Annotated in this window: 52 protein-coding genes and 1 other RNA gene (2 of these 53 running past the window's edge); 30 read left to right on the top strand and 23 right to left on the bottom strand. The window is 60.3% G+C overall.

What is annotated here, in order from left to right:
- Positions 1–374: the 3' end of a hypothetical protein gene (locus tag ACXHRN_RS23295; protein ID WP_488638661.1), read on the top strand. 580 nt of this gene lie to the left of the window's left edge; only the last 374 of its 954 coding nucleotides appear in the window; its start codon lies beyond the left edge, outside the window; the stop codon is at positions 372–374.
- A gap of 28 nt (positions 375–402) precedes the next feature.
- Here ACXHRN_RS23295 and ACXHRN_RS23290 read toward each other — a convergent pair whose 3' ends face one another.
- Entirely contained in the window at positions 403–699 is a 297-nt protein-coding gene (locus ACXHRN_RS23290; RefSeq protein WP_488638660.1) for a hypothetical protein, read from the bottom strand.
- 37 nt (positions 700–736) lie between these two features.
- Complete coding sequence (dapA, locus tag ACXHRN_RS23285; RefSeq protein ID WP_488638659.1) at positions 737–1,657, bottom strand: 4-hydroxy-tetrahydrodipicolinate synthase; 921 nt, start codon at positions 1,655–1,657, stop codon at positions 737–739.
- 71 nt (positions 1,658–1,728) lie between these two features.
- On the opposite strand from dapA, the gene ACXHRN_RS23280 reads away from it, so the two are divergent.
- Positions 1,729–1,893, top strand: coding sequence for a hypothetical protein (locus tag ACXHRN_RS23280; protein ID WP_488638658.1), 165 nt, complete (start codon positions 1,729–1,731; stop codon positions 1,891–1,893).
- A 138-nt stretch (positions 1,894–2,031) separates the two neighbouring features.
- On the opposite strand, the gene ACXHRN_RS23275 is transcribed toward ACXHRN_RS23280, so the two are convergent.
- The 3 genes from ACXHRN_RS23275 to ACXHRN_RS23265 form a co-directional block, all read right to left on the bottom strand.
- The gene (locus tag ACXHRN_RS23275; RefSeq protein WP_488638657.1) at positions 2,032–2,679 is read right to left on the bottom strand and encodes a TetR family transcriptional regulator C-terminal domain-containing protein; all 648 of its coding nucleotides are present in this window, start codon (positions 2,677–2,679) and stop codon (positions 2,032–2,034) included.
- 40 nt (positions 2,680–2,719) lie between these two features.
- The gene (locus tag ACXHRN_RS23270; protein WP_488638656.1) at positions 2,720–3,505 is read right to left on the bottom strand and encodes a class I SAM-dependent methyltransferase; all 786 of its coding nucleotides are present in this window, start codon (positions 3,503–3,505) and stop codon (positions 2,720–2,722) included.
- A gap of 363 nt (positions 3,506–3,868) precedes the next feature.
- Complete coding sequence (locus ACXHRN_RS23265; protein WP_488638655.1) at positions 3,869–4,228, bottom strand: SPW repeat protein; 360 nt, start codon at positions 4,226–4,228, stop codon at positions 3,869–3,871.
- 475 nt (positions 4,229–4,703) lie between these two features.
- On the opposite strand from ACXHRN_RS23265, the gene ACXHRN_RS23260 reads away from it, so the two are divergent.
- From ACXHRN_RS23260 to ACXHRN_RS23245, 4 genes are read left to right on the top strand one after another with little or no spacing between them, the layout of a single operon-like run.
- Positions 4,704–6,326, top strand: coding sequence for a phytoene desaturase family protein (locus ACXHRN_RS23260; protein ID WP_488638654.1), 1,623 nt, complete (start codon positions 4,704–4,706; stop codon positions 6,324–6,326).
- Positions 6,313–7,824, top strand: coding sequence for a phytoene desaturase family protein (locus tag ACXHRN_RS23255; protein ID WP_488638653.1), 1,512 nt, complete (start codon positions 6,313–6,315; stop codon positions 7,822–7,824). The genes ACXHRN_RS23260 and ACXHRN_RS23255 overlap by 14 nt, the downstream gene beginning before the upstream one ends.
- The gene (locus tag ACXHRN_RS23250; RefSeq protein ID WP_488638652.1) at positions 7,821–9,053 is read left to right on the top strand and encodes an aminomethyl transferase family protein; all 1,233 of its coding nucleotides are present in this window, start codon (positions 7,821–7,823) and stop codon (positions 9,051–9,053) included. The genes ACXHRN_RS23255 and ACXHRN_RS23250 overlap by 4 nt, the downstream gene beginning before the upstream one ends.
- Positions 9,053–9,322 (top strand): hypothetical protein, encoded by a 270-nt coding sequence (locus ACXHRN_RS23245; protein WP_488638651.1) that lies wholly within the window; start codon positions 9,053–9,055, stop codon positions 9,320–9,322. Before ACXHRN_RS23250 ends, ACXHRN_RS23245 begins: the two co-directional genes overlap by 1 nt.
- A gap of 10 nt (positions 9,323–9,332) precedes the next feature.
- Here ACXHRN_RS23245 and ACXHRN_RS23240 read toward each other — a convergent pair whose 3' ends face one another.
- The 6 genes from ACXHRN_RS23240 to bcoG all read right to left on the bottom strand — a co-directional run bounded on the left by ACXHRN_RS23240 (position 9,333) and on the right by bcoG (position 18,044).
- The gene (locus ACXHRN_RS23240) at positions 9,333–10,214 is read right to left on the bottom strand and encodes a LysR family transcriptional regulator (protein WP_488638650.1); all 882 of its coding nucleotides are present in this window, start codon (positions 10,212–10,214) and stop codon (positions 9,333–9,335) included.
- Positions 10,215–10,613: 399 nt separating this feature from the next.
- The gene (locus ACXHRN_RS23235) at positions 10,614–11,399 is read right to left on the bottom strand and encodes a carnitinyl-CoA dehydratase (protein WP_488638649.1); all 786 of its coding nucleotides are present in this window, start codon (positions 11,397–11,399) and stop codon (positions 10,614–10,616) included.
- 251 nt (positions 11,400–11,650) lie between these two features.
- A complete protein-coding gene (locus ACXHRN_RS23230; RefSeq protein WP_488638648.1) occupies positions 11,651–13,717 on the bottom strand; it encodes an acetate--CoA ligase family protein in 2,067 nt (688 codons plus the stop codon).
- 268 nt (positions 13,718–13,985) lie between these two features.
- Positions 13,986–15,146, bottom strand: coding sequence for an acyl-CoA dehydrogenase family protein (locus ACXHRN_RS23225; RefSeq protein WP_488638647.1), 1,161 nt, complete (start codon positions 15,144–15,146; stop codon positions 13,986–13,988).
- A 229-nt stretch (positions 15,147–15,375) separates the two neighbouring features.
- Positions 15,376–16,866 carry a carnitine 3-dehydrogenase gene (locus ACXHRN_RS23220; RefSeq protein WP_488638646.1) on the bottom strand — a complete coding sequence of 497 codons (1,491 nt, stop codon included), beginning with the start codon at positions 16,864–16,866 and terminating at the stop codon, positions 15,376–15,378.
- Between the two features lie 275 nt (positions 16,867–17,141).
- Entirely contained in the window at positions 17,142–18,044 is a 903-nt protein-coding gene (bcoG, locus tag ACXHRN_RS23215; protein WP_488638645.1) for a 3-dehydrocarnitine:acetyl-CoA trimethylamine transferase BcoG, read from the bottom strand.
- A 105-nt stretch (positions 18,045–18,149) separates the two neighbouring features.
- Here bcoG and ACXHRN_RS23210 point away from each other — a divergent pair, with 105 nt between their 5' ends.
- From ACXHRN_RS23210 to ACXHRN_RS23180, 7 genes are all read left to right on the top strand, one after another.
- A complete protein-coding gene (locus tag ACXHRN_RS23210; RefSeq protein WP_488638644.1) occupies positions 18,150–19,118 on the top strand; it encodes a GlxA family transcriptional regulator in 969 nt (322 codons plus the stop codon).
- Between the two features lie 173 nt (positions 19,119–19,291).
- Positions 19,292–20,704 (top strand): aminotransferase, encoded by a 1,413-nt coding sequence (locus ACXHRN_RS23205; RefSeq protein ID WP_488638643.1) that lies wholly within the window; start codon positions 19,292–19,294, stop codon positions 20,702–20,704.
- A 410-nt stretch (positions 20,705–21,114) separates the two neighbouring features.
- Positions 21,115–21,561, top strand: a complete 447-nt coding sequence (gene ybgC, locus ACXHRN_RS23200) for a tol-pal system-associated acyl-CoA thioesterase (protein ID WP_488638642.1) — start codon at positions 21,115–21,117, stop codon at positions 21,559–21,561.
- Between the two features lie 102 nt (positions 21,562–21,663).
- Positions 21,664–21,894, top strand: a complete 231-nt coding sequence (locus ACXHRN_RS23195; RefSeq protein ID WP_488638641.1) for a hypothetical protein — start codon at positions 21,664–21,666, stop codon at positions 21,892–21,894.
- A 134-nt stretch (positions 21,895–22,028) separates the two neighbouring features.
- Positions 22,029–22,766: a carbon-nitrogen hydrolase family protein gene (locus ACXHRN_RS23190; RefSeq protein ID WP_488638640.1), complete on the top strand. Its 738-nt coding sequence runs from the start codon at positions 22,029–22,031 to the stop codon at positions 22,764–22,766.
- Between the two features lie 459 nt (positions 22,767–23,225).
- A complete protein-coding gene (locus ACXHRN_RS23185) occupies positions 23,226–24,320 on the top strand; it encodes a porin (RefSeq protein WP_488638639.1) in 1,095 nt (364 codons plus the stop codon).
- Positions 24,321–24,484: 164 nt separating this feature from the next.
- A complete protein-coding gene (locus ACXHRN_RS23180; protein WP_488638638.1) occupies positions 24,485–24,964 on the top strand; it encodes a DUF2938 domain-containing protein in 480 nt (159 codons plus the stop codon).
- Between the two features lie 30 nt (positions 24,965–24,994).
- Here the strand turns inward: ACXHRN_RS23180 and ACXHRN_RS23175 are convergent, their stop codons facing one another.
- The 4 genes from ACXHRN_RS23175 to ACXHRN_RS23160 all read right to left on the bottom strand — a co-directional run bounded on the left by ACXHRN_RS23175 (position 24,995) and on the right by ACXHRN_RS23160 (position 26,288).
- A complete protein-coding gene (locus ACXHRN_RS23175) occupies positions 24,995–25,366 on the bottom strand; it encodes a hypothetical protein (protein WP_488638637.1) in 372 nt (123 codons plus the stop codon).
- 29 nt (positions 25,367–25,395) lie between these two features.
- Positions 25,396–25,552: non-coding RNA, 6S RNA (gene ssrS / locus ACXHRN_RS23170), on the bottom strand.
- A 62-nt stretch (positions 25,553–25,614) separates the two neighbouring features.
- Positions 25,615–25,989 (bottom strand): cell division protein ZapA, encoded by a 375-nt coding sequence (locus ACXHRN_RS23165; protein ID WP_488638636.1) that lies wholly within the window; start codon positions 25,987–25,989, stop codon positions 25,615–25,617.
- Between the two features lie 26 nt (positions 25,990–26,015).
- Positions 26,016–26,288 carry a DUF4164 domain-containing protein gene (locus ACXHRN_RS23160; protein WP_488638635.1) on the bottom strand — a complete coding sequence of 91 codons (273 nt, stop codon included), beginning with the start codon at positions 26,286–26,288 and terminating at the stop codon, positions 26,016–26,018.
- Positions 26,289–26,612: 324 nt separating this feature from the next.
- Here ACXHRN_RS23160 and tkt point away from each other — a divergent pair, with 324 nt between their 5' ends.
- The 8 genes from tkt (at position 26,613) to ACXHRN_RS23120 (ending at position 37,503) form a co-directional block, all read left to right on the top strand.
- Positions 26,613–28,589, top strand: coding sequence for a transketolase (gene tkt, locus ACXHRN_RS23155; RefSeq protein WP_488638634.1), 1,977 nt, complete (start codon positions 26,613–26,615; stop codon positions 28,587–28,589).
- 76 nt (positions 28,590–28,665) lie between these two features.
- On the top strand, positions 28,666–29,676 hold the full coding sequence (gene gap, locus ACXHRN_RS23150; RefSeq protein ID WP_488638633.1) for a type I glyceraldehyde-3-phosphate dehydrogenase: 1,011 nt from the start codon (positions 28,666–28,668) through the stop codon (positions 29,674–29,676).
- 254 nt (positions 29,677–29,930) lie between these two features.
- Positions 29,931–31,724: a potassium/proton antiporter gene (locus ACXHRN_RS23145; protein ID WP_488638632.1), complete on the top strand. Its 1,794-nt coding sequence runs from the start codon at positions 29,931–29,933 to the stop codon at positions 31,722–31,724.
- 96 nt (positions 31,725–31,820) lie between these two features.
- On the top strand, positions 31,821–33,023 hold the full coding sequence (locus ACXHRN_RS23140; RefSeq protein ID WP_488638631.1) for a phosphoglycerate kinase: 1,203 nt from the start codon (positions 31,821–31,823) through the stop codon (positions 33,021–33,023).
- Between the two features lie 106 nt (positions 33,024–33,129).
- A complete protein-coding gene (locus ACXHRN_RS23135; RefSeq protein WP_488638630.1) occupies positions 33,130–33,585 on the top strand; it encodes a hypothetical protein in 456 nt (151 codons plus the stop codon).
- Positions 33,586–33,710: 125 nt separating this feature from the next.
- A complete protein-coding gene (locus ACXHRN_RS23130; protein WP_488641994.1) occupies positions 33,711–34,730 on the top strand; it encodes an iron ABC transporter substrate-binding protein in 1,020 nt (339 codons plus the stop codon).
- A gap of 98 nt (positions 34,731–34,828) precedes the next feature.
- Entirely contained in the window at positions 34,829–36,418 is a 1,590-nt protein-coding gene (locus ACXHRN_RS23125) for an ABC transporter permease (protein WP_488638629.1), read from the top strand.
- Positions 36,415–37,503 carry an ABC transporter ATP-binding protein gene (locus ACXHRN_RS23120; protein WP_488638628.1) on the top strand — a complete coding sequence of 363 codons (1,089 nt, stop codon included), beginning with the start codon at positions 36,415–36,417 and terminating at the stop codon, positions 37,501–37,503. Before ACXHRN_RS23125 ends, ACXHRN_RS23120 begins: the two co-directional genes overlap by 4 nt.
- Positions 37,504–38,278: 775 nt before the next feature.
- Here ACXHRN_RS23120 and ACXHRN_RS23115 read toward each other — a convergent pair.
- Positions 38,279–39,061, bottom strand: a complete 783-nt coding sequence (locus tag ACXHRN_RS23115) for a creatininase family protein (protein WP_488638627.1) — start codon at positions 39,059–39,061, stop codon at positions 38,279–38,281.
- 57 nt (positions 39,062–39,118) lie between these two features.
- Here ACXHRN_RS23115 and ACXHRN_RS23110 point away from each other — a divergent pair, with 57 nt between their 5' ends.
- From ACXHRN_RS23110 to ACXHRN_RS23090, 5 genes are all read left to right on the top strand, one after another.
- Complete coding sequence (locus ACXHRN_RS23110; protein WP_488638626.1) at positions 39,119–39,625, top strand: MarR family winged helix-turn-helix transcriptional regulator; 507 nt, start codon at positions 39,119–39,121, stop codon at positions 39,623–39,625.
- 130 nt (positions 39,626–39,755) lie between these two features.
- Positions 39,756–40,778 (top strand): LacI family DNA-binding transcriptional regulator, encoded by a 1,023-nt coding sequence (locus tag ACXHRN_RS23105; RefSeq protein ID WP_488638625.1) that lies wholly within the window; start codon positions 39,756–39,758, stop codon positions 40,776–40,778.
- A 14-nt stretch (positions 40,779–40,792) separates the two neighbouring features.
- Positions 40,793–41,740, top strand: coding sequence for a 2-hydroxyacid dehydrogenase (locus tag ACXHRN_RS23100; RefSeq protein ID WP_488638624.1), 948 nt, complete (start codon positions 40,793–40,795; stop codon positions 41,738–41,740).
- Between the two features lie 106 nt (positions 41,741–41,846).
- A complete protein-coding gene (locus tag ACXHRN_RS23095) occupies positions 41,847–42,323 on the top strand; it encodes a hypothetical protein (protein WP_488638623.1) in 477 nt (158 codons plus the stop codon).
- 198 nt (positions 42,324–42,521) lie between these two features.
- A complete protein-coding gene (locus tag ACXHRN_RS23090; protein ID WP_488638622.1) occupies positions 42,522–42,929 on the top strand; it encodes a hypothetical protein in 408 nt (135 codons plus the stop codon).
- A 46-nt stretch (positions 42,930–42,975) separates the two neighbouring features.
- Here the strand turns inward: ACXHRN_RS23090 and ACXHRN_RS23085 are convergent, their stop codons facing one another.
- Together ACXHRN_RS23085 and ACXHRN_RS23080 are read right to left on the bottom strand one after the other, a co-directional pair.
- Positions 42,976–44,595: a DHA2 family efflux MFS transporter permease subunit gene (locus ACXHRN_RS23085; RefSeq protein WP_488638621.1), complete on the bottom strand. Its 1,620-nt coding sequence runs from the start codon at positions 44,593–44,595 to the stop codon at positions 42,976–42,978.
- A gap of 102 nt (positions 44,596–44,697) precedes the next feature.
- A complete protein-coding gene (locus ACXHRN_RS23080; protein ID WP_488638620.1) occupies positions 44,698–45,909 on the bottom strand; it encodes an HlyD family secretion protein in 1,212 nt (403 codons plus the stop codon).
- A 142-nt stretch (positions 45,910–46,051) separates the two neighbouring features.
- Here ACXHRN_RS23080 and ACXHRN_RS23075 point away from each other — a divergent pair, with 142 nt between their 5' ends.
- The 3 genes from ACXHRN_RS23075 (at position 46,052) to lysS (ending at position 50,089) form a co-directional block, all read left to right on the top strand.
- Positions 46,052–46,732, top strand: coding sequence for a TetR/AcrR family transcriptional regulator C-terminal domain-containing protein (locus ACXHRN_RS23075; RefSeq protein ID WP_488638619.1), 681 nt, complete (start codon positions 46,052–46,054; stop codon positions 46,730–46,732).
- 197 nt (positions 46,733–46,929) lie between these two features.
- Entirely contained in the window at positions 46,930–48,387 is a 1,458-nt protein-coding gene (gltX, locus tag ACXHRN_RS23070; protein ID WP_488638618.1) for a glutamate--tRNA ligase, read from the top strand.
- A 205-nt stretch (positions 48,388–48,592) separates the two neighbouring features.
- Positions 48,593–50,089 (top strand): lysine--tRNA ligase, encoded by a 1,497-nt coding sequence (lysS, locus tag ACXHRN_RS23065; RefSeq protein ID WP_488638617.1) that lies wholly within the window; start codon positions 48,593–48,595, stop codon positions 50,087–50,089.
- Positions 50,090–50,265: 176 nt separating this feature from the next.
- Here the strand turns inward: lysS and ACXHRN_RS23060 are convergent, their stop codons facing one another.
- The 5 genes from ACXHRN_RS23060 to ACXHRN_RS23040 form a co-directional block, all read right to left on the bottom strand.
- Positions 50,266–51,093, bottom strand: coding sequence for a L,D-transpeptidase (locus ACXHRN_RS23060; protein ID WP_488638616.1), 828 nt, complete (start codon positions 51,091–51,093; stop codon positions 50,266–50,268).
- 255 nt (positions 51,094–51,348) lie between these two features.
- Positions 51,349–52,548: an aromatic ring-hydroxylating oxygenase subunit alpha gene (locus tag ACXHRN_RS23055; protein ID WP_488638615.1), complete on the bottom strand. Its 1,200-nt coding sequence runs from the start codon at positions 52,546–52,548 to the stop codon at positions 51,349–51,351.
- 404 nt (positions 52,549–52,952) lie between these two features.
- Entirely contained in the window at positions 52,953–53,864 is a 912-nt protein-coding gene (locus ACXHRN_RS23050; protein WP_488638614.1) for a LysR family transcriptional regulator, read from the bottom strand.
- Positions 53,865–53,922: 58 nt separating this feature from the next.
- Positions 53,923–55,548: a GMC family oxidoreductase gene (locus ACXHRN_RS23045; RefSeq protein ID WP_488638613.1), complete on the bottom strand. Its 1,626-nt coding sequence runs from the start codon at positions 55,546–55,548 to the stop codon at positions 53,923–53,925.
- Positions 55,548–56,453, bottom strand: a complete 906-nt coding sequence (locus ACXHRN_RS23040) for an NAD(P)-dependent oxidoreductase (protein WP_488638612.1) — start codon at positions 56,451–56,453, stop codon at positions 55,548–55,550. The genes ACXHRN_RS23045 and ACXHRN_RS23040 overlap by 1 nt, the downstream gene beginning before the upstream one ends.
- A 248-nt stretch (positions 56,454–56,701) precedes the next feature.
- Here ACXHRN_RS23040 and ACXHRN_RS23035 point away from each other — a divergent pair, with 248 nt between their 5' ends.
- Positions 56,702–56,807, top strand: partial view of a GcvT family protein gene (locus tag ACXHRN_RS23035; protein WP_488638611.1) — the 5' portion only. It continues 2,342 nt past the right edge of the window; only the first 106 of its 2,448 coding nucleotides appear in the window; its start codon is at positions 56,702–56,704; the stop codon falls past the right edge of the window.

Raw genomic sequence — 56,807 nt, 5'->3', positions numbered from 1 at the left:
CCGCCGGCAAGGAGCACGGCAAGCCGAGCGACCAGACCGTCTCGGCGGGCGAACATGGCAAACCCGCCACCAAGGGCGAACACGCTGCCACTGGCGACGAAGCCAAGGCGGATCCCGCCGGCCACGAAACGGCGCCGAAGAAGGAGCAGTCCTTTCTCGACGGGATCCTGAGCATGGTTGGTCTGGGAAGCTCTGAACAGAAAGTGCCCGAGGGCAAGCAAGTTCCCGAGAGCCATGAAGCCAAGGTCGACGACAACGGCCCTGCAGTCGCCGACGATGCAATCGAGCCGGTGCCTACTGCCGACGACCATGGCGAAAAGTCTGCCGAAGCAACAGCACACGATTCCCCGCCGATAGAGCAGGACGCCCACTAGAAAGCCACTGAAAGATGCGGCCTCGCCGTCAGGCGCGGCGCAGGCGATGGTTATGCGCCATGACGCGCCGGCCGATCGATGCCGCCTGCTCGTCATCGCGATCGTCGAATGGTTCGACGGCCGTGTCGGTGGGCGCCTTGCAGACCATGTGCGGATCGCGGTCGCTTTCCTGAATGGCAAAGTGGCTGGCGGCCTCCTCGCTGGCAAACAGTCCGCCGATGCGGCCCAGCTTGTCGTGCACGACCCACCAGCCGTGATGGTCGCGGCCGATCGTGAAGCGCGTGGAGGCTGGTGTGTTCCAGCCGGGATGATGAAGACTGCCCATGATGGGGTTCCTGCTGTTGATGATGGAAAAAAGCCGCTTAGAGCGCCTGTTTGCGACCAAGGGCCTGGTTCGGTAGTGACGTCATGGCCATGCGCATGGCGGCCGCGGCATCGGGCGATACCGGTGTCAGGGGAAGCCGGACATCGGCGTGGATTCCGCGCAACTCGCCAAGCGCCTGCTTGATGATTGCCGGCCCCGCCTCACGCTCAAGGATTTGGATGATTGCGGTGTTGCGCTCGTTCAGTGCCAACGCCGCGTCCATGTTGCCTGTCCGAAGCGCGTCATGCATGGCACTGATGAAGCGCGGGGCGATATTTGCGGCGATCGAGAAGGAACCGGCGGCGCCGGCAATGTTGAATGCAAGCGCCGTCAGGTCGTGGCCGGAATAGTGCCGCAGCCGTTTCCTGATCGCGAGAGGCGTGCGGGCAAGACGGCTGATATCGCCGGTGCAATCCTGGATACCGATCACTTGATCTATCGCTGCGAGGCGCTCCAGCGTGCGCGGTGTGAGGTCGCTTGCCGTCAGACCGGGCGCATTGCAGACCACGATGCGAATATCGACCGCTGCCGCAATGGCTTGGTAATGGCGGACGATGCCTTCCTGCGAGGGCTTGTTGTAATAGGGCGTGACGATGACAACGGCATCCGCGCCGAGGCTTTTTGCATCCTCGGTCAGGGCGATGGTCGTGGCCGTCGAATTGGTGCCGGTGCCGGCAACGACGGGCACGGCATGCGCCGCCGCCTTGACCGCCACCCGGATCGCCTCGGCTCGTTCGTCACGCGACAACGAGGTTGCCTCGCCGGCCTGGCCGCAGACCACCAGGCCGGCAATGCTGCTGTCTATCTGCCAGCGCACGAGAGATGTCAGGGCATCGACGTCAAGCGCACCATTGCGGAAAGGCGTTATGAGATCGCAGTAAGCGCCGCCGGGGAGCGGTCGTTGAAGAGGGCCTTGCATGGTCATTCCTGGGGATTGATTGATAGTGTCGCTATTCGTCGAGCAACTCATCCCGCTTCCGTGAGGAACAGATGAATGAGGCTTGCGGCAGCGATGACAGTCAGCGTGGCAAGCATTATGGGGAAAAGCCGGTCGGGCCTTTCAGCCGGGTGCTGGTGTTCGGCGAGTTTCCTGGCGGCGCGGCGCGCAGCCACGAAGCGGGCGAGGTCATGCCTTGCCTGGATCAGTCGGGTTGAGAGTGAGGGTCGCGGATGATGCGGATGAGAGGACATTCAATGGTTCGCTTCGCCTGTTGACGATGCGAACACATTAGTCCCGAACCGGATAAACATTCGATCGGGAAGGCAGGCCGGAGGCATAAGGAATCTGTAAGGCTACTTTATGCCGGTCGTGGAAATATGCTTGGGAAGCACCGCCGCGACATATTCTATCGCTGCACCCAGCGCCTTTTCGCGCGTCAGCCCGTCATTCATCATCAGTCGGAACCACAGGCCTTCCATCATCGAGCAGATGCCCAGCGCCATCGGTTCGGGATCGTAGCCGTAGCCGCCTTCGGCTTTCAGCTCGGCGCAGAGGGCGACGAATGTATTCTGGTAATTGAGGTCGCTGGCGCCGCAAAGCGCCTGGTAGGTCGGGCGTGACTTGGCTTCGCCCCAGAAGGCGCACCAGGCGGCCAGCTTGCGTTTGGTGCAGATCTTGCGGTCGAAATCGGCGTTGACCAGCGCCCAGATGCGGCCGGCCGCCGTCGGCGTCGCCTTTTCCAGCGCGGTAGCCCAATGGGCGGCATATTCGTCGGACATGTATTGCAGCGTCGCGACGAGCAGCTTTTCCTTGCTCTCGAAATGGAAGTTGACGATGCCGCGCGACAGCTTAGCGCCATCGGCGACATTGGCGAGCGTCGTGTCGGAATAGCCGCGCTTGGCAAGCGAATCGATCGTCGCCTCGATCAGCTGCTGCTGACGGGTTTCCTTCGACGCCTTGCGGCTTCTCTTGTCTGCTTCGACCGGCTGGGCAACATTCATACCGTCTGCCAATTCCATCTGTCAGGGCGAAACTTCGCCGTCAGTTCCGAGGTTTGATTGCTCTCAAGTGCGTAGGACAATGCTCCCCGCTGTCAAGCACCTTTTGCATCGCGACCCATGTGCGGATGTTCTTGTCAACAAACTCCTGATTTGTCAGCGCCACTGCCTCGTCATATAGCTCCGTTTGCAGCCGTTTCAACTCGCGCGCCGCTTCCTGCCGATACCAGGCGTTACGGCTTTCCGTGCTGACGTCGGCAAAGCCGGTGCCTTTCATCGCCTTCCTGTAGCGCCTGGGTGATGCCATGCCGAAACTCAGGCCTTCGGCGGCAAGATAAGCCTTCATCTCGTCGCTCGGCTCATTGTCATGGCCGATCAGCCAGTCCGAGGCGGCAAACACGCCGCCCGGCTTCAGAACCCGGAAGATTTCGGCAAAGATAGTGTCCTTGTCGGGAATGTGAACCATCGCATCCTTGGAAAAGACGAGGTCGAAGCTTTCGTCGGGAAAGGGAAGGCGGCCCGGCGCGCCTTGCGTGAACTCGGCCCGGCCCGCTAACCCCGCTTTCGCCGCGCGACGGCGGGCCTGCTCGATCACCGGAAGCTCGACGTCGAAGCCGACGATCTGCTTCGGCTCGAAGCGTTCGGCAATGAAGAGCGTGATGCCGCCCGAGCCGCAGCCGAGATCGAGCACGCGTTTGCCACGGAGATCGAAGGCCGAAAGCACCCGCTCCACCTCCGCCGGCCCACCGGGCGAGAGGTAGCCGTCGCCCCACAGCAGCTCCAGGAAGCGCATGTGGATGTCATCATATTCAGGCTCGGCCTCAGTCATCGCGGCGGCTCCCAGATGCTGCTTTTTGTTCATTCCGGATACAGAAATCCTATGGCAGATTCAGCCAATTGCAAGATACTGACTGAATGCTCATTCAAAATATACAAGCAAGCCACGGCCACCTGTGTCTGCTTTTGCCAACAGGTGGGGAGCAGTTTGAAAAGGTATGATGACGATTGGTGGCGGGCACAACGGGCTGGAGGCGGTCTGCGAGCGCGCCGGCCTAAAGGCTGGTGTCGTGCCCAGCCACCGCGCCGGGAATGAGGAAATGCGGAACGATCAGCAACCGTCCGGGCGCATGAATTCAACGTTCCCGCCGCTTTGCGCGGCGGGCTCTCACTTCAATAGCCTCGGATCTGAGGCTTAGGCGTGAGCGTGCGGGTGGTGCTGGTCCCAAACTACCCAGATCGATACTGCCGCGACGAGCAGTCCCATAACTACGCTGGTCCACATTGCGTTCACATTGGCCGCAAAACCGAGTACCCAGGGAGATACGGTCAGCCAGAGGCCGAGCGCCAGGTTTGCCCATTCTTCCCATTCGGCGAAAACCGAGATCGCCGCGAACGCCAGTGCGCCGATGATGACCCCGACGATCCACGCATTCCAGCTCGGCATGGTTTCGGCGGCAAAGCCAATAACCCAAGGCGAAATGAACACGCATATTGCCAGAGCCACCATGGCCCAATCCTGTGCTGTCTTTCTTTCCATCATAGTGTTTGCCATGTCAGACCTCCGGTCTGAAGTTTAACTGAAGTAATTATATCGCGTTTTCGCGGAATTAGAAAAGGAAAATCAATCAAGTATGGAGAAATTAAGTGATCGTGATGGCGACGACCCGCGAACTGCAGTTTATGGTTGCCGTGAAATGTTCCATCGGGTGCGGATTTTCCGATTGGCCAAGCGCCTAAACTGGATCTGTCATGTAGATGAGGAGCGCAGAGGGCTGCAATTTGGCTTAACGACATCCTTTGCGCCGGCATTCGACTATAGGGGTGAGGTCATGCGCCAGCCTCCTGCTCCTAATCGGAAGTCGAAGGCTGGTTCATTGGGCGGTCGGGGGTCGATGGAAAAGCCAGCAAGACAAAAATCCCGCCGCAATTTCAGGTAATTGCATCTTACTGACTGAATGTTCATTCAAAATATATGGACAAGTCGATGTGTCTTATGGCAATTCTCGGATCAAGAACTGGGGATCGGCATGACGAAATATGATGCAGTGATGATCGGAGGCGGCCATAACGGGCTGGTAGCGGCCTGCTACTTGCAGCGTGCCGGCCTGAATGTGGCGGTGGTCGAAAAGAACGCCTGGGTCGGTGGCGCCGCGACAAGTCGCGTGCTGTCGGACTCCGGCGTTGCCTATTCGAACTGCTCCTATGTCTGCTCGCTGTTCCGGCCGGAGATCATGCGCGATCTCGAATTGCCCAAGCATGGACTGCAGATCGTTGCCTATGAGGGCGGCGCGGTGCTCACCCGCGAGGGCGGCTATCTCGCCTCCTACCGCGATCACGACCAGCATCGCCGCGAATTCGCCCGCTATTCCGCCCGCGACGCCGAAGCCTATGAGCGCTATGCCCGCGATGTGACGCGGCAGTGCCGCTTCATCCAGCCACTGCTGATGCGCACGGCACCCGATCCATTCTCGTTCAAGCCGCGCGATATCTCCGAACTGATGTTCCTCGCCAGGAAGATGGGCGAATTCAGCCCCGACCAGATGGCGCAGACACTGCGCTTCTGGACCATGTCCATTTCGGACTTCCTCGACGAGTATTTCGAAACCGACGTGATCAAGGCCTATCTGGCGATCTCCGGTATCATCGGCACTGCGCTCGGGCCGATGTCGCCCGGCACCGCCTATGTGCTGCTGCACCATTATATGGGCGAGGTCGATGGCTCGGTCGGTGCCTGGGGCTATGCCCGGGGTGGCATGGGCGCGGTGACGCAGGCGCTCGCCTCGTCCTTCAAGGCATCCGGCGGTACGATCCTGACCGACAGTGAGGTTGCCAATGTCATCATCCGCAATGGCAAGGCTGAGGGCGTGGCGCTGGGCAATGGCGACGAGATCCGCGGCGATCTGGTCATCTCCAATGCCGACGTCAAGCGCACCTTCCTGAAGCTCGTCGACGAAAAGGAACTGCCGGAGAAATTCGTTCATCGCGTCAAGCATTTCAAGATGCGCGGATCTTCCGGCAAGGTGAACATCGCCCTCGACGGGCTGCCGGAATTCCCCAACCTCCCGAAGGGTTCGACCGCCATCAAGGGCGACCTGCATTTCACCGATACGGTCGAGCGTATCGAGCGCGGCTATGACGACTGGAAGGCCGGTCGCTGGTCCGCCGATCCATTCCTCGATGCGATGATCCCGACCACGCTCGACCCGACCATGGCCGAGCCGGGCAAGCATTTCATGAGCTGCTTCGTGCAATATTGCCCACCCAAGGTCGAGGGCCGGGATTGGACGGATGCCGACCGCGATGCATTCGCGGAAACCGTCGTCAGCCAGATCGCCGACTATTCGCCGGGCTTCCGCGACCGCATCCTGCATATGGAAGTGCGCACGCCGCGCGAACTCGAAGCTGAAGTCGGCTTGACGGAGGGCAATATCTTCCAGGGCGAACTGACTTTCGACCAGTTGCTGTTCAACCGGCCGGTGCCCGGCTACGCGCAATATCGCAGCCCCGTCGAGGGCCTGTGGATGTGCGGCTCCTCCACCCATCCCGGTGGCGGGGTGATGGGCGCACCGGGCCGCAATGCCGCCGCCGAGATCCTCCGCAGCATGAACAAATCCAATGACCATATGAGCCCCGCCCATGACATCCTTTGACACCATCATCATCGGCGCCGGGCACAACGGGCTGGTCGCCGCGGGCTTTCTCGCCAAGGCGGGCAGGAAGGTGCTCGTGCTGGAAGCTTCCGACAAAGTTGGCGGCGGCCTTGGCCTCTCCCATGTCGTCAATCGCCTGGACCCGCAGGTCGTCTCCGGCCTCGGCCTCGACATGCCATCATTAGCCGGCGAACTATTGCCGACCGTGGTGCTCGATCCCGACAAAGGCCCAGTAATCCTGCGCGGCGGCTACGGCGAAAGCGTTGAAGGCGTCAGCGCTTCCGAAGCGCAGGCCTGGTCAAAAATGCGCGAAAAGCTGCTGCTGCAGGCCTCAGTGCTGAAACGCTTCCTCGGCAGACGCCCGCCGCGTCCGGGCGAACTCGGCTTCAAGGATTTGGCCGATATGGGTTTTGCTGGCCTGAGCCTGATCCGGAGGGGCCGCGACGAGGCGCGTGATTTCGCCCGCATGCTGCTGATGAATGTCGCTGACATCGCAGACGAATATCTCACCGACGATCGCCTCAAGGGCTTGCTCGCCTTCGATGCGACGCTCGGCATCCACCTCGGCCCGCGCTCGCCGACCTCATTGCTCGGGCTTTACTACCGGCTGACGGGCGAAGCGCTGGGGAGATCGGGCGGCCAGTTCATTCCCAGGGGCGGCATGGCCGGATTGGCTTCCGCTTTGCAAAAGGCCGTTGAGAAAGCCGGCGCCGAGATTCGCCTCAATGCGCCAGTGGCAAAGATCGTTTCCGACCGTGGCCGGGCAACGGGTGTGGTGCTGGAAAGTGGTGAGAAGATCGACGCCAATGCGATCGTCTCGGCAATCCATCCTGTCACGACGCTACGCGATCTGACTGCGCCGGGCGAAGTCGACACCCATCTCTCGATGAGCCTTAAACACGTGAGGACCAAGGGCGATGCGGCCCGGCTGACATTGACGCTCGACAAGACGCCGGCATTCAAGGGCGTCAACGCAGCTGATCTCAAGGGTCGTTTGGTTATCGCTCGTGGTGTCCGCCATGTCGAAGATTCGTTCAATCCATCGAAATACGGAGAGTTCTCGCCCGATCCGGTGATGGAAATCACGCTGCCTCACCTGTTCGACACATTGCTGCCGCCGACGCTTTCAGCCGTCGTCCAATATGCGCCCTATGAGCTGAAAGAAGGTTGGGAATCCGGCAAGCCGAAATTCCTCGCTGCCATCATGGCGGTGCTGGAACGCTATGCGCCGGGCATTTCCGCCTCCGTGACCTCGACCGAATTGCTGGTGCCGCCGGATATCGAAGCGCGCTACAATATGCCGGGAGGTCACTGGCACCACGGCGAATTGCAGGTCGACCAGATGCTGCTCAACCGCCCGACCTTTGCAGTCTCGGGTTATGATACGCCGCTCGCCGGGCTTTATCTCGCCAGTGCCGGCAGCCATCCCGGCGGCGGCATTTCCGGCTTGCCGGGCATGAATGCGGCCAGGCATATCCTGTCGAGGAGATCAGCATGAACGAGACGCTCAAACTCTCCCGCAATGCCAGCGCCATGGCCAAGGGCCACATCCTGACGCCGCTGAGCGAATCGCCGTTCCACGCACGACTTGATGTGCTCAACACCAACAATGACTGGTACGCTTGGTCAGGCTACAAGGCGCCGCATTCGCTGTCGGACGAGGAACTCGAATATTTCGCCATCCGCTCGACGGCGGCTCTGTTCGACATCTCGCCGATGACAAAATACCGGATCACGGGTCCGGGTGCCGAAGCCTTCTGCAACCGGCTGACGGTGCGCGATGTCCGCAAGCTCGGCATCAACCGTGTCCACTACACCGCCTGGTGCGACGATCATGGCCATGTGCTGGACGACGGCACGCTGTTTCGCCTTGGCCAGAACGAGTTTCGCCTCTGCTCGCAGGAGCGGCACCTGCCATGGCTGCTCGACAGCGCAGAGGGCTTCGACGTGCGGATATCGGACGAGACCGCCGAGATCGCCGGCCTGGCGCTGCAGGGGCCTGTTTCCTATACGGTGTTGCGCGATGCGGGCTTCGAGGGTGTGGAGAATCTCAAGGTCTTCCAACTGGCAAGCTTTCCGCATGACGGCGGCAGCGTGACGATTTCACGCACAGGCTTTACCGGCGATCTCGGCTACGAATTGTTCTGCCCGCGCGAACTGGCGCTGAGCCTCTGGGACCGGCTCTGGGCGGTGGGCGAAAAGAACCGCATGCGGGCGATCGGCTATGCCGCCCTCAATCACGCCCGCATCGAGGCCGGCTTCATCGTCGCCAATGCCGATTTCGTCACTTCGGAGACCGCGCTCCGCGAAGACCGCCTGCGTATGCCGGACGAGATCGGGCTGGATTGGCTTGTCGATCTGGAAAAGCCGAATTTCAACGGCCGCAATGCCATTGCCAGGGCGCGCGAGAAAAAGACGCTGAAGCATATTCTTGTCGGGCTCGAGGTCGAGGGCAATGTCGCCGGTCCGCTGTCGCTGATCTATCACAACAAGAAGCGCGAAGTCGGTATCGTCACCGCCTCCGCCTGGTCGCCGATCCTCAAGAAGAACATCGCCATCGCCAGCCTGACGCGACCCTATGGCGAGCGGTTCGTCAATGACCTCTGGGTCGAGATCTATGCACTGCGCGAACTCAACTACCAGAAGCTGATGAAGCGGGTAAAAATCGTGCCGCGACCCTTCCTCAAGCTCGACCGACGCGGCGCCAATCCGCCGGGACTGGTGTGATGGACGACGAGGCGCGCCAGAACTGGCAACTGATCCTCACGCCCACCGGCGTCGAGTGGTCAGGCCGCGCGCGCTATGCGGCTGCAATGTATTTCTACCGCGCTGGGGAAATGTCCGCCGAGGTCCTGGAAATCTATCGCATCTGTTCGCGGCTCGACAACGAGGACGCGGTCGATGCGCTCAGGGCGTATAAGATGGGTGGGGAGTGGATTGAGAAGGTGAAGCGGATGCGGGCGGCCTTAGGTGTCTCGGACATACGACGGATGTAAGCAGGTGCACCTAACAGACTCTATCGCCGCTGAACTTCTCGATCAGAAACTCGACAAAGGCGCGCACCTTGGGCGAGCGGTTGCCTCCCGGCGGCATCAGCGCGGTGACAGGAAATGGATCGGCGCTATGTATTTCGGTGAGAATCGGGATGAGATCTCCGCGCTCAATATCCCGCGCCACCAAAAAACGGGCAAGGCGTGCTATCCCTTGTCCCGAGACCGCCATATCACGAACGGCATCGGCATTGTCCGAATTGAAATTACCGGCAATTTCCATTCGATTGATTCCTTCCGGAGTTACAAAAGGCCATAGCCGGAGATGAGCAAATCCGGAAATCGATATGCAATTGTGGTGCGCAAGATCCGCCGGTGTCTTTGGGATGCCAAATTTCTCCAGATAGGCGCGGCTTGCACAAATCACTCTATCTGAAGTTCCAATCTTTCGCGAAAGCAGCATTGAGTCGCCGAGCGGGCCGGTGCGGATAGCGACATCGATTTGTTCGGCCACAAGATCGACCTGTCGTTCGGTGATGCCAAGCTCGATGGCAATTTTCGGATAACGCGCGAGAAAATCAGGCAACACAGGTATCAGGACATGACGACCAAAGGCGGTGCCGACGCTGATTCGCAGATTGCCCGAAGGGGCTTTCGCGGTCCGCATCAGTTCCATTTCGGTGTCTTCTATAGCGTCCAGAATCTCGCGTGCTCTTCGAAGATAAATCTCCCCTTCCGCCGTCAATGAAAGCCGCCGGGTCGTTCTCGTCAACAACATGACGCCGAGCCGATTTTCAAGCCTGCTTACGAGTTTCGAAATCGCGGACGGGGTGAGCACAAGATCCGCGGCAGCCGAAGCAAAGCTGCCTGCCTCCACAATCCGGCAAAAGGCACGCATCTCATGATCGGCAGAACGAATTGGCGTATTCCTGAACTCAGTTCATGAGACTAAGCAGAAATAACAGAATTATCATTCTTGAGAAAGATAATAAACCTTGCCCCATAGAAAATCATGGAGCGAGAAATGAAGAGAGAGAACAGTTTCTTGATCATTCGCGGGCCGGATGGCTATGTCGGCATCCATTATTGCCTGGACAGCGACGGAAGTCAGTCGCACGAACGTGTCGAAGCCAGGGGACGGTGGCAAATGTCGTTTCGGCGGCTTTGGGCACGATTGATAAGCCGCACGATGGGTTTCGTCGTACCCAGAACCACACGCCAATCCGGGCAGCGTGCGACGGCTCCCGGAATTGGCGGAAAAAACCAGTGACTTGCGCCGCTAGTCACGATGGGAAAATTATCTCCCCTTCCACACCGGATCGCGCTTCTCTGCAAATGCGCGTGCACCCTCGAGATTGTCTTCGCTGCCATAGAGCACATCGACGGTTTTCAGCTGCCGGCGGGTGATCTTGTTCATCGTGTCCTGGAACTTGTTGCCCTCGGCCTCGCGCACGACTTCCTTGATCGCGGCATAGACCAGCGGCGGGCCGCTTTCGAGCAGGCGGGCGAGTTCCCAGGCGCGCTCCATCAGCTTGTCCGCTGGCAGGATCTCGTTGACGAAGCCCCAGCGATGCGCCTCGGTTGCATCCAGCCAGCGGCCGGTGAACAGCATGTCCATGGCAATGTGGTAGGGGATGCGCTTCGGCAGCTTGATCGAGGCTGCGTCCGCCACCGTGCCCGAGCGGATTTCCGGCAGCGCGAAAGTCGCATGCTCGGCCGCCAGGATCATGTCGGTCGACAGCGCAATCTCGAGGCCGCCGCCGCAGCAGATGCCGTTGATTGCGGCGATGATCGGCTTGTTGAGATCGCGTAGTTCCTGCATGCCGCCGAAGCCGCCGACGCCGTAGTCACCATCGACAGCATCGCCGGCCGCCGCCGCCTTCAGGTCCCAGCCGGGGCAGAAGAATTTCGGGCCGGCGCCGGTGATGATGGCCACGCGCAGGCTGTCGTCATCGCGGAAATCGGCAAAGATCTTACCCATGATGCGGCTAGTCACCAGATCGATCGCATTGCCCTTCGGCCGGTCGATGGTGACTTCGAGAATACCGCCCTCTCGGCGGGTCTTGATGGGGGTGTCGGTCATTGTTGTGCTCCCTCTAATCTCATTGCGTTGACGAGGTTCACCCCTCACCAACTTCGGCCAGCGGCTCGCTTCGCTCACCCGGCCTTCGTATCCTCTCCCACAAGGGGAGAGGTAACCTGCCGCGTCGCTCTGCCCCAAGCGACGTCGGCGATCGTGGCACCCTACCTCTCCCCTTGTGGGAGAGGATAGCAAATCCGTGAGAGGCGAAGCCGATCACTGGACGCACTTGGTGAGGGTATCGCCCTCGCTGACTACTTCCGCATCCGCACTAGCGCATCCGCAGCCACGACACCTTGGCCCTCCGGAAGCACCATCAGCGGATTAATGTCCAGTTCCTCGATATCCCCAGCCTTGGCGATGACGAAATCCGCAGCCGCCGCAACAGCATCGACCAGCGCTGCCATGTCGCCCTTCGCCTGCCCACGATAGCCGTTCAGGAGCCTGGTAATCTTCAAGCCGTCAATGGCCTTGCGGATGTCGGGCTTCGTGGTAGGCAGCGTGATAACGGCGGAATCGTCCATCAGTTCGACCAGGATGCCGCCCGCGCCGATCGTCAAGACGGGGCCTGCGACCGGATCGCGCAACGCGCCGACAATCAGTTCGGCCACCGGCTTGGCGGCCATCTTCTCGACTAGGAAGCCTTGGGCAACGCCGGCCATCGCCTCGGCCGCTTCAACGACCTCGGCTTCGGTCTTGAGGTTCAGCTTGACTGCGCCGGCTTCCGTCTTGTGGGCAACGCCGGAGCCTTTGAGGGCCACCGGAAATCCGATCGCGCTTGCCGCCTTGGCAGCCTCCTCGGCCGTTGCCGAGAGCTTGCCCGTGGGAACCGGCAGTCCAAACGGCTTTACCGTTTCCTTCGATTCATATTCGCTCAGCGTCACTGCCTCGCCTTCGGACGCTGCGGACTTCAGCAGGGGCGCAGCAGCCGGGGCCGACCACGCCTGATGGATCGCATGCGCGGTTTCTGCGGCGACCAAGGCCTCGTCGATGCCATGGAACGGCACGACACCCGCCTCGATCAGCCGGAACGCCACATCTTCCGGCAGGTTTTCGCCGAGGCTGGCGACGACGCCGGCATTGGCGCCGGTGGCCTTGTGGGCCGCAATGATGGCGTTCACCGTCGTCATCCAGTCGGCGGGATCGCAGCGATCACTGCGCGGGAAATCCAGCACGATCAGGTTGAGCGCATAGTCGCCCTGCATCATCGTCGTAAACGCCGATGTCTGCTTCTCGCCATTGCCCCAGACGAAGGTGTGGTAGTCCAGCGGATTGGAGATCGTCACCATGGCGCCGAGCGTGTCGCGCAGCGGCTGGTATTGCTCCGCTTTCAGGTCGCGAAAACTGACGTTGCGGCCAACGCCGGCATCGGCAATCAGCGATGCCTCGCCGCCGGAGCAGCTCATCGAGGAAATCTCGTTGGTGGCAAGCGGGCCGGCGACATGCAGCAGCTTCAGCGTCTCCATCATCTCGGGCAGCGTGTTGACCTGGCCGATGCCGAGCCGCGCCAGCACCGCCGACGAGACCTTGTGATTGCCGGCCAGCGACGCCGTATGGGAAACGGTCGCTTTCTGCGCCGCTTCCGATTTGCCGACCTTGAGTGCGATTACCGGCTTCTTCAGTTCGCGAGCGCGCTTGCCCAGCAGTTCCAGCGTTTCGATATCGTCGAACCCTTCGATATGCAGGCCGACGGCGGTGACGCGCGGATCTTCGAGCGCTGCCACAGCCAGCGCCGAAAGGCCCGTCTGCGCCTGGTTGCCGGCCGTCATCAGATAGGCCAGCGGCAGGCCGCGCATCTGCATCGAAATGTTGCAGGCGATGTTGGAGCTTTGAGTCAGCACTGCTACGCCGCGTTCGGTGCGGATCATGCCGTGCTGGTCGGGCCACAGCAACGCGCCGTCGAGCATGTTGATGAAGCCGTAGCAGTTGGGGCCGACCACCGCCATGTCGCCGGCGGCCTCGACGAGCTGCGCCTGCAGTTCGTCGCCGTCAGGCAGCTCTTTGATGGCTTCCGAAAAACCGGACGCGTAGCAGATCGCCCCGCCTGCACCCTTGTCGCGAAGCTGGCGCATGATCTCGATGGTCAGGCTGCGGTTGACGCCGACGAAGGCAGCGTCCGGCGCCGCTGGCAGATCGGCGACCGAGCGATAGCACTTGTAGCCGTGCACTTCGTCTTTGGTCGGATGCACCGGCCAGATTTCGCCGGTATAGCCCATCTTCTTGCATTGCTCGACAACGCGCCCGGCTTCCTTGCCGCCGAAAGTGGCGATCGATTTAGGACGGATTAGCCGGCTAAGGGAATTGGGGGAAAGTGTTTTCATGAAATCCTCGTCATTGAAAAGGGGCATTCCCCAAACTGTTTCGGGTGCCGCGTCACCCCTCACCAACTCCGGCCATGCGATCGGCTACGCCTCTCGCGGCCTTCATATCCTCTCCCACAAGGGGAGAGGTAAACTCCTGGCGCCGCTTTTGCCTCACGTGTGGGCACTGATCGTGGCACCCTGCCTCTCCCCTTGTGGGAGAGGATAGCAAGCCCGCGCAAGACCGGAGGTCGAGCGCTTGGGCGCGCTTGGTGAGGGGTGAGCCAAACTACGCCCCAAACGGCCTGAGCAAATCACGGCTGATAATATGCCGCTGGATTTCCGACGTGCCGTCCCAGATGCGCTCGACGCGGGCGTCGCGCCAGAAGCGGGCAAGCGGCAGGTCGTCCATCAGGCCCATGCCGCCATAGATCTGGATCGCCTGGTCGGTCACCCGCGCGAGCATTTCCGAGGCATAGAGTTTGGCCGAGGCGATCTCTCGGTTGGCGGGCAGCTTCTGGTCGAGCCGCCATGCGCCGGCCAGCGTCAGCCAGTCGGCCGCGTCGATCTCGGTGATCATGTCGGCGAGCTTGAAGGATACGCCCTGGTTGGCGCCGATCGGCTTGCCGAACTGCTTGCGCTCGGCGGCATAGGGCACACAGTAATCGAACACGCGGCGCGCGCGGCCGACGCAATTGGCGGCGACCGTCAGACGGGTGCCGTAGAGCCAGTCGTTTGCGAGATCGAAACCCTTGTGAACCTCACCGAGGACCTGCGCCGACGACAGGCGGCAATCGTCGAAATTGAGGATGCAGTTCTGGTAACCGCGATGCGAGACCGAACTATAGCCTTCGCGGATCTCGAAGCCCGGCGTACCACGATCGACCAGGAAGCAGGTAATCAACTTCTTCGGGCCGCGCGGCGTCTCTTCCTCGCCGGTGGCGATGAAGACGATGATGAAATCGGCGATATTGGCATGGCTGATGAAATGCTTGGTGCCATTGACGATCCAGTCCGAACCATCGGGCTTGGCAAAGCACTTCATGCCGCGCACGTCGGAGCCGGCGCCCGGCTCGGTCATGGCGAGCGCATCGAATTTTTCGCCCTTGGTGGCCGGGATCAGGTAGCGTTCGCGCTGTTCGTCGTTGCAACCCATCAGGATGCCGGAGGGGCGGCCGAAGAACACGCCAAGCGCCATCGAAGCGCGGCCGAGTTCGCGCTCGACCAGTGTAAACGTCAGATGGTCGAGACCGGCGCCGCCGACCTCTTCCGGCATGTTGCAGCCGAAGAAGCCGAGCTCCTTGACCTTGCGGGCAATCTCCTGGCCGACTTCGGGGGCTACGAAGCCCTGCTTCTCGACTTCGTCCTCAAGCGGATAAAGCTCTGTTTCGACAAAGCTCCTGACCGTGTTGACGATCATGTCCTGTTCTTCAGTCAATCCGAAATTCATGGAGTGGTCCCTCCCTAGATCCAAGTTGCAGGGCAGCGCGAAGGCCCCCTTCATCCGGCGCATTCGCGCCACCTTCTCCCCGCTGGGGAGAAGAGGGTGGTCGTTGCACCCTCTCAAATATTTGTAGCCCAGCATTTTAGGCGAGGCGGAGGCTGGGAACTCCCTCTTCTCCCCGGCGGGGAGAAGGTGGCGCGAATGCGCCGGATGAGGGGGAGACCCTTGCGTAGACTCAGGCCTTCTTCTGCCCCACAGACCGCCCAGCCGCTTCCGGCAGCGCCAGACCCGCATGCGCGTCGATCAGCGGTTGCAGCTTGGCCATGATGGCAGGCAGCGGCGGTACGGATTTGCCTTCCTTCGAGGATACATGCAGCATCAGGTGTTCGCAGGTCGACAGCAGCGCATTGTCGGAGGCGCGGTAGAGCCACATGAACGTGTGCAGCTTCTTGCCGTCGGTCGGCAGGATCTGCGCCTTGACGTAGAGATCGTCACCGAGCTTGGCTTCCGCCAGCAGGCGCACATGGGTTTCGACCGTGTAGTAGCTGTGGCCGGCCGCGACATAATCGATGTCGACGCCGATCAGCCGCAGCAGCGCATCGGCAGAGTCGGCGAAGCACTGGCTGTAGCGGAACTCGGTCATGTGGCCGTTATAATCGACCCAGGACGGATTGACCTTGATGTCGAGCAGCTTGATCGGCTCGTTGCTCGCCGTGGCTTCCGGCTTAGGCGCATTCTTCCAGAGGTGGGCTTCGAATTCGGCTAGCAGCTTGCCCGAGCCCCAGCCCTGGCCGCCATTCGAACCCTTGAGGGTCTGCATGATACCGACGAGGTTTTCGTCGCGAATGCGCTCGAGTTCGCGGAAACCATAGGCACCCGACTGGGCGTCGGACTGGCTGGCGATCTTGTCGACCAGCTCATCGGTAAGGTCGACGACGTCCATCAGCTTGGTCCACGGCCATGAGAGGCAAGGGCCGAACTGGGCGATGAAGTGGCGCATGCCCGCTTCGCCGCCGGCGATGCGATAGGTCTCGAACATGCCCATCTGCGCCCAGCGCATGCCGAACGAATAGCGGATCACATCGTCAAGCGTTTCGGTGTCGCAGATATCGTCCTTGATCAGCCACAGGCCTTCACGCCAGACGGCTTCGAGCAGGCGATCGCCAACGAAAGCTTCGATTTCCTTCTTTAGGATGACGCCCTTCATGCCGATCGGCGCAAGCTTGGCCTTGGCCTCTTCCAGCGTGGCTGCCGAGGTCTTTTCGCCACCGACCAGCTCGGCGAGCGGCAGCAGGTAGACCGGGTTATAGGGGTGAGCGACGAACATCCGTTCCGGATGCTTCATGTCGCGCTGCAATTCGGTCGGCATGATGCCCGAGGTCGAGGAGCCGATCAGCGCCTTGGGATCGGCCGCCGCGTCGATCTGCGTCAGCACGCCGCGCTTGAGGTCGACCCGTTCCGGCACGCTTTCCTGGATCCAGTCGGCGCCGGCAACGGCTTCCTCGATGGTCTTGCAGAAGGTGAGCTTGCCTTTCGGGGGCAGCGGTGCTGATGTCAGCAGGCCATAGGCGCGCTCGGCATTGGCCATCACTTCGCCGATAATGCGCTGGGCCTCCGGATGCGGATCGAACATCGTCGTGTCGATACCCGCCAGCACGAACCGCGCTGCCCAGGCCCCGCCGATAACGCCACCGCCGATGCAGGCTGCCTTGTTGATTTTGGTCATTGTTCCGCTTTCGATAATGAATCCATGAACCTGTCTTGGGCGTGGGCTTGACCCCTCACCAACTTCGGCCAAGGGCTTGCTGCGCTTGCCCGGCCTTCGTATCTTCTCCCACAAGGGGAGAGGTAAACTCGTAGCAACTGCCTCGCTTCACAGTAGGCTCGTATTTGTGGCACCCTGCCTCTCCCCTTGTGGGAGAGGATAGCAAGCCCGCATGAGACGAAGTCGAATGCCTGGGCGCGCTTGGTGAGGGGTGCCGTCCCGATCGAAAGCGCTGGTTACCGCTTCTGCAGCTTCAGCTTCTTGCGCACTTCAGCGGGGCCGATGATCTTGGCGCCCATGCCTTCGATGACGCCGACGGCCTTTTCGACCAGCTGCGCATTGGTGGCAAATTCGCCCTTGCCGATGTAGAGATTGTCTTCGAGGCCGACGCGGACATTGCCGCCGGCGAGGATGGAGGCGGCCGGATAGGCCATCGCATTGCGGCCGATCGAGAACGCCGAGAACGTCCAGCTGGCGGGCACGTTGTTGACCATCGCCATGAAGGTGTTGAGGTCGTCGGGTGCGCCCCACGGAATGCCCATGCAGAGCTGGATCAGCACAGGGTCTTCGATCAGGCCTTCCTCGACCAGCTGCTTGGCAAACCACAGGTGGCCGGTGTCGAAGGCTTCGATTTCCGGGCGGACGCCGAGATCGGTCATCATCTTGGCCATGGCGCGCAGCATCGACGGCGTGTTGGTCATGACGTAGTCGCCGAGCGAGAAGTTCATCGTGCCGCAGTCAAGCGTGCAGATTTCCGGCAGGCATTCGGCGACGTGGGAGACGCGTTCGGTGGCGCCCGCCATGTCGGTGCCGATCTCCTTGAGCGGCAGGGGACGCTCGACATCGCCGAAAATCATGTCGCCGCCCATGCCGGCCGTCAAGTTCAGCACGACGTCGACGTCGGAGGCGCGGATGAGGTCGGTGAGTTCCTTGTAGAGATCGTTGCGGCGCGACGGCGCACCGGTTTCCGGGTCACGTACGTGGCAATGGACGACGGCGGCGCCAGCGCGGGCGGCGTCGATGGCCGATGCGGCGATTTCCTTCGGCGAGCGCGGCACGTGGCGCGACTTGCCGGCGGTATCACCGGAGCCGGTGACGGCGGCAGTGATGAAAACGTCTCGATTCATATTCAATGGCATGGATGGCCTCCCTCGGAGTTGTTGGCGCAATTAAGTTTGAGCCGCGCTTGCTTTGCTTTGCATTATCGGCAATATTCTATACATAATCGGAAATCGGATCCCTTGATGTTTGCTGCGCCGCACCAGCCGATCGAGTTCGACATCCTGGCTTTTCCCGAAACGACCGTGATCCTGCTGGCGGCGGTGATCGAGCCGTTGCGCGCTGCAAACCGCATTTCAGGCGAGACACTGTACAAATGGCGACTGTTGAGTCCCGACGGAAACCCGGTAGAAACCACGGCCGGCATCAACATCCCCGTCGACGGCGCGTTTCGGCCCGGCAAGGACGAGCAGCCACTGTTTATTGTCTCGAGCTACAACTGGCGGCGCAACAATACGCCCCAGATGAAGATGGCGCTATCGCAGACCGCACGCTATCGCTCGATGATCTCTGGTGTCGAATCCGGCACGTGGCTGATGGCGGAGGCCAGCCTGCTCGACAATCACCAGGTCACCGTCCACTGGGAAGACGTGGAGGATTTCACCGGCCGCTATCCGCAGATCAATATCGTCAAGGAGCGCTATGTCATCGACCGCAAGCGCATGACGACGGGCGGCGCGCTGCCGACGCTCGACATGATGCTGGAGATCATTCGCCGGCGGCAGGGTTATTCCATGGCGCTCGAAGTATCGCGCTCCTTCCTCTACGAGCGTGACGGGGGAGGGCGGGACCTGTTGCCGGCCCGGGTCGGCGAACTCGGCGTCATGGATGCGCGGCTGAACGCCGCATTGCGGCTGATGGAGGAGACCGTCGATCAGCCCTTCGCACTGGAAAAGCTGGCACGGCGAACGGGTATCAGCGCCCGTCACCTGCAGACCCTGTTTCACCAGTCCTTTGGTGTTTCTCCGCACGTGCATTACCTGGCGCTGCGGCTCAATGCCGCCCGCAAGAAGGTGATCGAAACGCAAGCCTCCTTTGCAGACATTGCCGCGGCTACCGGCTTCAATTCGGCATCGGCTTTCTCCCGCTCCTATCGCGCGCAGTTCAGCGAAAGCCCGTCCGATACCCGCAAGCGCCTGCCGCGCGCGGGCTGACACGACCCCTTCGAGAAAAGAAAATCTGGGGTACTGGCTGCAGAATCTGCATTGCCTATTTCGGGCACTTCTGCGATATTGACTGAACGCACAGTCAATTTAAAAGCAATAAAGACATTAAAAACAGATTGTTGTGCGAAAACGTCAAAAACGGGAACTGACAGGAGCAGATCATGGCGGCGAAGCGGGAAGAGATGGAATTCGATGGCGAGGCTGTGCATGCCGTCGAGGCAATCGCTGAAAAGCACCTCGTGCAGCCGTGGCCAGTGTCGGAAACCATCGGCGCCGAAGCCCGCGGTTTCATTGAGAGCGGTGATGGCATCTATGTCACCGACGCCCAGGGCCGCCAGCTCATCGATGGACCCGCCGGCATGTGGTGCGTCAATGTCGGCCACCGCAATAAGGAACTCTCCCAGGTCATGTATGATCAGGCGATGGCGCTCTCCTACAATTCGCCGTGGTACACGACCAACGAACCTTCAGCATTGCTCGCCGAGCGCATCGCAGATCATGCGCCGGAAGGCCTCAACCACGTCTTCTACACGACAGGCGGCTCGTCAGCGGTCGAGACGGCGCTGCGTTTCATGCAGTTCTACAACAATGTCCGTGGTCGCCCGGAAAAGAAGCTGATTGTCAGCCGCGAAGGCGCCTATCACGGCTCGACCTATCTCGCCGCCTCGATGAACGGCCGCCCGCGCGACCACGACTGGATGGATAGCGCCAGGGAACAGGTCATCAAGCTTTCGAGCCCCAATCCGTTCCGCCGACCCAAGGGCATGACGCTCGAGGCCTACGCGGATTTCCTCATCGAGGAATTCCGCGCCGCCGTCGAAAAGGTTGGCCCGGAACGCATCGGCGCCTTCATCGGCGAACCGGTCATGGCGTCGGGTGGCGTGATCGTGCCGCCGCCGGGCTATCTCGAGCGCATGCGGGCGCTGTGCACCGAGTATGACATCCTCTATATCTCGGATGAGGTCGTCACGGCATTCGGCCGGCTTGGCCACGTGTTTGCGTCGAAGGATGTGTTCGGCATCGAGCCCGACATGATCACCTTCGCCAAGGGCGTCACCTCGGGCTATTTTCCGCTCGGTGGGGTGATGATCCGGTCAAGCCTGTTCGAGGACCTGCGCCATTCCAACCATTCCGATGCGATGTTTGCCCATGGCCTGACCTATTCCAGCCATCCGATCGGCTGCGCGGTGGCGCTGAAGAATCTCGATATCCTCGAGGATGGCCTACTGGAAGAAACCCGCGCCATCTCGACACATTTCCAGTCGCGGCTGAAGGCGCTGGAAGCGCTGCCACTGGTGGGCGAAGTACGCGGCCTCGGCCTGATGGCCGGTATCGAATGCGTCGCTGACCACGAGAGCAACAATCCGTTGACGCTTGATCTCGAAGTGGGAAAACGCATCGACAGGCACTGCCAGGAACTCGGCCTGCTCGTGCGGCCGCTGATCAACATGTGCGTCATGAGCCCACCACTGACCATCAATCGCGCCCAGATCGATACGATGGCCGATATCCTCCACAAGAGCATCGTCATGACCCAGGACGAGTTGGTACGCGAGGGATTGTGGAAGGGGTAAGGGTTTGAATTGACGGGTTGGGGCCGCCCCCGCTCTTGCGATTTCTAACACTTAAGCTTTGCGAGAAACGTCACATTCGCCGAGCTGTTTCTGGACGCAAAGCTTAAGAGTTGAAATCGCTTTCTCGCCCGCCGGGGGCGAGATAAACCAGATGCGCCGTCGCATCACGATCTCAACGTTCAATTTGGGCAAGGCGGGTACCGCAGGCTCCTATCTCGCCCCTGGCGGGCGAGAAAGCAAAATCAGCTGTTAGCGATTGCGTCTGGGAACGTGCCCCTGGATGCTACGGCGCGCGCAATCGCTAACTGCAAGATTTTGCCAGAGCGGGGGTCTGTATCCCGCTCAATCTGTCTGGCAGGTTGGATATGAAAACTGTATGAGCGAGCGTCCATCTTTCACGAGACCTGCTTATGTCCCAGCTACAAGTCCCCCTTTCCGGCACTCTGACCGCCGAAGGCCACATCCTCACCCAGCGCGTCTACTATGAAGACACGGATTTCTCCGGCGTGGTCTACCACGCCCGCTACTTGCATTTCCTCGAGCGCGGACGCACGGACTTCCTGCGTTGCCTCGGGATAGAGCAGGCCAAGATGGCGGCGGGCGACGAAAGCCTGGTGTTCGTGGTTCACCGCATGGAGATCGATTTCAAGAGCCCGGCACGCATGGATGATATCCTCACCATCCGCACGTCAACCGAAAAGGCGGCCGGCGCCAAGCTCATCCTCGACCAGGAAATCCGCCGCGACGGCACGTTGCTGATTGCGGCCCGTGTGATCGTTGCCGTCATCAACCCGCGTGGCCGACCGCAGCGTCTGCCGGCGGCCCTGACCGAAAAGTTCAGCCATCCCTTGGGCTGAAGGCGCTGTTCCTTTCGTAACAGCCGCTGGAATTCCTTCATGCGAAAACTGTTTTAACAAGCGGATTGCCGCTCGACAAAACAGGGATGAAGGAACAGTTCAATGCGTATCGTGACAACAGCCGCACTTGCCGGAACCGTGATCGCATTGATTGCTCTGGCGCCGGCCGTGGCGAGTTCGATCCAGCCGCGCATCGAGAAGACCGGCCGCGTGACCCTTGTCGATACCGGCTGGCGCGCCGATTCAATGGCCTCCGGCTGTGTGCTGAAGCGGGTCTGGAAAGTTGATTACAGCGGCAATCCCTATCTGAAGAAAGTACGCGTCTGCGCCTAACCCCGTTCAACAACGGCGCAGATTGCCCCGAAGCCCGGTCCGCTGCCCTGCCGGACCGGGCTTCCCCTATTGCTATGTCACGTATCGGTTCGGCGCGATTGACCCGGCATGCCGAAGCAGAGCACACATTCTGGATGGTACATGTCAGAATCGCAGCGGCACAGACCGAGGAATTTCGGGAAAATATCGGGGCGGCACTGGCTTGCGTTGCCGACATCTTTGCGCGTGCCGATGCGCAAGGGGCGTCGCTGCTATGCTTTCCGGAAGGCTTCCTCCAGGGCTATCTTACCGACGAGATACCGGCGCGGCGCAACGCTTTCGATCTCAGTTCCCCCGCATTCGAAGAGGTGCTGAACCGGTTTCCCAAGAGCGGCCCGATGATTGTCATGGGGCTGATCGAGGTGGAGGAGGGGCGATTGTTCAACACGGCGATCGTGGTCCATCATGGCGTCCTGATCGGTCGCTATCGTAAGGCGCACCTGCTCAAGGGCGAGAGAATATTCGATCCCGGCTCCGATACTCCAGTCTTCGAGATCGCCGGCCTGCGCTTCGGAATCAACATCTGCTACGACACAAATTTTCCCGAGGCGGCGCGGATGCTCGCAGAGCGTGGTGCGTCCCTGATCGTCTGCCCCGCCAACAATATGAGCCGCCGCCAGACGGCGGAGGCGCTCAGGGACACGCACAATTCCGTCCGGGGTGACCGGTGTCGTGAAACAGGACTGTGGCTCGTCTCGTCCGATGTCACGGGCGAGCGCGACGGTCGGATCTCGTGGGGTCCAACAGCTGTCCTCAACCCGGCCGGCGAGGTCGTGGCCCAACTGCCATTGGAAAAACCCGGCCTGCTGGTTTTCGATATTCCCGTCCCCTAGAATTGCGATTGACGCATTTCAGCCATTGCGTCGGCCGGCCGCAGCGTCTGCCGGCGGCGCTGACGGAAAAGAGTTCGATCCAGCCGCGTATCGAGAAGACCGGCCGCGTCACCCCTTATCGACACTGGCGGACCGAGCTTCCCCTTTTTGGGCGAGATGTGCGACATAAAGTCCACCGTGGTCTTGTAATTTTCAACCACGATACACACGTTCGATGTGGGGGAGAGTGGCATTTTAGTTATTATATATATAATGTGTTATTTATACAACGCGGCACCTTTGACAGCCCGCTACACACCGGAATTTGCTCCGCTTTTCAATTGTTCACGATTTCATGAAATGTTAGACGGGCGATCGAGGTCGACGCTTGCGATCTCTTACGCGCAAGGAACCGGACAGGGCAGTCGCATCGCGGCAAAGCCCGGCTCCTGACAGAATATTTCTACTGGAGATCAACAGATGAATATCAAGAGCCTTCTTCTTGGCTCCGCGGCTGCGTTTGCAGTCGTTTCCGGGGCTCACGCTGCGGATGCGGTCGTTGCGGCCGAGCCGGAACCGATGGAATATGTTAAGGTCTGCGACGCCTACGGCACCGGCTTCTTCTACATTCCCGGTACAGAGACCTGCCTGAAAGTAGGCGGCGAGCTGCGCTACGAAAAGCGTTTCTCCAAGACCGGCGACCAGAACACTCAGTACGACAACCATGGCCGCATCAAACTGGACGTCGAAGCCAAGAACGACTCCGAATGGGGTACGGTTTACTCCTGGATCCGCGTCCAGGGCGACCAGGTCAACAACGGCAGTGCGATTGACGGCTCGGGCGCTGCCGACACTCTGAAGTGGTACTACATCTTCGGCATCGGCGGTCTCGAATTCGGTAACTACGATAGCCTTTGGGCCAAGTTCCTGGGCGAGGGCGGTTTCACCGATGATGGCGGCATCCACACGACTGACTGGAACTATCCTGACTCGCGTCAATATGTCAGCTATACGGCCGACTTCGGTGCCATCAAGGCTTTCATCTCGCTCGATAACGACGCTGATGAATACAATCAGGTGACACGCGACCCGATCACCGGCAAGATCATCTATCGTGGTGAAGACCACAGTGGTGGTCTGTCCAAGCCTGATCGTGGCAACCAGTATATGCCTGACGTCTCTGCCGGTGCTATCGGCACTTTCGGCAACTGGCAGGTTGGTGGCAACGCTGCCTACGATGAGTCGGATGAGTCAGTCGCGCTTAAGGGCGTCGTTGCAGGCAGCTTCGGTATGTTCGGCGTTCGCTTCATGCCGTTGTGGTCCAGCAGCGACCAAAACATCTACTTCGACTACGACGGCTTCAGCGCGATTCTGGGCCTCCAGGCCAAGGTCGCCGATAGCATCACGCTGTCGAAGGATATCCAGTGGTGGGATGATGGTTCCTGGCGCCTGGTTGGTGATGTCAACTGGGAAGTTGCTTCTGGCTTCTCCGTCCTGGTTGAAGGCATCTACTACAACCCGGACAAGGGACCGGACACCAAGAGCGGCTTCCTCCGCTTCCAGCGTTCGTTCTGATCTTGGCGATTTGACAAGGGGAAGGCCCGGTTTCCGGGCCCTCCCTTACTCCGGCGCGCCTTCGCGTATCTCTGGACTATTTCATGTCATCGGCAACGCACGTATTGCGTCGGCCGGCGAGGAATGGTTTCTATGAGCCATTCCCTCCTCATTGGATTCCATACATGTTCGATTTGATCTGGCCCGGCGTCGTCATCGGTATTGGCGCAACCATTCTCATGGATATCTGGGCCGTCGTGCTCTGGAAGGCGTTCGGCCAGGGCGCCCCCAATTGGGCGCCGGTCGGCCGCTGGTGCTGGCATCTGCAATCGGGAAAAGTCTTCCACGACGATATCGGCAAGGCTGCACCCTATGCCAATGAGCAGGCGCTCGGCTGGATCTTCCATTACCTCATCGGCATCATCTATGGTGTGGTGCTGGTGCTGTTCATGGGCTCGGGCTGGCTGGCTGCCCCGACTTTCCTGCCGGCCTGGATCTGGGGTATCGTCACCGTGGCCGGCGGCTGGTTCCTGCTGCAGCCGGGCCTCGGCATCGGCTGGGCGGCCGCCAAGACGCCGAACCCGAACAAGGTTCGCGCCATGAACCTCGTCGGCCACACGGTCTTCGCGCTCGGCCTGTGGGGCACGGCGCTTCTGATCCGGTAGGCACCATGCTGCTCGGTTGGGGTCGATGATCTAGTTCTTGTCGAATTTGGGATCTAGGTATCGGTCTACGATCTCGTCCCAAAACATAAAGCGATTGTTCCTCACGAGTTCCGCATTGAAGCTTTCCGGCGCTAGCACGCAGAACCCGGATTTGAAGTATATGATCGATCCCCAGAATGAGACATTGCATGCCAGAAGCATGAAGAATGCGATCAGATATGCGTAGTATATGGCCTGCTGTTGCGGTCCATAATTATCGCGGATGAAATGCATTGCATGCTGTAGATGGTCTTCAACGCCAAATGCGCTCATCGCCAGACCAATTGCGAAATAAGATCCGAGCAAAATAGTTGGTGGATAAAGCCATAGTTTGAATAGGAAGACGCTGGTTTTCTTCTTCATGCGTCAAATTTCTAGAAAAGGGAGAAAAGTTGCGATCCATAACAGCCGATGGATGGTTCGATCCCTGGTGCCTACAAAGTAGGTGGGTGCCGTGTACCCCAGCCCACGGGCCAGGACAGGGACAGCTCCCATTAGATCGAGTATGGCCCTGGGAAAATATTATCCTGTCGAGAGGCACAGACCGCGCTGTCTATATAGTTTGAATCCGGGGGAAACAAAAGGCCCAAGCCGAAACAATCGCGTCTATCCTAAGATGCGCTGTCCTGCGGGCTGTTGAGCTTGGTGGAGATCGCCTTCACCTGGGTGGCGAGTTCCGACAGCATCGTCGCGACAAGCTCGTCGCCCTTTTCGGCCACCGCCGCCATGCCGTCGCGGCTCTTGCGGATGCCGTCGAGTTCGGCTTCCAGCGCCGATGTCTTGCGATTGGCTTCCGACAGCTCGTCCATCACCATGATGGCGGCCATGACTGTCAGGCGCAGGTCGCCGATCTCGCCGAACTGGCTCTTGAGGTGGCCGACATAGCGGTCGAAATTGGCAGCCAGACCTTCGAGATGCGGCTCCTGACCTTCTTCGCATGCCATGCGATAGGCCTTGCCGTCGATCGTTACTGTTACCTGCGCCATACTGTTACTCGTTCACTTGATAGAGATCAGCGGTCCAAAACCGCACGAATGGTTTCCATGGCCGTCACGAGCCGCCGCGACACCTCGCGGTTGACTTCCTCGAGGCGGTTGGCTCGGAACTCCGACTGGTCGAGTTCGTGCGCCAGCCGCTGCCGGTCGGTGTGAACCCGCCTGACTTCGCCTTCCAGTTCGGCGGAATCGCGCTCTCGCTCGAAGCGCATGTCGATTGCGCGGTCGAGCTCGCCAAGCGCTTGGCGAAGTTCGTCGATTGCTGTCCTGACTGCGGCCCCTGCTGGCATTGTCCCTATCGTCGCAATGCAGACGAATCGATCCCGGTCGCCTGCGTGATGTTCACCTCGATAGTATGGGAAGCATTTGCCTTCCGTCAATCAATCAAAAGGCCGCAAAATCAGGCAATTCTGTGGAATACTTTAGATTCTGCATTGCCCTTTCGAAAATGCCGGTTGCAGCGAGTGCCTTCGCGGCAGCACAATTTTTGCCCGCACCGCGCTTAAAGCGTGTGCGTATTTGTTGACTCAGCGCCGCCAACTGCTATGTGTCCCCTGCTTTGACGGCAGTCGCAATCAGGCTGCCTCCTCGATAACCGGAGCCGGCACAGAGACATGATTTCACGCGAAACACACGACCGGATGGCCAACGCGATCCGTTTTCTTTCCATGGATGCCGTGGAGAAGGCGAATTCGGGTCATCCCGGTCTGCCGATGGGCGCCGCCGACGTGGCGACAGTGCTGTTCACCCGCTACCTGAAATTCGATCCGAAGGCGCCGCATTGGCCCGATCGCGACCGTTTCATCCTCTCGGCCGGCCATGGCTCGATGCTGCTCTATTCGGTGCTCTACCTCACCGGATATGAGGACATGAGCATCGACGACCTCAAGAATTTCCGCCAGCTGCACTCCAAGACCGCCGGCCACCCGGAGTATGGTCATGCGACCGGCATCGAGACGACGACCGGCCCGCTCGGCCAGGGTCTCGGCAACTCGGTGGGTTTTGCGATCGCCGAGCGCAAGCTGCGCGACGAATTCGGTCCCGACTTGCAGGATCATTACACGTATGTGCTGGCCGGCGATGGCTGCCTGATGGAAGGTATCAGCCAGGAAGCCATCGCGCTTGCCGGCCACCTCAAGCTCAACAAGCTGATCGTCTTCTGGGACAATAATTCCATCACCATCGATGGCGCTGTCTCCCTGTCGGATTCGACGGACCAGATCGCCCGGTTCAAATCGGTTCACTGGAACGCGATCGAAGTCGACGGCCATGACCCCGAGGCGATCGCTGCGGCCATCGATGCGGCCCACAAGTCGGACAAGCCGACACTGATCGCGGCCAAGACCACGATTGGTTTCGGCGCGCCCAACAAGGGCGGCACCCATAAGGTTCACGGTTCGCCGCTCGGCGCCGACGAAATCGCCGCGACCCGTGTGGCCCTCAACTGGCCGTCCCCGGCATTCGAGATTCCGCAGGACATTCTCGACATGTGGCGCCAGGCCGGCGCACGTGGCGCCTCGGCCCACAAGGAATGGCAGAACCGTCATGCGGCTGCCACAGCCAAGCCTGAATTCGACCGCCGCTTCGCTGGCGACCTGCCGGCCGGTTTTGCCGACGCCGTCAGCGCCTACAAGCAGAAGCTGGCCGATACCAAGCCGACAGTTGCGACCCGCAAGGCGTCCGAAGACGTACTTGAAATCGTCAACGGCCTGTTGCCGGAAACGCTGGGCGGCTCCGCGGACCTGACGCCGTCGAACAACACCAAGACCAGCCAGATGATTTCGATCACGCCGACCGATTTCTCCGGCCGCTACATGCACTACGGTATCCGTGAGCATGGCATGGCCGCGGCGATGAACGGTATTGCGCTGCATGGCGGCCTGATCCCCTATTCCGGCGGCTTCCTGATCTTCTCGGACTATTGCCGTCCGCCGATCCGTCTGGCCTCGCTGATGGGCATCCGCGCCATCCACGTTCTGACTCACGATTCGATCGGTCTCGGCGAAGATGGTCCGACCCATCAGCCGGTCGAGCAGATGGCCGCGCTCCGCGCCATCCCGAATCTCGTCATGCTGCGGCCTGCGGATGCCATGGAGACCATGGAATGCTGGCAGATCGCGCTTGAGGGCAAGAACCATCCGACGGGCCTGGCACTGACCCGCCAGAACCTGGTTGCTGCTCGCACGACCTATTCGGCCGAAAATCTTTCTGCCAAGGGCGCCTATGTCCTGCACGAAGACGCCAATGCCGCCGTGTCGATTTTCGCCTCCGGTTCGGAAGTCGAGATCGCCGTCAAGGCCAAGGAACTGCTCGCCGCCAAGGGTATCGCTGCCCGCGTCGTCTCGGTTCCGGCCTTCGGCCTGTTCGATGTGCAGAGCGACGACTATAAGGCTTCCATTTTTGGCAAGGCCAAGGTCAAGGTCGGCATTGAAGCGGGCGTTCGCCAGGGCTGGGATCATTTCATTGGCAACGATGGCATCTTCATCGGCATGAAGGGCTTCGGCGCATCCGCACCCTATAAGGACGTCTATAAGTTCTTCGGCATCACCCCGGAAGCGGTGGTTGAAGCCGTTACTGCAAAGCTTGGCTGATTACCTTCAGGGGCCGGCCTGTCCGGCCCCACCTCAACTGAACATTCGTGAGCTTTTATAAGCGGGAGAATAGAGTATGGCTATCAGGGTTGGCATCAACGGCTTCGGCCGCATCGGCCGCAACGTCCTCCGCGCGATCATCGAATCCGGCCGCACGGATATCGAAGTCGTCGCCATCAACGATCTGGGCCCGGTCGAGACCAATGCCCATCTGTTGCGCTATGACAGTATCCACGGCAAGTTCCCGGCCGACGTCAAGGTCGAAGGCGACACCATCAGCGTGGCTGGTGGCAAGCCGATCAAGGTGACCGCTGTCAAGGATCCGGCCCAATTGCCGCACGCCGAACTCGGCGTCGACATCGCGCTGGAATGCACGGGTATCTTCACGAGCCGCGACAAGGCTGCCCTCCACCTGACAGCCGGCGCCAAGCGCGTCATCGTCTCGGCACCGGCCGACGGCGCCGACCTGACTGTTGTCTTCGGCGTCAACGACGACAAGCTGACCAAGGATCACGTCGTGATCTCCAACGCGTCCTGCACGACCAACTGCCTCGTGCCGGTCGTCAAGGTTCTCGATGACGCCATCGGCATCGACCACGGCTTCATGACGACGATCCACTCGTACACGGGTGATCAGCCGACGCTCGACACCATGCACAAGGACCTGTACCGCGCCCGCGCCGCCGCCCTGTCGATGATTCCGACGTCGACCGGCGCCGCCAAGGCTGTCGGCCTGGTCCTTCCGCACCTGAAGGGCAAGCTCGACGGCACCTCGATCCGCGTACCGACCCCGAACGTCTCGGTCGTCGATTTCAAGTTCGTCGCCAAGAAGAACACGTCTGTCGAAGAAGTCAACGAAGCCATCAAGGCTGCCTCCAACGGCGCGCTCAAGGGCATTCTCGGTTACACGGAAGAGCCGCTGGTTTCCCGCGACTTCAACCATGACAGCCATTCGTCGATCTTCGCCATCGACCAGACCAAGGTGCTCGAAGGCAATTTCGTCCGCATCCTTTCCTGGTACGACAACGAATGGGGCTTCTCCAACCGCATGGCCGACACCGCAGTCGCGATGGGCAAGCTGATCTGATCACGGATCAAAAAATTCAAATAGTTTAAAAAAGGCGAGCGAAAGCTCGCCTTTTTTGTCTTTCGGGTGTTGTCAGCCTTACAATTGTCCATATACTTTCCCAATGATTTGTTGCCGAAAGGATCGTTCGGCAACTCCATATTGCCGCCCGCAGACATGCACGTTTCGTTTGAGCGGATTCATTATTCAATTTATTTCGACAGGCGAGCGATATTCTTGTTCGTTGCAGTCGAATCCTATGGAAGGGACGGGGCTTGGAGTCCTTTTATCTTATAACTCTTGTTTGCGCCTCGCTGGTTTTGCTTGCCGCCTTCTCCTCTTTGCTTGCCTTTCGCTTTGGTGCCCCCCTCCTTCTTCTTTTTCTTGCCGTTGGTTTGATTGCCGGTGTCGATGGGCTCGGCATTGATTTCAGCGACAACAACGCCGCCTACAGGCTCGGTTCGATCGCACTGGCGATCATCCTGTTCGATTCCGGCTTCGGCACGCCCGTCAAGTCCTTCAGGACAGCCGCCCTTCCAGCGATGGCGCTTGCGACCATCGGCGTCCTGATCACCGCAAGCATGTTTGCCTTTGCCGCGGCGTATCTGCTGCATTTTTCATGGATCGAGGGCCTGCTGCTTGGCTCGATCGTCGCCTCGACGGACGCCGCCGCCGTGTTTTTCCTGATCCGCATTTCCGGCATCAATATCCGTGACCAGCTGACCTCGACGCTGGAAGTCGAATCCGGAACCAATGATCCGATGGCGATCTTCCTGACCGTCACGCTTGTCGAGTTGGTTGCGGCCGGCAAGGGTGTCGCCGGCATCGACGCCGCCGTGCTGCTGTCATTCGGGCGGGAAATGGGCATCGGCCTGGTCATCGGCCTCGCTGGCGGCTGGCTGATCGTCAGTGCCGTCAATCGTTTCGATCAGGATCGCGGGCTTGCGCCCATTCTTGTGCTGGCGCTGGCGCTCTTGATCTTCGCGATCACCGGCACGCTGCATGGCAGCGGCTTCCTGGCGGTCTATGTTGCGGGCCTGGTGGCGGGAAATCGCGAAATGCAATCGAAGCTGCAGATCAGGCGTTTCCAGGACGGCATGACCTGGCTGGCGCAGATCATCATGTTCGTGATGCTGGGGCTGCTGGCGACGCCTTCGCAATTCGACGTGATCGTCGTTCCAGCCGTCATCCTCGGCCTGTTCCTGATCTTCGTCGCCCGGCCTCTGGCTGTCTGGCTGTGCCTGTTGCCTTTCGATTACGCCCAGAACGAGATCAAGTTCCTTGCCTGGGTGGGCTTGCGCGGCGCGGTGTCGATCCTGCTATCGATCTTGCCGATCCTCAGCGGCATGAAGCTCGGGCAGGCCTATTTCAACATCACCTTCATCATCGTGCTGGTGTCGCTGGTGATCCAGGGCTGGACGATCAAGCCGGTCGCGAGAAGACTCGGGCTGCTGATCCCCAAGCAGACCGGCGAGGTCGACCGCCTGGAAGTGGACTTGCCGCGCGCCGCCAACCACGAACTGGTCTCCTATCGCGTCATCCATGACAGCCCGGTACTGAAAGGCGTGCGCATCCCGCGCTGGGCAACACCTTCGCTGGTGATCCGCGATGGCCGTTCGCTGCGCTATCAATATGCTGGGCGGTTGCGCGAAAACGATCTGGTCTATGTCTTCGTCACGCCAACTTTCATTCCCCTGCTCGACCGGCTGTTTGCCAGCCGCGCGGAACTCACCGTTGATGATGAGGAGTTCTTCGGCACCTTCGCAATCTCGCCCAATCGACCGGCGCGCGAACTCGATGCCGCCTATGGACCGGGATTGCTGGCGGACGTCGAGAAGAACCTTACAATCGGCGAAATGATGCTGCACCGCCTGGGCGGCAAGGCGGACTACGCCGATCGCGTCCGTCTCGGCTCGATCATCCTGATCGTTCGCGACATCGACGAGAACAACCATATCTCGTCCGTCGGTATCTCGATGGAAGCGGTCGAGCCGCCAAAGACCCTGCCTGTCTTCATCAATCTCAGGGAAATTTCCGAGCGTATCCGCAATCGGCTGAAGGGCGCCTAAAAGGTAAAATCCGCGCCGTGGCGCACTTGCGTCAGCGACGCACAGTCGTATATTCGCGCCGGAATTTCCTGTCCCTCTGTTCTACGGATAACAGCCATGCCGTCTTTCAAAACCCTTGACGATCTCACCGACATCACCGGCAAGCGGGTGCTCGTGCGCGTCGACCTCAATGTTCCCACCAAGGACGGCAAGGTGACGGACGCCACCCGCATCGAACGTGTCGCGCCGACCATTCTCGAACTTTCCGGGAGGGGTGCCAAGGTCATCCTGCTCGCCCATTTCGGCCGCCCGAAGGGTGGACCGGAAGCCGAATTCTCGCTGTCGATCGTAGCGCCGTCCGTGGAAGCCGTGCTCGATCGTCGCGTGCATTTCGCCAGCGATTGTATCGGTGACGCTGCTGCCAAGGCGGTGGCTGAGCTCGAAAACGGTGGCATTCTGCTCTTGGAAAACACCCGCTTTCATAAGGGTGAGGAAAAGAACGATCCGGATTTCGTGCGTGCTCTGGCCGCCAACGGCGATATCTATGTGAATGACGCCTTCTCCGCCGCCCATCGCGCCCATGCGTCGACCGAAGGTCTTGCCCATCTGCTCCCAGCCTATGCCGGCCGCACGATGCAGGCCGAGCTCGAAGCGTTGGAAAAGGGCCTCGGCCAGCCGACGCGCCCGGTCGTGGCGATCGTTGGCGGCGCCAAGGTGTCGACCAAGATCGATCTACTCAAGAACCTCGTCAAAAAGGTCGACGGACTGGTGATCGGCGGCGGCATGGCCAACACCTTCCTCGCTGCCAAGGGGATCAACGTCGGCAAGTCGCTCTGCGAGCATGATCTCGCCGACACCGCCCGCGAGATCATGACTGAGGCCGCCAAGGCCGGCTGCGACATCGTGCTGCCCACCGATGGCGTCATCGCCCGCGAGTTCAAGGCCGGTGCCGCAAACGAGGTCGTTGATATCGACAAGATCCCCGCTGATGCAATGGTGCTGGACGTCGGTCCTGACTCCGTCAAAGCAGTCAATGCCTGGATCAGCAAGGCCAACACGCTCGTTTGGAACGGCCCGCTGGGCGCCTTCGAAATCGAACCTTTCGATACGGCGACCGTGTCGGCTGCCAAACATGCCGCCGAGGAGACCAAAGCCGGCAAGCTGGTCTCGGTCGCCGGTGGTGGCGATACCGTCTCGGCGCTCAACCATGCCGGTGTCGCCGACGACTTCACCTATGTCTCGACAGCCGGTGGTGCGTTCCTCGAATGGATGGAAGGCAAGTCGTTGCCCGGCGTCGATGTGTTGACGGCCTCCAAGTAAGCCCGACAGGGCGGCGAGCCTAACGTGCTTTCGCCGCCCCTTGCTTCTCGATGCAGAGTGGTTAGCATCGCTCCATTCGCGTGGGGGGCCGCGCTGGAGGGGCGGAATGGGTCATGGTTCGACGATATCGGTGTGGCTGCTTGTCCTGCTGATCATTGTCGTCTGGCCACTGTTCTTCATTCTGCTCTGGTCGGCCATCCTGTTCCTCATGTCGGCGGCCGGTGGCTGGCGGCGACTGGCGCGTAAATATACCGCCACGGAAATTCCAGCCGGCGGACGATCCTTCTCCTGGATTTCGGGCATGGTCGGCATTGCACGCTATAACCGCACGCTGCTCGTCACCGTCACCGAGGCGGGCATCCATGTGAAGACAAGGCGGATCTTCAGCTTTTCGCATCCGCCCCTGTTCATCCCCTGGAGCGAAATCCACAAGCCGCAGCGCTATTCGTTTCTTCGCTGGGAATATGTCACCTTCGAAATTGGCGCCCCAAAGGTGGCATGGATGCGGCTTGAGTCGGTCGTGTTCGACGGTACGCCCATTGCCGCCGCGATGCATCCCTAGTCCCGCAATCACATTGCCGTGAGCACATTGTCGCAGGCCCGCTGTGGCACCATTGCAACTTGACCATGGCACTCATCTTTAATTAAGAGAAGCCGCATCCACTAAGACGGTTCTGGTGATTGGAGATTGAGATGGCCCTTTCTATCCTCGCGCGGCTCGCCGCAAGTTCGGTTGTTCTGGCCGCGTTGATGCTGCCCACCGTCGCTTCGGCGGAGGATGCAGGCATCATCGTCTATAATGCCCAGCACGAGAGCCTGACCCAGGAATGGGTCGATGGTTTCACCAAGGAAACCGGCATCAAGGTGACCATCCGCAATGGCGAAGACATGGAGTTTGCCAACCAGATCGTCCAGGAAGACGATGCGTCTCCCGCCGATGTGTTCCTGACGGAAAACTCCCCGGCCATGGCCGTTGTCGATGATGCCGGCCTGTTTGAAAAGCTGGACGCCGACATTCTCGCCCAGGTGCCCGAAAATCTCCGCCCCGCCGATGGCAACTGGATCGGCATTGCAGCGCGCTCGACCGTGTTTGCCTATGACAAGACCAAGCTGACTGAAGACAAGCTGCCGAAGTCGATGGTCGATCTCGCCGATCCCGCCTGGAAGGGTCGCTGGGCCGCATCTCCGACCGGCGCCGATTTCCAGGCGATCGTCGCGGCCTTCCTGTCGCTCAAGGGTGAAGCCGAAACCGCCAGGTGGCTCGCCGCAATGAAGGAAAATTCCGTCCCCTACAAGGGCAACAGCACGGCGATGAAGGCCGTCAATGCCGGCAAGATCGAAGGCGCGCTGATCTATCACTACTACTTCTTCGGCGATCAGGCCAAGACCGGCGAGAACAGCAAGAACGTCGCTCTCCACTACTTCAAGCACCAGGATCCCGGCGCGTTCGTCTCCATTTCCGGCGGCGGCGTGCTGGCTCTGTCCAAGCACAAGACGGAAGCCAAGGCCTTCCTCAAGTGGGTCTCCGGCAAGCAGGGCCAGGCCGTGCTGCGCGACGGTACGTCGTTCGAATATGCCGTCGGCAATGACGCTGCGTCGAACGCCGCACTCGTGCCGCTCAAGGATCTGGATGCTCCGAAGATCGAACCGTCGAAGCTCAACAACAAAAAGGTCACCGACATGATGACGGCCGCGGGCATCCTTTGATCTCTAGATAAAATTATGCTTATTGCGCGCATCGAATGCCGTGTGGTCGTCAAACTGCACGGCATCGCGCCTTAAAGGCGAGAAGCCATCGAGAAGATATGCAAGCAACGGTAAACGACGAGTATGCCCCGGCGGCAATAGTGAAGGGTCCTTTTGGAAGACCCGTCGCCGGTCGGGGACTGTCTGTCATCGCCGTCGTCGCTTGCCTGATTTCGCTGTTGATGCTGATCCCGCTCGGCTTCGTCGTCTGGGCGGCGATGGATACGGGCTGGCAGCGCTCCGTCGAACTGATCTTCCGCCCGCGCGTCTACGATCTGACCATCAATACCGTGCTGCTCGTGGTGCTGACCGTGCCGCTATGCCTCGTCCTGGCGCTGACATTGGCCTGGCTGACCGAGCGCACCAACCTGCCCTTTGCTCGCTTCTGGGCCTGGACGTCGGTCGCGCCGCTCGCCATCCCGGCCTTCGTGCATTCTTACGCCTGGATCACCTTCGCACCCGACCTCGAAGGCCTGCCCGCCGGTGTGCTGATCTCGGTCTTGGCCTATTTCCCCTTCCTCTATCTGCCGCTGTCGGCCGCGCTCCGGCAACTCGATCCGGCGCTCGAGGACCAGGCTGCCTCACTCGGCAACCCGCCGTGGAAAGTCTGGTTTCGCGTCGTGCTGCCGCAACTGCGGCTAGCGATATGTGGTGGCAGCCTGCTGATCGGCCTGCATCTGCTGGCCGAATACGGCCTTTATGTCATGATCCGCTTCGACACCTTCACCACGGCCATCGTTGACCAGTTCCAGTCGACCTATAACGGTTACGCCGCCAATATGCTGGCAAGCGTTCTGGTCGGGCTCTGCCTGCTGCTGCTGGCGCTGGAATTCACCCTGCGAGGCAATGCCCGCTATGCCCGCCTCGGCCCGGGCGCCGCGCGCGCCCGCCAGCCGGTGCGTCTTGGCAAATGGATGCTGCCGTTGCTCGCCGTTCCGGTCCTGGCCATGCTGATGTCGATCGGCGTGCCGCTGCTGACCATCTCGGAATGGATCATCGCCGGCGGTGCGGGGATCTGGCGGCTCGATGAAATCGGCCTCGCACTCTACCAGACGGTTCTGCTGGCGCTGTTCGGCGGCGTGCTGACGACGCTGGCCGCCATTCCCATGGCGTGGATTTCCGTGCGCTCGCCCGGATCGTTGTCGCGGCTGCTGGAAAGCGGCAACTACGTCACGAGCGCGCTGCCGGGGGTGGTCGTGGCGCTGGCGCTGGTGACCGTGACGGTGCGTGTGGCAACGCCCTTGTATCAGACGGCGGCGACCATCCTGCTCGCCTATGTCATCATGTTCCTGCCGCGCGCCCTGATCAGCCTGCGCGCCAGCCTCGCCCAGGCACCGGTCGAACTTGAGGATGCGGCGGCCAGCCTCGGCCGCTCGCCGTGGAAGAGCTTCTGGTCGGTCACCATCCGGCTGGCTGCGCCGGGTGCCGCCGCCGGTGCCGCGCTGTGCTCGCTCGGCATCATGAACGAGCTGACGGCAACCCAGATGCTGGCGCCGAATGGCACGCGGACATTGGCGATGGCTTTCTGGGCGCTGTCGAGCGAGATTGATTATGCGGGCGCGGCACCTTATGCGGTGATCATGATTCTGACATCGCTGCCGCTGACCATCATTCTCTATAATCAGTCAAAAAGGATCGCAGGACGATGAGTTCCCTGCAGCTGAAGGCCGTGTCGAAGCGCTATGGCCCGGTCGTGGCGCTCGACAATGTCGATCTGACGGTCAGCGGCGCAACGCGCACGGCGATCGTCGGACCTTCCGGTTCGGGCAAGACGACACTTCTCCGGTTGATAGCCGGTTTCGATGCGCCCGATGGCGGCTCGGTGACGCTCGACGACACGGTGCTTGCCGAAGGCCGGATCTCGCTTGCCGCGCATCTGCGCGGTGTCGGCGTTATCGCCCAGGATGGCGCACTGTTTCCACATCTGACTGTCGGCGACAATATCGGCTTCGGCATCGACAAGAGCGATGCTGGGCGGCACAAGCAGATAGCGGAACTCGCCGAGATCGTCGGTCTCGACCAGGCGATGCTGAAGCGCAAGCCCGACCAGATTTCCGGCGGCCAGCAGCAGCGCGTGGCCATCGCCCGGGCGCTTGCCCGCAAGCCGAAGCTGATGCTGCTCGACGAGCCATTTTCGGCGCTCGACACCAGCCTGCGCGGAGCCATGCGCCAGGCCGTCAGCCAGATTCTCGGCGATGCCGGCGTCACCACCATTCTCGTCACCCACGATCAGGCCGAAGCGCTGTCCTTCGGCCACCAGCTTGCCGTTATGGGCAGCGGTTCGTTGGTACAGACCGGCACGCCGCAGGAGCTTTATCTCCGGCCCAAAAACCAGATGGTCGCCGAATTCCTCGGCGATGCCATCATCCTGCCGGGCGATATCAGGGAAGGCGTGGCCCAGACGGCGCTCGGCCTGCTGTTTGTCGATTCCGGCACACCCGACGGAACCGCCTCGCTGATGCTGCGTCCCGAACAGCTGTCGATCGAGATCGCACCGGACCAGGCGTCGCCCTCGGCGCTTGGCTATGACATTCTCGGCAAGGTCACCGCCGTCGATTTCGCGGGTGCTCTGTGCACAGTGACAATCGAGTTGATGCAGCCGATAAATCCTGCCGACAGCAACAACTGCGCCAGGCCGCAGAAGCTGGCGATGCGGGTCTCTGCCTACGACCTCCCCGAGCGCGGCGCCATCGTCCGCCTTTCCGCCAAGGGCAAGGCGCATATTCTACGGTGAGGTGTTCGGGCGGCAGGTCGATCTCGCCGCTGTCCGCGAAGGCTGAAATACCCCTCACCAAGCGCGCCCATGCGATCGGCTTCGCCTCTCGCGGGCTTGCTATCCTCTCCCACAAGGGGAGAGGTAAAGTCGGAGCAGCGCCACAGCTCTGCTTCTCCCCTTGTGGGAGAAGAAGCAATTTCATCGGCTTAGCGATTGCGTCCGGAAACAGAACGTCCGATCTCGACAGTTCGCGCAATTGCTAAACGATAGAAATTGCAGATGAGGGGCTCATGAGGCAAATCATCGTCAATCGTATGAAGCGAGATACACCAACATACTCAATAGCTTACTCGCCAATATCCCCGCCCTCTCCAACCCGCTTATACTGATTCCCGTCCCATCACGGATACACTGTCAGGCGTGACAGAGAGGTGGGGCCGGTGCCCGGTTGGAGAGGACGACGTAAATTCTCTTATCGGGGGCCTGCGAGAAACGGAGACCTCTTCGGCGGCGTTCGAAAGGACGTGGCTGGCCGCGGACGTGCCTTAGAGGCACACATCTCCCCACCGGGCGCACTGTCGCGGTGGGGAAGCAGATCTCCAGGTTCGCAGGCAAAAACCACCGAAACGGGGTGCAAAGCGCGCCATATATTATTTACTTACGAGGCACGATTTGCGCCCCGGCCGGCTCTTCAGCATTTGCGAAGCAAATCGCGTCGGAGCCAAGAATGATCGAGACCCATGCCACGGACGGTAACCCGCCGCGTGAACGCTCTTTCACATCCTGAATTCAGCTACGTCAGCGTATCGACATCGAAACGCGCCACGTCGCTTACCAACTCGACCAACCCCTTGACGGCGTGATTGATCAGCAGTTCGCCCTTCTCAGCCGTGGCCGCCGTCGCATCGCCGGCAGCGCCATCCGCGTTGAGATCCCGCATTTTCCAGCCGAAGGCATGCGGGCCATAGGCGCGCAAATGTGCGTAATCCCTGGCGAAGTTGGTCTGCCGTGAGGCGAAGTTCTTCGCCTTCTGCATATCGACCATCTCCGGATGCAACGCCAGCATCACCGAAGTCTCGATGGCGCCGCCGTGAATGTCGACTGCCTTGTCCTCCGGCGTGATGACCCCGTCGGGAACGCCGAAGCGCGTCCAGCTGGTGGCCACGCACAGCATGTTGAAGCGCACGCGCGCCTCGGTGGCGACCACCGTCAGCAGCGGGGAGTTGCCGCCATGGGCATTCAGCAGAATTAGCTTGCGAACGCCGCCTGACGCCAGGTTTTCAGCCATGTCGAGCCAACCCTCGACCGCTTCGTTCCACGCCAACGAACGGGTGCCTTCGCGGTCGGCATGCTCAACGGAATAGCCGATCGGGTCGGCATCCAGGAACAGCACCTCAAGATCGGCCGGCAGCGCGTCTTTCAAACGCTCGGCGATCCCCTCGGCGATCAGCGTATCGGTGTCGAGCGGCAGATGCGGCCCATGATATTCATGTGCGCCGAGCGGCAGGATGGCGATCGTCTGCAGCTCGCCTTTTACGCTTCCATCGCCATTCATCGCCTTGACTTCCCTTGCCATGTCCTTCGGTATAACGTCATACAGATCAAGCATTTTATAGCAAGCACCGGGGCGGGGATGGTCAAGAAGGACAAGCTGAACAAGAAGGAGAAATCCGACAAGCCGAAGCTTCCCTACGCGGCGGGAACCATCCAGCCCGAACTGACGCGTGCGACCCGGTCGATGCGCACGTTTTTGACCAATGCGCTGTCGGCCAGCGGCGTCTATGCCGGCCAGGATGGTGTGATCACCGCGCTTGCCAGCAAGGAAGCCATGACCGCCGGCGCGATTGCCTCGCTGCTGGGCGTCAAGCCGCCGACCATGACGCGCACGCTGACGCGCATGGAAGCGCATGGGCTGATCCGCAAACTCCCCGGCGAAACCGATGGCCGCCACATGCGCGCTGCCCTGACGCCAGAGGGCGAAAAGCACGTCAGCGCGATCAAGTATGCCGTCAAGGCGACGGAGTCCTACGCCTTTGCCGGCCTGAGCGAAAAGGAACTCCGGCAGTTCGCCAAGGTGCTGCGCAAAATCAATCAGAATTTCGGTGCGGAGCCATCGGACGAGGATGGATTCGGTGAATAATAGCGGTTGCCCCAATTCAAGAACATTGCAGATGCTTGGATATGTGATACCTCAATCGATTTAGATATATACGAGCGTTGCGTCTGTCATACTTGGCGCGGCGGATCGGGCATTTGCCACGGGAGGCTGCATGGCCCAGAAGATCAAATTGTCGACCATCGCCGAGACGCTCGGCGTGTCGACAGCCACGGTGTCGCTCGCGCTTCGGGACAGCCCGCTGGTCGCGGTGCTGACGCGTGAGAAGATCAAGGAGCAGGCGCGCGCGCTCGGCTACATCTACAACAGGCGGGCCGCAAGCCTGCGAACCTCGCGTTCCGGTATCATCGGCGTCATCGTTCACGACATCATGAATCCGTTCTACGCCGAAATTCTAAAAGCGATCGAAAGCGAGCTCGACCGCAGCCAGCACACGTTCATTCTCGCCAATCACTACGATTCCGTTGAAAAGCAGCGCAATTTCATCGAGACGATGCTGCAGCTCGGCGGCGACGGCATGATCATGTCGCCGGCCATCGGCACACCCAGCGAGGATCTGGAACTCGCCGAAGTCAATGGCATGCCGGCCATCCTTGTCGCCCGTACCATCGAAAACAGCAGTCTGCCGGCCTTTCGCGGCGACGACACCTATGGCATTTCGCTGGCCACCAACCATCTGATTTCGCTTGGCCACAAGGTCATCGCCATGGTCGGCGGCACCGACCAGACCTCCACCGGCCGCGACCGCTACCAGGGCTATGTCAACGCGCTGCGCAAGGCCAATATCGAGGTGCTGCCGGAACTGCGTATCTCCGGTCCGAGAACCCGTCAGGGCGGCTTCGAGGCGGCCGTGCATTTCCTGTCGCTGCCGCTCAAGCCGACGGCTGCAGTGTGTTGGAACGACCTGGTGGCGATCGGCCTGATGAACGGCATTTCGCGTGCCGGGTTGACGGCCGGCGTCGATATCTCGGTGACCGGCTACGACGACCTTGAGGAGGCCTCGATCGCCACGCCTGCGCTGACCACGGTCTGGAACGGCCAGTCCGAAGTCGGACGGCTGGCGGCCCGCGCGCTGCTCGACCGCCTGGCAGGCAGCCATGAGCCTGACGGGCTCCATCTTATCAAGCCGGAAATGCGCATCCGCCAGTCTTCCGGACCCATGAAACCCAGAAAATAGCGGCTCTCAATCCCATGACAACGATTCTCTTGGTTGGCAAAGCTCACCCGCGTTTCCGTGAGCGCCTCGGCGCAGAATTCGAACTCCTGGAACTCCCAAGCGCGGACCCCAGGGATGTGACGGCAGAGCTTGCTGCAAAGGTCGAGGGCGCCACAACCTTCAACCAGATGACGCCGGCTCTGATGGACGCTCTGCCCAATCTCAAGATCGTCGCCAATTTCGGCGTCGGCTATGACGGCGTCGATGCGCGCTATGCTGCCGGAAAAGGCATCATGGTCACCAACACGCCCGAAGTACTCGACGAGGAAGTCGCCGACACCACCATCGGCCTGCTGCTCAACACGATCCGCCTGCTGCCGCAGGCCGAGAATTATCTGCGCGCCGGCAAGTGGGTCAAGGAAGGCCCGTTCCGCCTGTCGCCGCTGTCACTGCGCGGACGCCATATCGGCATGTACGGCATGGGCCGTATCGGCCAGCAGATCGCCGGGCGGCTCGAAGCGTTCAACGTCAAGATCAGCTACCACACCCGGTCGCCGAAGAAAGACGTCGGCTACGACTACGTTCCGACGCTGAAGGGACTTGCCGAGACCGTCGATACCCTTGTCTGCATCGTGCCGAAGACGCCGGAAACGCACCGGACCATCAACACCGAGATCCTCAAGGCGCTCGGCAAGAACGGCGTGCTGATCAATGTCGGTCGTGGCTGGACGGTCAGCGAGGATGACCTCGCCAAGGCGCTCGATAATGGCGATATCGCCGGCGCCGGCCTCGATGTGTTCGACGACGAGCCGAACGTACCGGACGCGCTGCTGAAATTCGACAACGTCTCGCTTCTGCCGCATGTCGCCTCCGCATCGGTGGTGACGCGCAACCTGATGGCAGACCTCGTGGTCGACAACGTGATTTCCTGGTTCAAGGACGGCAAAGCGATCACGGCGGTGCCGGAAGTTAAGGCACGTTAGTTCGCGGCGACACGGAGGCCGGGAATACAACTTTCGGCATATGCATGGTTTGTTGACAATTGATTTGCTCATCCCATTGTTGGCCTCAAGAATTGAGGGGTCATAAATGTCGGGCAAGGTCGCGCTGTGTGAATTCTCCGTTCCACCCGAGGGGACGCCTGCAGAAATCCTTGCCGAGCAAGTGCTCCGTGATATCCAGCGAGACCTTATCCTGGCGAAGGCTGCGATGGAGGGGCACTCCAAGGACTTCTACTGCGAGTTGGGGCGAACTTTCAGGAGACAATTCTGGAACACACCCTTGCGGCTGCCGATACCGTCCATAAAATTTGACGCGCTGAGACTGGAGCTTGATCAGCGCGCACGGCAAAGCCCCGACCACTCCTACGAGCTGACGAAGCGCGTGGTGAAGTATTGGAGTATGCACGGTCTGGTCAGAAAGCGAGACAGTGATATTTGCTTGACCGATGACGCGGTGCAGATACTGCGGACGCTACATAAAGGTACTGGAAAGACCAAATTCGCGCTGAAATATGCTGCTTGCCTCAGCCTCGCACGCCTCGGCATCCATCCCCATGCACTTTGATAACTCGCTACCGACAACAAGGCCGAAATGTTATTTGAGGGAGCAGGGCGATAAATCGCCGGCTTCTTTAGTTAGAATTTAACCATATTAGAAAGAATGTTAACGCTCCCGCAAGCTTGGCCGCGCATACTCGAATGTGGGACTGGGCGACGTTGCATCTCTTCGCGTTCCCGGCTCTTGCTTTTTCACAAGGAGCGGATGATGGGAATTCGCCTGCTTGCCTTCATGACGATCGCCGCCGGCATCGGCTATCTTGCGCTGATGCCCGTAGATAAACCCGCCGTCGATGCGATGGTTTCGGCCTCCATCAAGTCTGAGGATCAAACCGACTACACCGTCTCCAACATGGAGAATGGCACAGCCTGCCTGATCGGCAGCGGCAAGGCGGTTTCGTCCCGCTCGCACCAGATCAGTCCCGGCAAGGATTGCGATACGGTCTGGCCCGGCCTCGCGCGAGCCAGGAACTGGACCGAGAACGAGGACGGCACTGTGGTGCTGACTGATGGTGCCGGCAGCGCACTTCTAACGCTGGGACTTGGCGATGGCGTGGATTTTGAATCGCTGGAGCCACCAAACGCGGTGCTGGCTCTCAATCAGGTCAACTGACGACACGATGTCGCTGGGCTGGCGGACACCGGAGCGGGTGAGGCCCCTAGTGTCCGCCCCCTGCGCCGGCCCCGACCGGCTTGGGCTTCGAAAGAAGCATAGCCATGAGGACCAGTCCGGCGAAGAGAATCGTTAGCAGCATGAACACGTCGATGAACGATTGCAGGTAGGCCTGCTGTTGCACCATGCCGACCATCTTCTTGATGGCGATCTGGCTGCCGTCCATACCGCTTGCATCGTATTTCGCGGTAAGGTTGGCGATCATCTCAGTGGCTTCGGGATTGGCGAAGTTCACATGCTCTGCAAGACGGGAGAAGTGGGCGCTTGTCTGCGACGTCAGCAGCGTGTTGATCAATGCGAGACCTACCGCACCGCCCAGATTTCGCGTCAGGTTGAACACACCCGATGCGCCACGGATGCGATCCATTGGCAGCGTGCCGAGCGCGACGTTGTTGATCGGCACCATCGCCAGCATCATCGAGCTGCCGCGCAGGATCTGCGGGATCAGCAATTCCCAGAAATCCCAGTCGGCTGTCATGTGGCTCATCATCCAGGTGCCAAGCGAAAAACCGGTGAAGCCGATCATCATCATGAAGCGCGGATCGAGCTTGCTTGAGAGCATGCCGGCCACAGGTGCCGTGAAGAACATGGCAAGACCAGAGACGAACATTGTCTCGCCGATCATCAGCGAATCGTAGCCACGGATACGGCCGAGAAACAGCGGATAAAGATAGGTCAGGCCATAGAGACCGATACCCATCACGAACGAAAACAGCGAGCCGAAGGCGAAGTTTCGATTGGTGAATGCGCGCAGGTCGACGATCGGGAAATCCCGCGTCAACGTCCGATAGAAGAAGATCAGCCCGCCGATAGTTGCGGCAACCGCGCACAGCGTGATCGTGTTGTCGTCGAACCAGCCCTTGGCGTTGCCTTCCTCGAGGAAGTATTCGAGCGAGCCGAGAAACACGGCCATTGCGGCGAGCCCCGTCCAGTCGAATTTCTTCATCAGGCTGTATTCCGGCTTGTCGAAGTCGATCAGGAACCAGGTCGTGATGGCGACGATAATGCCGGGAATGACATTGATCAGGAACAGCCAGTGCCAGGAAAACGCGCTGGTGAGATAGCCGCCCGCTGTCGGGCCGATCGTCGGCGCCAGGGTCGCGACCAGGCCGATGATCGGCGAGACGACGTTACGTTTGGAGGGCGGGAAGATCGTAAAGGCTGCAGCAAACACCGACGGGATCATGCCGCCGCCGATAAAGCCCTGGATGGCGCGGTAAACGATCATCTGGTCGATATTGGTCGCAGTCGCCGCCAGGATACTGGCAGCCGTAAAGCCAGCCGCAGAGACTGAGAACAGCACGCGGGTGGAGACAATTCGCGCCAGCGTTCCCGAAAGCGGGATCATGATGACTTCGGCGATCAGGTAGGAGGTCTGGACCCACGCGACTTCATCATTGCTGGCGCTCAGCCCGGCTTGAATTTCGGCAAGCGAGGCGGAGACGATCTGGATGTCGAGGATCGACATGAACATGCCGAACACCATCGCAAAGAAAGCGATGACGCGGCGCGTGGTCAATTCCGGTGCGACATGCGCCATAGGCGCGGCTGCCGGTCTGGCCGGTGGCACCTTGATTGCGGTGACAGTTGTTGTTGCAGCCGCCATGGCGGTTCTCCCTGCGGTCGTCTTCCGGCGGCCAGAACAAGATTGAAATTATCGGTGGCCACTCCTTCTTCACCGTGAAGAAGGAGGGCGAGCCACTTTGCCTTAGTTGGCCTCGGCCACATGCGCCGTTGCAGGCTGGCCGGTGCGGCTGTCGATATCGACGACGACGCTCAGGCCCGCACGCAGGTTGCCGGTGTTCAAGGCATCCTTGGGCAAGGCGATCCGCACCGGTAGGCGCTGGATGACCTTGGTGAAGTTGCCCGTCGCGTTTTCTGGCGGCAGCAGCGAGAACACGGCGCCGGACGCAGGTGCGATCGACGCAACCTTGCCCTTGATGACGTGATCGGCAATGGCATCGACATGGATCTCGACTTCGGCGCCGATCTTGATATGTGCGACCTGGGTTTCCTTGAAGTTCGCCTCGATATAAAGTTCGCTGACCGGGACGAGAGCTGCAAGCCGCTGGCCGGGCGATACGAGATCGCCAGTCTGGACGGCGAGATTGCCGACAACGCCGTCAAAGGGCGCCTTGAGCACGGTGAAGGACAGGTCGCGTTCGGCCTTGGCCTTGGTCAATTCGAGGGAACGAATCTGGCTGTCGGCTTCGCCACGCTGGGCGGTGACGACGGCGATGTTGGCCTGGGCGGACGCGATGGCGGCATCGGCGCCGATGATGTTTGCCTTCACCTGGTCGAGTGCGACCTGGGCATTGTCACGGTCAGCCAGCGTGCCGGCATTCTTTTCAGCCAGGTCGGTCGCGCGCTTGGAGGTGATTTCGGCCCCGCGCAGGGTAGCTTCCAGCGCCGTCTTCTGGGCATTCGCCTGGGCAACAGCGGCATTGGCAGCCTTGATCTGCGCATCGAAGCGGACCAAAGCCAGCTTCTGCGTGGCGATCTGGGCGTCTGCCTGCTCGGCCGCGATCTGGTAGTCGCCGTTGTCGAGCGTCACGAGGACGTCGCCGGCCTTGACGCGCTGGTTGGCAACCACGTTGACTTTGGCGACGTAGCCGGTCACCTTCGGAGCAATATTTGTAATGTCGCCTTCGACATAGGCGTCGTCGGTCGAGACCATGAAGCGGCCGTTGATCCACCATTCATGACCATACCAGGAGCCGCCGCCGATGGCAGCGATGACGATGACAGGCAGAATGAGACGGCGCAGGAAGCCCTTCTTCTTGGGCTCTGCTGCGACTGGCGCTGCGGCCTGGGCTGCAGGCGCAGCGGATTCCATCTTGATCGGGGCTTCACTTTCGGCCGCGACCTCATTGTTGTCTTCGACTGCGCGCATTGTGGCGCTGCTCGTTGATCTTGCCATTTTAGGATGCTCCGCTTCTCAGCACACACAAAGTTATCGAACCGAACGGTTCAGTTCGAGTTGACATATTCCTTTTTTTGGATCATATCAAGGGCAATCGAACCGATCGGTTCGAAATAATATTAATATAGGGAAAACGGAAATGAACGAGGTCGGTGACACCGCCGATAACGTCAGCTTGGTACAGCCGGAGCCTTTGGGCGGCGGAAGACCTGCGGCCGGCGAAGATCCAGTCAAACGCGAGCAGATTCTCGACGGCGCGCTGTGCGTCTTCATGCAGATGGGCTTCGATGCCACGAGCATGAACGACATCACTCGCGAGGCTGGCGTCTCCAAGGGCACGCTATACGTCTACTTCAAGAACAAGGAAGACTTGTTCGCGGCGATGATCGAGCGGCAGAAGCTGAGGATCTTTGGCCGGTTGCAGGAAATTCTCGAGAAGAACCAGCCGGTCGCGCAGACCCTGCACGATTTCGGCGTGCTGTTTGCCACCCACCTGCTTGCCGACAAGACCATCCGCGGCATGCGCATCGTCATCGGCGTTATCGATCGAATGCCGGGACTTGCCAACCTGTTCATGGTGGCGGGGCCGAACAGCGGTCCGGCAATGCTGGCCAATTACCTGCATAAGCAGGCCGAACTTGGGAACCTCCGGGATGTCGACGATCCGATGATGGTTGGCCGCCAGTTCGGCGATCTCTGTCTCGCCGGATTGTTCCGTCCGCGCCTGTTTGGTGAAATGAAGGCGCCGCCGACGGCGGAAATGATCGAGAGGAACGTGGCGTCCGCCATCCGGCTTTTTTTGAACACCTACGGGGTGTAAAGCCGGACCTGTTTTCCGCGGCGACCTGGAATCAGCTTTTTCTTGACGCGCGTAAGTGAATATGGCCTAAGGCAGCCCCTAAGGGATATATCCCGCTGCCTTGCTTAGCAGGCGTTGCGGGCCGGTTCCCCGCAACATGCATCCTCTTTCCCGCCGCGCGGGGTCGACGATGCCAGCATCATTCTGGGCCGTTCAAAATGACACCTTCAGGCGTTCGCGTTCGCATCGCTCCTTCTCCCACCGGCGAGCCGCATGTCGGCACTGCCTATATCGCACTGTTCAACTATCTTTTCGCGCTCAAACACGGCGGCGAATTCATCCTCCGTATCGAGGATACCGACGCCACTCGCTCGACGCCGGAATTCGAACAGAAGGTGCTGGATGCGTTGAAATGGACCGGTTTGAAATGGTCCGAAGGCCCCGATGTCGGCGGCCCCTACGGCCCTTACCGCCAGTCCGATCGCAAGGACCTTTATCTCCCCTTCGTAGAGAAGATCGTCGAGGCCGGTCACGGCTTCCGCTGCTTCTGCACGCCAGAGCGGCTGGCCGAAATGCGCGAGACCCAGCGCGCCGCCGGTAAGCCCCCGAAATACGACGGCCTGTGCCTCAATCTTTCCGCCGAGGAAGTGACGTCGCGCATGGCCGACGGTGAACCCACCGTCGTGCGCATGAAGATCCCGACCGAGGGCTCCTGCAAGTTTGTCGACGGCGTCTATGGCGAAGTCGACATTCCGTGGGATGCGGTCGACATGCAGGTCCTGCTCAAAGCCGACGGCATGCCGACCTACCACATGGCCAATGTCGTCGACGACCATTTGATGAAGATCACCCACGTGGCGCGCGGCGAGGAATGGCTGGCCTCGGTGCCGAAGCACATTCTAATCTATCGCTATCTCGGCCTCGAGCCGCCGGTCTTCATGCATCTCTCGCTGATGCGCAATGCCGATAAATCGAAGCTGTCGAAACGCAAGAACCCGACCTCGATCTCCTATTACTCGGCGCTTGGCTACATGCCGGAAGCGTTGATGAACTTCCTCGGCCTGTTCTTCATGCAGATCGCCGAGGGCGAGGAACTGCTCGATATGAACGAGCTCGCCGAAAAATTCGATCCGGAAAACCTCTCCAAGGCCGGTGCGATCTTCGACATCCAGAAGCTCGACTGGCTGAACGGCCGCTGGCTGCGTGAAAAACTGACGCCGGAAGCCTTCATCGGCCGCGTGCTGGAATGGGCATCGGAAAATTCACGTCTCACCGAAGGCTTGAAGCTGGCTCAGTCGCGCATTTCCAAGCTCGGTGAATTGCCTAACCTCGCCGGCTTCATGCTGTCGTCCGATGTCGGCCTGACGCCGGCGTCATTTGCGGGTGTGAAGACGCCGCCTGCCGAGACGCTGGAAATCCTGCAGACGGTGCAGGCCGATCTCGAAAAGATCCTCGAATGGAATGTCGAGACGATCGAGGCCGAACTGCGTGCTATCGGCGACCGGCTTCGCAAGAAACTGAAATTCGTCACCCCGCCGCTTTTCGTTGCCGTTTCCGGCAGCCAGCGCTCGTTGCCGTTGTTTGATTCCATGGCGCTGCTCGGCCGTTCGGTCGTACGTCAGCGCCTCAAGGTCGCCGCCACCGTCGTCGCATCCATGGTCGGTTCGGAAAAGTGATTTGGGTGGGAGGGGTCAATCCTCTCTCCCTCATTCCTGTGCTCGTCACAGGAATCCAGCCACGGCGCGTCTGCGCCGTGAACCAATGAATTGAGAGTCTCCCGCGCCCAAAGACTTGGGCGCACTGGATTCCTGTGACAAGCACAGGAATGAGGGATGAGGGGACGATGGTCGCAGCGGCAACGCCGCAACAGGATTTGAAACCATGAACGACAAGAACGAAACCGCAGCCCTCTCCTCCGACGCCGCTGAAGTCCGCACTCAGAAACTCAAGCTGCTGCGCGAGAAGATCGGTGACGTATACCCGGCGCATTTCCACCGCACGATTACCAATGCGGAACTGATTGCAAAATACGAGGATCTGGCGCCCGACACAGAGACGCAAGACATCGTCACCGTTGCTGGCCGTGTCTATTCCTCGCGCAATTCCGGCATGTTCATGGACATCCATGATGCATCCGGCAAGATCCAGATCTTCAGCCACAAGGACGTCACGCCGCAAGCCGCACGCGACCTGCTGGATCTGATCGATCTCGGCGACATCATCGGCGTGACCGGTGCTGTCCGTCGCACCAAGCGCGGCGAACTGTCCATCAATGCCCATGAAATCACCATGCTCACCAAGACGCTCCTGCCCATGCCGGAGAAGTATCATGGACTGGCCGACATCGAACTGCGCTACCGCAAGCGTCACCTCGACATCCTTACCAACGAGGAATCCAAGCTCCGCTTCCAGCAGCGTTCGAAGATCGTCTCCGGCATTCGCCGCTTCATGGAAAATGACGGCTTCATGGAAGTCGAGACGCCGATGCTGCATTCGGTTTATGGCGGCGCTACCGCCGAGCCGTTCAAAACCCATCACAACACGCTGAAGCTCGACATGTACCTGCGCATTGCGCCGGAACTGTTCCTCAAGCGCACGCTGGTCTCGGGGCTCACCGACAAGGTGTTCGAGATCAACCGCAACTTCCGCAATGAGGGCGTGTCGACCCGGCACAATCCCGAATTCACGATGATGGAATGCTACTGGGCCTATGCCGATTACGAGGACATCATGGACCTCGTCGAACGCCTGTTCGCGGAGCTTGCCATGTCGATCCACGGAACGACGGAATTCGCTTTCGGCGACAAGCAGATTTCGTTTGCCGGTCCGTTCAAGCGCGTGCCGATGCCGGATGCGGTCAAGGAAGCCACGGGTATCGATTTCCTCGCCATCAAGACGGACGAGGAAGCCCGCGGCGCCTCGCGTGCTGCCGGTTTCGAAGTCGAAAAGGATGCGACCTGGGGCGAATGCCTGGCATTCATCTTCGAAGAGGCTGTCGAAGGGACGCTAATCCAGCCGAGCCACGTCACGCATTTCCCGAAGGACATTTCGCCTTTCGCCAAGGAAGTGCCGGGCGAGCCGCGCCTTGTCGAGCGCTTCGAGACCTATTGCAACGCCTGGGAACTGGGCAACGCCTTCTCCGAACTCAACGATCCGGAAGAGCAGCGGGCTCGCATGGTCGAGCAGCTTGAACAGGCGCATGCGCGCGGCGAGAAGTCGAAGGAGCTCGATGAGGAATTCCTGGATGCCATAGACCAGGGCATGCCGCCGGCCGGTGGCCTCGGCATCGGTGTCGACCGCTTGATCATGCTGCTCACCAACGCGCCGTCGATCCGCGACATCATCCTGTTTCCGGCCCGCCGTAACAAGAACGACTGATCCAGTATTTGATCTGCGGATAGCAAAACGGGGCCAGTCGGCCCCGTTTTTCATTTCAGAGCGCAACCCGTTTTAAAGCATGTTGCGCAAAAGTGTGCAGCGGTGTTGCGCCTAAAACATGCGTCAAAACAAGGAGCTAAAGTACGACAAGCGAATCCCGGAGATCGCGACGCACCTTAGTATGCAGGCCCTTCGAGGAAATCATCGTTGGGAGCATAGTCATCTCGGTAGCGGGGATCCTCGCCCAAACCTTGATCCTCCTGGCTGTAGCGCGGCGCCGGCTCGTCGAGGTTCTGTACCTGTTCCTCATAGCCGCCCGAGAGATTGGTCACGACGATCGGCGTCTTGTTCGCCACGCGATCGAAGAGATCGACGACGTCCTGGTTGATCATTCGCACGCAGCCTGATGACACCGACTTGCCGATAGTCCACCATTCCGGCGAGCCATGGACGCGATAAAGCGTGTCCTCGCCATCCTTGAAGATATACATGGCGCGGGCACCGAGCGGGTTCTTCAGGCCGGGTGGCATCGAGCCCTCGAGGCCGAGCCGCTCCTGCAGTTCGGGCTGGCGTGCGACCATCTCTACCGGCGGCGTCCATTTCGGCCATTTCCGCTTGTACTGGATCACGCCGCGACCCGACCACGCGAAGCCCTGCCGGCCAAGGCCCACGCCGTACCGCATTGCCTGGCCGTTGCCCTGCGTGAGGTAGATAAAATGATTGCCGGTATCGACGACCAATGTTCCGGGCGGCTGACCGGTGGGATCGGCGACCACCTGCCGGAGAAATCTGGGATCGATCTTCTGGTAGGGAATGGCTGGCAGCGGATAGAGTTCATCCGGCTTTTCACCATAAATCTCGTCATAGGCCATAGATGGGGCAGTGACCGGTTCGGCTTCGGTGACTTGAACAGGTCTCGCCGTGGTCGTGCAACTGGCCAGGGCCGAAAGCCCGGCGATGCCGCTGGTCTGGAGGAAAAGTCTGCGTGTGAGGTGCACTGTCATGCCTTTCGATTCTTTTTCTTGCAATTAACTCAGGCATTAGGACCCGGGTTCCGCCGCGTCTAATAACGAATCCGTGTGCGCAACGGTTTGCCTTCAAGGTGTTACATAAGCGCTTCACCCGCCGGGATCACGGCAATATTATGTTTTGATAAAATAACTATTTGGTCAATGCTCGGCTGATCTCGACAGAAAAAAAGGGCGGCTCCCTAGCCGCCCTCTATTGGCTGAAATGGCCGTCGATCAGTCTGCCAATCCCTATGCCCTGCGCATGGTGCGATTGATATCGGCAATCTCGCTCTCATGTGGTGGCTTGTCGAGCGTCATGACCGGCAACACGGCGCGCAGATGGTCGTGATGGGTCCGGACGCCATATTCGAGATCCGAGAGGTAGAAATTGTTGAAATTCTTCGACGCCATCGCCTCGTTCGACCAGATGGTCAGCTGCACGTCCTCGGCCTGCGTGTCGCGATCGATGCGCATGGCGAGATAGCGGGCGAGGCGCTGGCGGCGCGTCTCATCGTTATAGCGATAGACGGCGCCGCGCAGCAGCGTTCGCCCTTTGGAAAGCGGAAACTCCTGATAGAACTGCACGGTCTCCGGCGTCACGGCGATGACGCAATTCGGGAACATGCCGAAATAGATCCAGGCCTTCTTCAGTCGTTCCGGCAGGCGCGGCGGCTCCTCGGCGATCTCAACATAGTTGCGCACGCTCCAACGGCGGCCGGCATGTGGATTGAAAGTCGCGAAGGACCGGCAGACGCCGTTGACGAAGGGCTCGTCGTAATAGGTCGAGCCATAGAGATCCTGCAGCGCCGGATGCGCCATCGCGACATGGTAACCCTCGTTGTCGACGTCACGCACCGACTTCCAGTTGACCTCGGAGATCTGGCTCCAGATCTTGCTGTTGGCGGGAACGACCGTCTCGGGCTGGTAATGACCAAGCTCTTCCGCAAATGGTTTCAGCACCTCGGCAACTGAAGCCTGCGGACCCTTTTCGAAGCGGATGAACACGAAGCCCATCCAGATCTCGCTTTCGAGCTGCGTCAAGCCGAACTCGACCTTGTCCATCGGCGGAAATGAATTCGGGCGCGATGGCCCACGCAGCGTGCCGTCGAGATTGTAGACCCAGCCATGGAACGGACAGACCAGCGCATTGCGGCAGGCACCCTTGTTGTCGGCCACCAGCCGTGAGCCGCGATGCTTGCAGATATTGTGAAAGGCGCGGATCTCGCCGTCCTGGCCGCGCAGGATCAATGCCCGCTCGCCGACGATGTCGAGCGTCAGGTAATTGCCGGGCTCGGGAAGATCAGAAATATGGCAGGCGATCTGCCAGTGCTCGCGGAAGATATGCTGCTTTTCGAGCTCGAACAGCGCCTCGCTGTGATACGTCCAGCCGGGCAAGCCACGGCGGTCCCAATCGTTGGGGATGCTCAGGTCACGCACCAGCTCGTTCATTGCCGTCTCCATATTTGCTGAATGTTCATTCAATATAATCATAATTATCGTTGAAATGGAATATGTTGCGAGAAAAATTAAGCGTCACAATGATTGTTTCGATCAACCGAATACGCGCAACTACGCGAAAAATCGCAGCCGGCTCAAAGGGATGCGCTGATGTTCTGCAGCAGCAAAATTTTTCGGCAATACAGCTGAAAGCCGGCAGCGTCAGCGGTGCAGCACACTCCCTCTTCTCCCCAGCGGGGAGAAGTGCCGAGCGCATGCGAGGCGATGAGGGGGCGAGGCTTGCTCAGAGCAAGAGCGCCCCCTCATCTGCCCTTCGGGCATCTTCTCCCCAAGGGGAGAAGAGGGAGTATGCTGCCCCGCCTTGAAATCCAAACGTGGCCCCCAAGCCCGGCGCGTCAACTCGCTGCCTGCCTGAACAGCCAGTCGCGGAACAGAATCGCCTCGGCCTTCAGTCGCTTCTGGCCCTCCGGCTGGACGAAATAGTGCGATTCCTCGATCGGGATGGCCATGTCGACCACACGTTCGAGCCGGCCCGACTTGATGTAAGATTCGGCGAGGCTTTCGATGACGATCGCCGGCCCCACACCTGCGGCCGCCATTTCCAGCGCCGAGATTGTCGTGTCGATATTCATCCCGGCGGTGGGCGCAAACGCTAGGCCGGCCTGCTTGGCCAGCTTCTGCCAAAGGTTTTCGTAGCCGGTATCGTGGATCAGCAGCTTGCCCGACATCACCGATTGCAGGCGCTCGGCATCGTCGGCGCCTTGCGCCATGCCGGGCAGACAGACGGGGATCGCCCGGTGCGACTGGATCAGCGACGACTTGTAGCCCGGCCAGTTACCATCGCCGAAGCGGATGTCGATATCGGCCATCTCATCCTGCAAGGTCGGTGCCCAGACGATCGTCGAGATTCTCAGCGACACGTCGGGCCATTGCTGACGAAAATCCAGCAGCCTCGGCGCCAGCCACAAGGCGATGAAGGACACCGGTCCGCGCACCGACAATGTCCGCTTGCCGACCGGCCCGAAAAGGCCGGCGGTGGCGGCAGCCAGTTCGTCAAAGCTGTTGCGCAGCGGCGGCAGGTAGGCCGCGCCCTTCTCGGTGAGCCGCAGGCTGCGCGGCAGTCGCTCGAACAATGTCACGCCGAGATGCTTTTCCAGCGACCGAACCTGATGACTGACGGCCGCCTGCGTAAGGCTCAGCTCTGCTGCGGCCAGCGTAAAACTCTGGTGGCGCGCGGCCGCTTCGAATGCCCGAAGCCAAGCGAGCGGCGGCAACTGGTAGCCGGCAGGGGAGCTGTTGTCATTCATCTTCTGGGCTTGCGTAACGGATCGAGCCCGAGAGTCTACCGGGAGTGTCGGCATTTGGCTATGCCTTCGCGTCTTCGAGGATCATCGCCGCTGCCCTGGCTGCAACCATCATCGTGGGAGCATTGGTGTTGCCGGAGATAACCGATGGAAAAACCGAGGCATCGGCCACCCGCAAGCCTTCGACGCCGCGCACTCCCAGCCGTCCATCGACTGCCGATGTAGAGGGATCGCTGCCCATGCGAGCGGTGCCACAGGGATGATAGACGGTGCCCGAGCGATTACGGAAATCATCGATCAGCGCCTCGTCGGCCACGACGGATGCGCCCGGCTGCAGTTCCTCGACGATGATGTCGCGCAGCGATTTCTGTGTCGCGATCCGGCGGATGACTTTGACACTGTCGAGCATCCCTTGCAGGTCGGCATCGGTGCCATAGGCGTTGGCGCGGATAGACGGTGGGGCAAACGGATCCGTTGAGTGGATCAGGCAGGTGCCACGTGCCGTCGGTCTTGTGTTGGAAACGCCCAGCGCAAAACCGGGGAAGGGGTCCGGCACCAGCAACGGCCGTGTACCTTTCTTTGCCGAAAATGTGCTGATTGCCTGGAAGTAGAGCTGCGTGTCCGGCCGTTCAAGCTCTGGACGTGATTTCACGAAGCCGCCGCCCTGGTTCATGCTGAGGCTGAGTGGTCCGCGCCCGGCGAGGAGAAATTCCAAGCCAGCCCGCAGCTTACCCCACCACGGTCGCAGCACCTGGTTCAGCGTCGGGATGTTGGCCTTGAAGACATAATTGATGCCGAGATGGTCCTGCATGTGGTGACCCACTGCGGGACTGTCGGCGACCACCTCGATGTCGAGCGATCTTAGATGCGCGCCGGGACCGATGCCCGAGAGCTGCAAAAGCTGCGGCGAGTTGATCGCGCCGCCCGCGAGCACCACTTCGCGACGCGCCCGGATCACCTGACGCACGCCGCGCGTTTCGATTTCCACGCCAGTTGCCCGCTTTTCGGAAATCACCACCTTCAGCGCCTGACTGTGAAGAAACAGCTGCACTCCGCTGCGTTTCAGCGCCGGTCGTAGGAACGCCTTGGCGGCCGACATCCGCCAGCCGTCCTTGGAATTGAGCTGGTAGATGCCGACGCCTTCCTGTGTGGCGCCGTTGAAATCCGCGTTGAAGGCAAAGCCCGCTTCGGTCGCCGCCCTGACGAAGCGCTGCGCGAGCGGGTGGGCATGTCGGCTGGCGTCGGTGATATGCACCGGCCCGCCCTTGGCGCGCCATGGGTCGGCACCGGCCTCGTTGTCCTCAAGCCCTTTGAAGAATGGCAGCACATCGCGATAGGCCCAGCCTGCATTGCCCTCGGCGGCCCAGTCGTCGTAGTCGCGCGCATCGCCACGGATCCAGACCATGGCATTGATGGAGCCCGAACCGCCGACGATCTTGCCGCGCGGCCAGAAATCCGATTGCCCGTTGAGACCTGGATCGGGCTCGGCCATGTAATTCCAGTTGATCGACTTGTCGAAGAAGGTCTTGCCATAGCCGAGCGGCATCTGCACGAAGAATTTTCGATCCGTGCCACCCGCTTCGATCACCGCGACTGAATATTTGCCGCTTCGCGACAAGCCCTCGGCAAGCACACAGCCTGCCGAGCCCGCGCCGACCACGACATAGTCGAATTCCATTGTGTTCATCACAGTTCGGCCGGAAAGCCGGGCGCGCGCAGATCGGTGCCCACCGCATCTTCCAGCAGCTTGACCACCTGCGATGACCATGCGCCGCCACCATACTGGCTCTTGGCGCGGATGAAGGTCTGCATTGCGTGGCTGGCGAGATCGAGCGGCACGCCGAACTCCTTGCCGAAACCGAGCGCGAAACCGAGATCCTTGACCGCAAGATCCATGGTGAAATTGATGTTGTAGCTGCCGTTGAGGATCACCTGGCCCTCGGTCTCGTGCACGAAGGAATTGCCGGACGATGCCTTGATGATGTTGAACGCGTCGGTCAGGTCGATGCCGCCCTTCTTCGCCAGCATAAGTGCCTCGCCGGTGGCGATCAGATGTATGAAGGCCAGCATGTTGGTGATCACCTTGATCACCGCAGCCTTTCCAAGCGGCCCAGCATGGAAGATTTCGCCGCCCATCGCTTCGAGTGCCGGCTTGTGCAGCTCGAACAGATCCTTGTCGCCGCCGGCAATGACGGTGATCTCGCCGCTGGCCGCCTTGTGGACGCCGCCGGTGACCGGGGCTTCCATCATCCGCGCGCCCCTGGCGGCGACGAATGCCGCAAGCCGTTCGACATCCTCTGAGCTCAGCGTGCTCATCTCGATCCAAGTGCCGCCTGGCTTCATGCTGGCGAGAATGCCGTTCGGACCGGTCAGCACTGCCTCGGAAACCTTTGGCGAGGGCAGACAGGTGATCACCGCATCGACGCCGGCGGCCACCGCTTGCGGATTATCACCCCAATGGGCGCCGCCGGCCAGTAGGCCTTCGGCGTTCGCGCGGTCGAGATCGTTGATCGTCAGCTCAAATCCTGCCCGCTGCAGCGAGCCCGCGAGGTTGCGTCCGAGATGGCCGAGGCCGATGAAACCGTAATGCATGACGCCCCTCAAAAATGCTTGCCGCGCGCGCCTGCGCGCGACCTGTCAAATCCTTGTAAGGGTCGCATTAATTTGTGGCAATCGCCGGGAATTCGCCTTGTGACGAATGTCGCGCAAAAAAAACGGTGACATTGGCGCCTTATCCTTTGTTTGCAGATTGGCTTTCGAAGAGGTGTAGAGTTGCCGGCATTGAACGATCGTGGAATTATCGCGGAAGTTCTGCCAAAACTTCCTCACAGGGGTCCTGAATGTCCGAACTTCCATCAACGGCGCGCGTCGTCATCATCGGCGGTGGCGCGGTGGGCGCATCGAGCCTGTATCACCTCGCAACAGCTGGCTGGACCGATTGCCTGC

Source organism: Shinella sp. OV683, from assembly GCF_057787725.1.
Note: the sequence above shows the minus strand (reverse complement) of the source record. Positions and strands in the feature narration are given on the sequence as shown.

Coding starts and splice junctions, on each gene's coding strand:
- ACXHRN_RS23290 (WP_488638660.1), bottom strand. CDS start 699: ATGGGCAGTCTTCATCATCCCGGCTGGAACACACCAGCCTCCACGCGC.
- dapA (WP_488638659.1), bottom strand. CDS start 1,657: ATGCAAGGCCCTCTTCAACGACCGCTCCCCGGCGGCGCTTACTGCGAT.
- ACXHRN_RS23280 (WP_488638658.1), top strand. CDS start 1,729: ATGAATGAGGCTTGCGGCAGCGATGACAGTCAGCGTGGCAAGCATTAT.
- ACXHRN_RS23275 (WP_488638657.1), bottom strand. CDS start 2,679: ATGAATGTTGCCCAGCCGGTCGAAGCAGACAAGAGAAGCCGCAAGGCG.
- ACXHRN_RS23270 (WP_488638656.1), bottom strand. CDS start 3,505: ATGACTGAGGCCGAGCCTGAATATGATGACATCCACATGCGCTTCCTG.
- ACXHRN_RS23265 (WP_488638655.1), bottom strand. CDS start 4,228: ATGGCAAACACTATGATGGAAAGAAAGACAGCACAGGATTGGGCCATG.
- ACXHRN_RS23260 (WP_488638654.1), top strand. CDS start 4,704: ATGACGAAATATGATGCAGTGATGATCGGAGGCGGCCATAACGGGCTG.
- ACXHRN_RS23255 (WP_488638653.1), top strand. CDS start 6,313: ATGACATCCTTTGACACCATCATCATCGGCGCCGGGCACAACGGGCTG.
- ACXHRN_RS23250 (WP_488638652.1), top strand. CDS start 7,821: ATGAACGAGACGCTCAAACTCTCCCGCAATGCCAGCGCCATGGCCAAG.
- ACXHRN_RS23245 (WP_488638651.1), top strand. CDS start 9,053: ATGGACGACGAGGCGCGCCAGAACTGGCAACTGATCCTCACGCCCACC.
- ACXHRN_RS23240 (WP_488638650.1), bottom strand. CDS start 10,214: ATGCGTGCCTTTTGCCGGATTGTGGAGGCAGGCAGCTTTGCTTCGGCT.
- ACXHRN_RS23235 (WP_488638649.1), bottom strand. CDS start 11,399: ATGACCGACACCCCCATCAAGACCCGCCGAGAGGGCGGTATTCTCGAA.
- ACXHRN_RS23230 (WP_488638648.1), bottom strand. CDS start 13,717: ATGAAAACACTTTCCCCCAATTCCCTTAGCCGGCTAATCCGTCCTAAA.
- ACXHRN_RS23225 (WP_488638647.1), bottom strand. CDS start 15,146: ATGAATTTCGGATTGACTGAAGAACAGGACATGATCGTCAACACGGTC.
- ACXHRN_RS23220 (WP_488638646.1), bottom strand. CDS start 16,866: ATGACCAAAATCAACAAGGCAGCCTGCATCGGCGGTGGCGTTATCGGC.
- bcoG (WP_488638645.1), bottom strand. CDS start 18,044: ATGCCATTGAATATGAATCGAGACGTTTTCATCACTGCCGCCGTCACC.
- ACXHRN_RS23210 (WP_488638644.1), top strand. CDS start 18,150: ATGTTTGCTGCGCCGCACCAGCCGATCGAGTTCGACATCCTGGCTTTT.
- ACXHRN_RS23205 (WP_488638643.1), top strand. CDS start 19,292: ATGGCGGCGAAGCGGGAAGAGATGGAATTCGATGGCGAGGCTGTGCAT.
- ybgC (WP_488638642.1), top strand. CDS start 21,115: ATGTCCCAGCTACAAGTCCCCCTTTCCGGCACTCTGACCGCCGAAGGC.
- ACXHRN_RS23195 (WP_488638641.1), top strand. CDS start 21,664: ATGCGTATCGTGACAACAGCCGCACTTGCCGGAACCGTGATCGCATTG.
- ACXHRN_RS23190 (WP_488638640.1), top strand. CDS start 22,029: ATGGTACATGTCAGAATCGCAGCGGCACAGACCGAGGAATTTCGGGAA.
- ACXHRN_RS23185 (WP_488638639.1), top strand. CDS start 23,226: ATGAATATCAAGAGCCTTCTTCTTGGCTCCGCGGCTGCGTTTGCAGTC.
- ACXHRN_RS23180 (WP_488638638.1), top strand. CDS start 24,485: ATGTTCGATTTGATCTGGCCCGGCGTCGTCATCGGTATTGGCGCAACC.
- ACXHRN_RS23175 (WP_488638637.1), bottom strand. CDS start 25,366: ATGAAGAAGAAAACCAGCGTCTTCCTATTCAAACTATGGCTTTATCCA.
- ACXHRN_RS23165 (WP_488638636.1), bottom strand. CDS start 25,989: ATGGCGCAGGTAACAGTAACGATCGACGGCAAGGCCTATCGCATGGCA.
- ACXHRN_RS23160 (WP_488638635.1), bottom strand. CDS start 26,288: ATGCCAGCAGGGGCCGCAGTCAGGACAGCAATCGACGAACTTCGCCAA.
- tkt (WP_488638634.1), top strand. CDS start 26,613: ATGATTTCACGCGAAACACACGACCGGATGGCCAACGCGATCCGTTTT.
- gap (WP_488638633.1), top strand. CDS start 28,666: ATGGCTATCAGGGTTGGCATCAACGGCTTCGGCCGCATCGGCCGCAAC.
- ACXHRN_RS23140 (WP_488638631.1), top strand. CDS start 31,821: ATGCCGTCTTTCAAAACCCTTGACGATCTCACCGACATCACCGGCAAG.
- ACXHRN_RS23135 (WP_488638630.1), top strand. CDS start 33,130: ATGGGTCATGGTTCGACGATATCGGTGTGGCTGCTTGTCCTGCTGATC.
- ACXHRN_RS23125 (WP_488638629.1), top strand. CDS start 34,829: ATGCAAGCAACGGTAAACGACGAGTATGCCCCGGCGGCAATAGTGAAG.
- ACXHRN_RS23120 (WP_488638628.1), top strand. CDS start 36,415: ATGAGTTCCCTGCAGCTGAAGGCCGTGTCGAAGCGCTATGGCCCGGTC.
- ACXHRN_RS23115 (WP_488638627.1), bottom strand. CDS start 39,061: ATGGCAAGGGAAGTCAAGGCGATGAATGGCGATGGAAGCGTAAAAGGC.
- ACXHRN_RS23110 (WP_488638626.1), top strand. CDS start 39,119: ATGGTCAAGAAGGACAAGCTGAACAAGAAGGAGAAATCCGACAAGCCG.
- ACXHRN_RS23105 (WP_488638625.1), top strand. CDS start 39,756: ATGGCCCAGAAGATCAAATTGTCGACCATCGCCGAGACGCTCGGCGTG.
- ACXHRN_RS23100 (WP_488638624.1), top strand. CDS start 40,793: ATGACAACGATTCTCTTGGTTGGCAAAGCTCACCCGCGTTTCCGTGAG.
- ACXHRN_RS23095 (WP_488638623.1), top strand. CDS start 41,847: ATGTCGGGCAAGGTCGCGCTGTGTGAATTCTCCGTTCCACCCGAGGGG.
- ACXHRN_RS23090 (WP_488638622.1), top strand. CDS start 42,522: ATGATGGGAATTCGCCTGCTTGCCTTCATGACGATCGCCGCCGGCATC.
- ACXHRN_RS23085 (WP_488638621.1), bottom strand. CDS start 44,595: ATGGCGGCTGCAACAACAACTGTCACCGCAATCAAGGTGCCACCGGCC.
- ACXHRN_RS23080 (WP_488638620.1), bottom strand. CDS start 45,909: ATGGCAAGATCAACGAGCAGCGCCACAATGCGCGCAGTCGAAGACAAC.
- ACXHRN_RS23075 (WP_488638619.1), top strand. CDS start 46,052: ATGAACGAGGTCGGTGACACCGCCGATAACGTCAGCTTGGTACAGCCG.
- gltX (WP_488638618.1), top strand. CDS start 46,930: ATGACACCTTCAGGCGTTCGCGTTCGCATCGCTCCTTCTCCCACCGGC.
- lysS (WP_488638617.1), top strand. CDS start 48,593: ATGAACGACAAGAACGAAACCGCAGCCCTCTCCTCCGACGCCGCTGAA.
- ACXHRN_RS23060 (WP_488638616.1), bottom strand. CDS start 51,093: ATGACAGTGCACCTCACACGCAGACTTTTCCTCCAGACCAGCGGCATC.
- ACXHRN_RS23055 (WP_488638615.1), bottom strand. CDS start 52,548: ATGAACGAGCTGGTGCGTGACCTGAGCATCCCCAACGATTGGGACCGC.
- ACXHRN_RS23050 (WP_488638614.1), bottom strand. CDS start 53,864: ATGAATGACAACAGCTCCCCTGCCGGCTACCAGTTGCCGCCGCTCGCT.
- ACXHRN_RS23045 (WP_488638613.1), bottom strand. CDS start 55,548: ATGAACACAATGGAATTCGACTATGTCGTGGTCGGCGCGGGCTCGGCA.
- ACXHRN_RS23040 (WP_488638612.1), bottom strand. CDS start 56,453: ATGCATTACGGTTTCATCGGCCTCGGCCATCTCGGACGCAACCTCGCG.